The following is a 57,141-nucleotide window of genomic DNA, read 5'->3' as shown; positions in this document are numbered from 1 at the left end:
GATGGAACAACGAAGACGTTGTCCCACCCTTCCCCGGCCGGGACGATCGCGCCAGCCGCCGCGCCCTCGTCCTCGGGGGCGTTTACCTGGTACAGCACGTCGTTGAGCGTCACCTCCGGCTCGGTGACGTCGAGTCGCGTCGAGGCGTTGGCCTGCGGGTCCGCGTCGACGACCAACACGGTCTTGCCGCGGTTGCGCAGAGCGTCGGTCAGCCCGGTCACCAGGGCGGTCTTGCCGACTCCGCCCTTCTGGTTTCCGATCGCCAAGGTCAGTGCCATACGGGTGTCGTCCTCGTCGTGCTGGGGGTGCGTGGGAGCTTGCGCTCCGACATTAGGACGGATCCCCTCACCCACCTCGGACCTGCTGCGGAGTGTCGCTGGGCTTGCCTGCAACCCCGGTTGGGCAAGCCACGCCGGCAACCCCAGGGTTACCAGCCCTTCGTAGGAACGCTGGTGTTGCAGGGCAAACCAGCGGACCCAGCAGCAACCAGCGTGGGAAGGGGTGCCGGGTGTTACCAAGGCAGACCGGGGTCTTACGCTCGGTAAGCCCGTCGTCCCCCAGGAGAGAACTGGCAAACCGCGCGGCAAGCACTGCAAGGCAGGAGTTGCTGGTAGAGCCGGTGTCACCAGGTACACCGGGGCGACCGGCAAGACCGGCAAGACCGGCAAGACCGGCAAGACCGGCAAGACCGGCAAGACAGGGAAGACCAGTGTTCCTGTTCGTCGACCGGGCGCGCGGGGCTCTGTCACCAGTTACACAGGTTCCACTGGGGGTTACCGGAAACACCAGGGTTACGGTTCGTCGAGGTTGGGGCGCGACGGGTATGGGCGCTGGCGCGGGCCGCTCGGGCGGGACTGCGGAACCCCCCGGCAGGATCCGCGCGAGCCTCGACGTCGCCGGGGGGGATACCGGCCTGAACATTGGGCGGCCGCGCGGGACTGACGATCTCGCAGCAGGCACAGCCTCCGCGGCCGGCGAAGGCCGGCGGCAAGACCGATGAGCTCGAGCGAGCACCTACACGACAAAACCCCCTCTGGCCCCCGCGGGGAAGAACTGCCTCCGGCGGATGGATGGCGGGTGACCACCTCTCGGTGCGGGGCTTCTGTCTTTCGTTATGTATTTCGTATTCCGTTACGTTACGTTACCTGATAGAGTTATGTCATGAGCGACGTCCAGACGGAACAGCGAACCTGCCGGTTCCCCGGCTGCCACCGGCCCGCCGCCCCGGCGGACGCCAGCACGGGCCGCCCGCCCGAGTACTGCGACGACCCCGGGCACAACCGAGCCGCCGCCTGGCGTGCACGCCGGCGGCTCGCCGGCGGCGCGGACACTGTCGAGGTCGACGAGGCCCGCCCGGTCGACGCGGCCCGTCAGCGGGCCAGCGAGATCACCGGACAGGTCACCGGCATGGTCGAGCACCTCACCCAGCAGCTCGCCATCCTTGTCGAGCAGTTGCGCACGGCGGGGGACCCCGAGGCCGTCGAGGCCCAGATCGAGGCGGTCAACAGCGAGGCCGCCGAGCAGGTCGCGGCCGCCAACGCCCGCGCGACCCGGGCCGAGCAGGCGCAGCGGCGCGCCGAGGCCGAGCGCGAGGAGGCCGATGCGGCGGCCGCCGAGGCGAGCGACCAGGTCGAGGAACTGACCCAGGAGCTGGCCGGCGCTCGCGCCGCGTTCAGCGAGGCTGTGGAAGCGGGGGAGCGGGCAGCCGAGGAACTCGCCCAGGTCCGCGCCGATGCCCAGGAGGCTCAGCGCGCGGCGGCGGCGGAGGTCGAGCTGCTGAATGCCCGTCTCGCCGAGGCGAACGAGCGGCTCGCGCGCACCGAGGCGCAGAGGGACGAGGCGATTGCCCGCGCCGAGGCCGCGGAGGTCAACCAGGCCACCGCGGAGGAGCGTGCCCGCGCCGCCGAACGCCGGGCCGACAGCGAGGCCGAGCGTGCCACGCGCGCGGAGGCCGCCACCGCCGAGGTGCGCGGCCAGCTCGACACCGCCCGCGCCGACCTCGAGCGGGCCCGGGAGAAGATCACCGATCTGCGCGGGACCGTCGCCGGCGTCACCGCAGAGCGGGACGCCGCCCGCAGCGACGTCGAGCGCGAACGCGCGCACGGCGAGCAGCGGGTCACCGACCTGCGCGAGACGTACGAGCGTCAGGTCGACCAGCTGCGGGCCGAACTCACCCAGGTCCGCGCAGACCTGACAGCCACCCAGGCCCGCAGGAGCGGCAAGCAGCGCACCGGGGGAGAGGGCGAGTCCGCTTAGACGGGACGCCAAATCTACGGCGCCATTCCCCGACAGAAGCCCGACAGGGAGGCAGTGAAGCAATGGCCGTCTACATCGACACCGAAGACCCGACCAGCTCGCCGGCGCTGGAGTGCGAGAGCGTGCGGGCGGAGCGCTGGAACGGATTCGTCGTCCCGGTCACCACGGCTCGCGCTTTTCGGGAGTTCATCGCCGCGTGGCAAGCGATGGACCCCAACGGCACGTGGAGCCCCACCGGCGTCACGGTCGAGCCGAACACCGAGCGTCTGGTCTATCGCGACGGCGACGACAACGAGGACCGGTGGGGGTTGTACGGCGTCACAGAGACCGGTGACGGGCTGTACGCCCTCGACGGATGGACCTGGATCGAGGAGTAGGCGAGGGGTCACCCCTTGCGGGAAATGCTTCGGCTCCTGACCGTCCTCTCGATCACCACCGCCGCCTGCTGCGGATCGTCGTGCTCCCAGAAGCGGAGCGACACCCATCCCGCAGCCTCCAGCAGATGGTTGGCTCGCTCGTCCCGGACCTGGTTGCTCGAGATCTTGCGTTGCCAGAACTCGCTGTTGGCGGTGGCCGGCCGGTAGTGCTCAGGGCATCCGTGCCAGAAGCAGCCGTCAACGAAAACAGCCACACGTGCCCTGGTGAAGACGAGGTCCGCCGTCAGTCTCTGCTGCGGAAGTGGACGGGCGGCGACGCGATAACGCAGCCCGAGGGCGTGCGCCGCGCGACGGACACGAAGTTCCGGCCGTGTATCGCGGCTCCGATTCGCTCGCATGACGGCGCGCACGGCAGGAGTCGACGCCCAGCTCTCACCGACCACCGGCCCAGTGTCTCGCGGGCCATGTCGGTCAGTTAGATGTGGGTGGGGTCCTTATACCATCGCGGTCATGCGAAGCGTGGAGTTGTTTGCTGGGGGTGGTGGCCTCGCTCTCGGCACCCACCTCGCCGGGTTCACCACCGAGATTGTCGCCGAGTGGGATCGCTGGGCCTGCGACACCCTTCGCGAGAACCAAGAGGCCGGCCACCCCCTGGTCCAGGGCCTGGACGTACGTGAGGGTGACGTCCGCGAGGTTGACTGGTCGGCCGTTCCAGAGGGCGTGGCGCTTGTCAGTGGAGGGCCGCCCTGCCAGCCGTTCAGTGGTGGCGGCAAGGGGCGTGCGGCAGACGACCCCCGCGACATGTTTCCCGCGACCGCCGAGGTCATCCGGACGCTGAGGCCCCGGGCGTTCATCGTCGAGAACGTCCGCGGACTGACCCGCTCCGCCTTCTCGGACTACTACACCTACATTCAGCTGCGTCTGGCTCACCCCGAACTCGTCAGCCGCGAGGGCGAGACCTGGGCTGAGCACCTGGCGCGGCTCCAGGCCGAGCACACCTCCGTCCGGTCGGACCTGCAGTACAACGTCATCCCGACCCTCGTCAACGCCGCCAACTACGGCGTGCCCCAGCAGCGCTGGCGCGTCTTCCTCGTCGGCTTCCGGTCGGACGTGGACGCGGAGTGGTCCTTCCCCGAACCCACCCACTCCGCGCACGCACTCCGCCGCGTCCAGGCCTCCGGCGAGTACTGGGAACGGCACAAGGTCCGCGTGAAGGATCGGCTCCATGTCGAACCGCTGAGCAAGCGTCTCGCGGAGCAGCCCGACGCCGAGCTACGTCCGTGGCGGACCGTCCGCGACGCCATCTCGGACCTCCCGGAACCGACCGTCAACGGCTCCCGCCGGTTCCTCAACCACGTCCTGCAGCCCGGCGCGCGCTCGTACCCCGGCCACACCGGCTCCTACATCGACGCCCCCGCCAAAGCGCTCAAGGCCGGAGTTCACGGAGTGCCCGGTGGCGAGAACATGCTCCGCAACCCCGACGGCTCGGTGCGCTACTTCACCGTTCGCGAGGCCGCCCGTCTGCAGACCTTCCCCGACCGGTACAGGCTCCACGGACCCTGGGGAGAGGCGATGCGACAGCTGGGCAACGCTGTTCCCGTCATGCTCGCCCAAATCGTTGCCTCGTCCGTGCACGAGCATCTCGCCCTGGCCGATCTGCGGGCGAACGCCGCTGCGCGGCGGACGCTCGAGGCGGCGGCGGCGGCGGACGAGCAGGCGAGCGCATGAGCGGGGCTGGACCGTTCAATCCCCTCGACATGACGAACCTCGCGCACAGCATCGTCACCCGGATGATCGAGTCGACCCCCACGCCTCTCGACTCGGTGCCCGTCTTCACGGGCGCCGGCCTCTACGCGATCTACTACACGGGGCCCTTCCCCGCCTACGAGCTGCTTGCGGAGAAGAACCGGGACGGGGCGTTCGAGGAGCCGATCTACGTCGGCAAGGCGGTCCCAGCCGGTGGTCGCAGGGGTCTGGACGTGGCGACGCATTCCAACACGCGTGCGCTCTCGAGCAGGATCCGCCAGCACGCCGGCAGCGTTCGAGCGGCCACGAACCTCGACATCGCCGACTTCGCCGCCCGCTGGCTAGTCGTCGAGGACATCTGGATCGCCCTGGGCGAGTCCGCGCTGCTGCGCCGGCACCGACCGGTCTGGAACGCCGTCGTCGACGGCTTCGGCAACCACGATCCCGGCGCCGGCCGGAGGAACGGCGTGCGTTCACGCTGGGACACCCTCCACCCAGGCAGGCCATGGGCCGAGAACTTCCCGCAACGTCCCGAATCCCAGGCCGATATCGAGCAGGACGTCGTCGAGTACCTCCGCTCGAGGCTCTGACAAGTGTCCGCGCGCGGGGGCGTCAAGGTCTGTGTCGGTGGTGGGTGGCAACCTGACTCCTCGGGCGGCGGGTCAGCCGCTTGGCACGACACCATCACTTCAGAGACCCGGAGAGAAGATGAGCCAGAACAGCGGTAGTGATCGCTGGACGACGAGCGGAAAGCAGCTGGAGGAGAAGAGCCTGCTTGGCTCTTCGTACTCCTACCAGTACGGGGAGAAGCAGGGGAAGGAAGTCGACCCCTCTGAGGACGATTGATCCCGAGCAGCGTCGCCGCAGTCGTTTCGTTTCTGCTACTGCTGGCTCCCGGGATCGTGTGGGAACTCCAGCGAGCCCGGTATGTGCCTGCGGTCAAGGAATCCGCGCTCATCGAGGTCTCACGGGTCATTCTCGCGTCACTTCTAGCGACGGGGGTATCCGCCGGGCTCTTGCTCGCCTTCGTGTGGCTCCCGCTCTACCGCGCAGCTCGGGCCAGTTCGAGTGATCCGCTCACCTCACCGGTATCAGCCGTGCCGTACGTGGGTGCGGTGCTCGCGACGTCGCTCCTGGCTTGCGGTCTCACCTGGATCGTGGCCGCCTGCAAGTGGCCGGGGAAGGCCCCTATCCGAGGGGTGCGAGTTTGGCACCGCGCATTTGTCGAATGGAAGCCCTCCGATGGCCCCCCGCCCAAGCTTGCCGTTGAGCTCCTTGACGGCACGGTGTGGCATGGGACTTTGCAGGCGTTTGACTCCGACCCGGAGGACGATCAGCGAGGGATCGCACTTGGTTCGCCGCTTCTCCGTAAACGACCCAACGGGCCGCTGCAAGAGCGGCCAGAGGGCTGGCAAGTAGTCGTCCTCCCAGAGAGCCAGATCAAGTCGATCCAGGTTGGGTACCTTCCGGCGCAGTGACCTTTGCCTGTGCGGCCCGTCTTGGCAGATGCTCGACGAGCCTTGACGCCAACACGTCGAACGAGGCGCACCCGGAACGTGGCCCCAAACGTCGCCACCTGCTCGGGGTGTGTCAGTGGTTGCCCATACGCTCAAATCGAAGAGCCGAGCGGCGCTATCCGAGAAGAGGAAAGACTGACGTGGCGATTAAGACGGTGTTCTACTCCTTCCATTACGAGCGGGACGTGAACCGGGTCCAACTCGTGCGCCACATCCGGGCACTGCAGGGCCAGCCGATGCTTAAGTCCCAGCAGTGGGAGGAAGTGAAGCGCCGCGGTCAGCGGGCCATCGTCAACTGGATCGATAAGGAGATGCGCTACAAGCGCGCCGTCGTGGTTCTCATCGGCCAGGAGACGGCCGGGCGTGAGTGGGTGATCTACGAAATCGAGAAGGCGTGGCAGGAGAAGAAGCCGCTGGTGGGGGTCCGCATCCACGGCCTGTCGTCTTTCGGTAGCGCCGACCGTGCCGGTGCTAACCCGTTCGACAAGGCGTCGGGGGTCAGCGGCATCCCGGTGTTCGACCCGACGCGCACGGATTGGTGGGGCAACATCGACACCAAGGCGACCTACGCGAACCTCGTCAATAACTTGGAGGGCTGGGTCGCCCAGGCGAAGGTCCGTCGGTGAGCACATCCTGCGGGTTCTGCGGCATCGTCGATCGTGACGATTCCGACGTCCTTGAGGTGTACCGCGACGAGAACGTCGTCGCTTTCTTCCCGACGGAGCCGGCGGTGCTCGGGCACGTGCTCGTGGTGCCGCGGCGGCACGTGCCGGACATCTGGGGCCTAGAGCTCGACGAGGCATCCCATCTCTCCCGTGCGGCACTGCTCCTGGCCGAGGCGATCCGTGAGGCGATGAGGCCAGAAGGGCTGAACGTCATCCAGTCCAACGGCGAGGCCGCGACACAGACGGTCCAACACCTCCACGTACACCTCGTGCCGCGGTGGACAGACGACGCTATGGGGCCGATCTGGCCGGCGCAGACGGATTACTCGGAGGCGTCGAAAGAACGCGCGATGCGCGACGTCCGTGGCGCGGTGCAACAGCTCGCCGCCTCGGTCGAACCGCCGCTCGCGCCGGAGGACAGACGCAAGCACCTCGACTACATCCAGGCCGTGATCACGAGGCAGTCGGCAGCCTCCTCCTCGGCAAAGGGCTGGCTGCTCCCGATCGTCACCGCCACCTTTGGCTTCGCCCTCACCCAGGACTCCTGGCCACTCGCGGCCCTCGGAATGGTGTCGGTGGTGCTGTTCGCGTACCTCGATGCGAACTACCTCCGCAGCGAGAAGCAGTACCGTAGGCTGTACGACACCGTCGCACGCTCCAGCCGCCGGGTCCCGCTGTTCACCCTCAACCCGGTGGACGCCGACGAACCCCTTCCCGAGAACGCGCCGACGGCCACCAAGTGGAAGGCCGCTGTCCACAGGTACGTTCCTGAGCGGTCGATTTGGGTGTCGTGGTCAATCGCTCCGTTCTACATCGCCCTACTCCTCCTGGGAGCAGGGGTACTGGCCGTGTCAGCGCTCTGAAGATCAGGGGCTACTGTTCCTTCGACTCCCCGCGCGGCTTGAGTCCGCACGCCCGGGCGATGCCTACAAAGGTTCGGTTATGAGACGGACGCGAACCGTAACCGAAAGGTCCGCTGCATGGCGTCCAAAACACGTCTCAATAGTAGTTGTGTCGCGGCGGGTTCCGAGACATGTTTCTGAGACGCTTGGGCGGTGACGCAGAATCTAATCGGCCTTGCACGGGTGTCCACCAACGCCCAGGACGTCCAGTTGCAGCGCGACGCCCTCCAGGCCGCCGGTTGCATTCGGATCTTCGAGGAGAAGATCAGTAGCCGCTCGAGCAAGCGCCCCGGGCTGGAGCAGGCGCTGGACTACCTGCGCGACGGCACGGACACCCTCGTGGTGTGGAAGCTGGACCGGCTGGGCCGGTCGACCAGGGAGATCCTCACGGTGGCCGACAACCTCAGCGACCGCGGGATCGGTCTGCGGGTCCTCACGGGCACGCTTGCCGGCACCTACACGCCGCGGGGGGAGGGGAAGTTTTTCTTCACCATCATGGCCGCCTTCGCTGAGCTTGAGCGCGACCTCAATCACAAACGGACGATGGCCGGCCTCGCGGCTGCGCGCGAGCAGGGGCGGATCGGCGGCCGCCCGACGGTGATGGACGGCGACAAACTCGCCGCCGCCAGGGCCCGGCGTGCGAGAGGGGAGACGCCGACCCAGATCGCCAAAGCGCTCGGCGTCTCTCGAGCGACGGTCTACCGTCACCTCGCGGAACAGGCCTGGTAATGGCGACGCAGCCGACGGAGACCGGCACCGATCGACCGGCAGGACGAGCGCCGGGCCGCCCAACGGCAAGCCGACGTCGAGCCTCGCAGTTATGAGGCGGTGCTCGCCGTTTTCGGCCAGCATGGCTGGGCCGGCCTGAGCATCGACGCGGTCGCCACCCACGCCGGGATCGGGAAGTCCACGATCTACCTGCGCTGGAAGACCAAGCGCGCACTGCTCCTCGAGGCGGTTCGCTACTTCGAGACCCGGCGCGAGAACCCCGTCGACGACGGCCGGCCGCTGCGCGAGTACCTCATCGAGTACTGCCTCGCCCGGGGGCGCCTGCTGCTGGGCCCGCACGCGCCAACGATGCTCCACATCGCAGCCGGCGCGATCACCCACCCGGAGGACTTCCAGGAGATCCGGCGAGAGTCGATCACGCGCGGCACGCTCCCGATCGTGGCTCGCATCCTGCGGGCCGTCATCGACGGCGAGCTGCCGGAGGACACGGACAGCGGGCAGCTGCTCGACATGAGTGAGGGTGCGCTGGTTTTCCACCTGGTGATCGCGCCGCTCGGGGCGACCCGCGAGGAGCTCGAGGACGACCTGGAGCGCTACGTCAGGACACTGGTCGACAAGGCGCTACGCACCGTTGATGCAGCCGGAGCGCGTGAGGCATCGTCGTGGCAGCTTTAGCAGGGAACTGCACGGATCAGCGGGACATCACCGTGCTCGTACCCCGGCGTACGACGCTGCAGTCAGGACGGTCTGCGTCATGTTCCGCGCGTCTGCTATGCCCTTGCCTGCGATGTCGAACGCGGTGCCGTGATCGACCGAGAACCGAAGGAACGGCAGCCCGAGGGTGGTGCTGACCGTGCCGTGGAAGTCGATGCTCTTGCAAACTCCCGCAGCGATGTCGTGGTACAGCGAGAGCACGACGTCGTAGCGCCCCTGGGCGGCCAACGCGAAGACCGAGTCGGCGGGGACCGGTCCATGGACGTCGTAGCCGCGGCGCTGCGCCTCAGCGACCGCGGGCGTGAGAATTTCGATCTCTTCGGTGCCGAACAGACCGCCCTCGCCGCCGTGCGGGTTCATCGCTTGGAGTGCGATGGAGGGCGAGGGCAGTCCCACCATGTCAGAGACGCTCACAAAGCGTTCCACCGTGCGGATGATGAGGTCTTGATCGATGGAGTCGATCGCGTCACGCAGTGACAGGTGACGGGTGAGGAAAAGCACCCGCAGGTCCCGCACGGTGAAGTACGTGAGTGACCACGGTGAGTCGGTGAGCTCCGCAAGCAGTTCTGTATGGCCGAGGTGCCCCTTGTCGGCGAGGCGTAGCGCGGACTTGCTGATCGGTGCTGTCACAAGATTCTCGATGGCGCCGGAGAGAGCGAGTTCCACGCCCGAGGCGATGTAGTCGTACGAGGCCTGGCCCGTAACTGCTGACTCGACGCCGAGTGGAACGGCTCCGACGGATCCGACCTGTTTGACGGCGATTGCACCGTCCGTGAAACCGTGCTCGTCGACGTCGACGAGTGTGACGTCGAGTCCGACGGTCGACGCGGTCGCGCGCAGGTTCTCGATGTCACCGATTAGTAAAGGCCTGCAGGACTCGACGACCTCTTGATCGGCCGCGGCGGCGAGCACAATTTCCGGGCCGATGCTTGCCGGGTCTCCGACGGTGATGCCGATGATGGGCTTGTCGTTCATGGACGTCCTCCTGTGAGCGTGCTGATCGGTGGGGTCATGCGTCCGGCGGCGATGGCCGAGAGCATCTCGACGGCGTGGATGGTGCGGGTGTGCTCGCCCTGGGACCCGGACTGGATCACCGCGAGCAGGCCGTCGTTGCTGCCGCCGACCACACGCATAACGGGCGTGGCCGGCCAGGGCTCGCTGAGGACCTCGAGATGGTCAGGGCGAAGCATGCCGACGAGCGCGGACGAGACCTCCCCACCGAGAAGGACGAGTCCCGAGGGTGTGCGCTGCATGAGCACGCGCGCCACGATCTGCGCAGCGTGGATCGCCACGTCGGGGCGCGGCTCGAAGGCAACATCCCTACCTACGGTGGTGATCGCGACGTGCTTCCCCCGACCCAAGGCGTTCACCGCCTCGTCGACCGCATCGGCGACGGCTGCCGTGCCGTCGACGACGGCCACGTTCGACCCCTGACCGAAGGCTTCTATTTGTTGCCTGGTGGCGGCGCGATAACTGGTCGCGACAACGAGCGCCGGGGGGTGGTCCACGACCATGCGATCCGCCGCACGCAGCGCTTCCACCCACGCGCCGAGCAATCCGTACGAGCCGACGAGACCCACAGGCTGCGACATCGAGACGACGGCTTTGGAGAGATGCTGCAGGTCGGAGACCTCCGCGGTGTCCACGACGGCGTGCCTGCCGGAAGCCGTGATGTGCTCGAGCTGTCGGACCAGGTCGGGTGCGCGGAGGCGTTCGATGTCGATGTGCTCCGCAGCCAGGAGTGCGATCGGGTGCCGGCGGGTGCCGTCAAGGTTGCCGTCGTCGACATCGATGGCCACGCCGTTCTTGTGCTGGATGCCGCGCAGTGTCGTGATCGCGTAGGCCGGTGCGCCGACGGCCACGATCGCGGGGCGCTGCACTGCTGCTGCCCAAGTTTCCACCTCTACGGCGGTGTTGCCGCGCAGCAGGCTGTCGACGCGCTTGTAGGGCAGCGCTTGGGGGAACCGCGCGGCGAGGTTGCAGGCGAGGTCCGCGACGCGTGCAGCGGCCACCGGTTCGGGGGTAAGCCGGCTGTGGGTATCGATCACGAGCGCGTCGGCCTCGACCGGCGTCGCCGAGACCGCCGACCAAGCGCGCACGTCGGTGGTAGCACCGCCGCGCGCCGCCTCTGCGGCGGCGGCGACGGCGCCCGTGAGGTCATCGCTGACCACCACGATCGACGGGCTGGAAACGTTGCTCACTCGTGCTCCGTGTGCCGCTCTGTCGCCTCGCGGTACGCCAGCAGCGACACGAACGAGATGACGCACATGAGGATCGCGTAGATCGCGATGGGCCAGTAAGCGTTGCCCGACGCCGCGAGCAGCGCAGTTGCGACGAACGGTGCAATTCCACCGGCGACCACTGCGGAAGTCTCGCGTGCCAGCGCGATACCGGTGAAGCGGTACTTCGCAGGGAACAGGTCGGAAAGCAGCGACCCCTGGGTGGCGAACATAGCCTGGTAGAGCACCGCGAGCAGGAACGCCAGGGCGAGGACAATCAGCACTGGATCGCCCGTGTCCACGAGCCCGAAGAAGGGGAACGTGAAAGCAGCCATTCCGCCCGCCCCCGCCATGTAGATCACCTTGCGCCCGACCCGGTCCGAGAGCCACCCCCAGAACGGGATCGTCACCAGCCCGGCGGCCGTCGCGATGACCACGGCCTGCAGACCGATGCCACGATCCATGCCGACCGTGACGATGTAGGTCAGGATCCACGTCTGGAAGATGTACGCCGTCGAGTTCTCTCCCATCCGAGCGCCGAAGGCGATGAAGAAAGGCTTCCGCGCGTACTTGAACACGTCGCGGATAGGCGAGCGAGATGTCTCACCGGCCTCTTCGAGCTCCTTAAAAACGGGGCTCTCCTGCACGCGCAGGCGGATAAAGAGCGCGACACCGATGATGACGATGCTGAGGAGGAACGGAATCCGCCAACCCCACGAGAGGAACTGCTCCTCGGGGAGTGAGGAGAAGATTGCGAAGACGCCGGATGCGAGCAGGATGCCGAGCGACACGCCGATGGCCGGTGCTGCGGCGTAGATGCCGCGACGACCCTTTGGTGCGAACTCGGCCGAGAGGACCACAGCCCCGCCGAACTCTGCGCCGGCGGCCAGCCCCTGGCCGATCCGGCACAGCGTGAGCAGCACAGGGGCGAGTGCGCCGGCCAGTGCGTAGGTGGGGAGCAGCCCGATCAGGGCCGTGCTGATGCCCATCATGACCAATGTGATTACCAGGACCTGCTTGCGGCCGAGCCGATCGCCGAGGCGACCGAACACGATGCCACCGACCGGACGGACGATGAAGCCGATCGCGTAGGAGCCGAACGCGGCGAGTGTGCCCGTGAGTGGGTCGAGCGCGGTGAAGAACAGCACGTTGAACACCAGCGCAGCAGCCTGTGCGTAGAGGTAGTAGTCGTACCACTCGAGCGCCGATCCGATGATCGACGAGGCGATAACGCGTCGTCGGGAGGCGGCATCGGGAAGGGGTGCACTCCTTGCAACCGTGGTGTCCTGCTGTGCCATAGCAATGAGCTCCTTCGCTCGGCGATTGGGGCGGTATGACTTTCTAGCCATCTAGCCATCTCTGAAAACAGAGAACTGAAAAAACCGATGTGTGATGAGTGGGTCGACATCGCGGGCGGTGAGGTTAGACCGTCCAGAAGAGGTCAAGCAGTTCAGGGCTGTCGTCGGGCAAGGACGTTAGTTCAGAGACCCGGCGGGCGAAGTCCCTGTTGTGAAGGGAGCCGAGTACCGACTGCAATTCTGGTCGCGCCTTCGACACGAGCATGACTGCAGCTGAGGACTGCTCAAGCATCGTGTGGGTGGCGGCCCGGCGCGGTTGACGCACGTGCAGGCCAGCCAGTGTCGGCGAAATCAGCGTCTGCATCTCGTGCCAGATGCCTACGTCGACGTTGCCGCGCAGGATTTCGACGGGCACCCTGGGGAAATCGACCTCGACGTACTCGAAGCCCTCCTCCTCGGGGAATTCCAGTTCGGTTAAACGACGCTGGTCCCACGAGTTCGAGTCGATCGCGACGCGACGTCCCTCACCGCCTAGCACGAGTAGCCGGTTCGGCGCGTAGAAGGTGCCCTCTGCGTGTACCAATTGTTCGAGGTCGGGATCGTTGGCGCCGACGAGCTGCGCTGCGACCCCGGAAGAGACGATCGCGACGTCGGCGTCCCCTGCACGCACTGCGTCGATGCGTTCGGAGGCGCCGCGGCGATGTGCAATCGCATATGGGATGTCGAGCCGGCGGAAGGAGGTTGCCGAGAACTCTGCCATTGCTCGAACCTCAAGCGGACCGCGTGGCGGCAACACCAACCGTACGGGATCGAGTTCCGCGATCTGCCAGAGTCGATCGATGCGGCTTTCCACGATCTGGCGCCCGAGGTGTCCACGCGACTGTGTTGTTAGCGCCTCCGCCGTCGCCAGGATCTGGAAGGCCTGTTGCACTGTGCCCGCGCCTACGCCAAGTCGCTCGCGGTACGAATCACCTTTTGGCAGGGTCATGCCAGCGCCGAGAGCGAGCGCGTCGATGGCGATGCTGCGCAGGACCGTTTCGGTGGCGCGCTGCAGTTTGGCGGATGCGATGGCAACCGGCGACGAGCTATTTGTTGCCACCATGGCGGTCATAGTACCGAGGCCCGTTCGCGCAGCATGACGCCGCTCCGCGCCTCAAGCGTCTCAACGATTAGCGGGTCGTCGCCCCGGCCTGCGTGCCGTTCGTATGCCTCGCGCACCACCGTCGCCGCAGCCCGAGTCGACACTGCGTCGACGCCGGCCTCGTCGGCGAGGTCGATTCCGCTGGCGAGGTCCTTCAGCATTAGGCCTAGGGCTCCGCCGCTTACATAATTGGTGCGCCATGCCAAGGGCAGTCGATTGCGGAGCGCCCAGCTGTCCCCACTGCTGCGGCTGACGACCTCAATGACCTGGTCGGGGTCGAGTCCGGCCTTCACGCCTGCGATCAGCATCTCGGCCGATGACACAAGGCTGGCCAGGAACATCGACTGGTTGATGGACTTCATGACGGCACCGAGCCCAGGACGTTCACCCAGCCGGTAGATCGCGCTGCTCATGTGCTTCAGCACCGGCGCGACGGCGTCGAGCGCCTCTGGATCGCCAGACGCCATCACCGTGAGCGAACCTGCCTTGGCGCCCTCCACGCCACCGCTTACCGGGGCGTCGAGAACGATAAAGCGCCCGTCCGCACGCTCGTCCAGCGCCCGCACATCGGACGGGCGCAGGCTTGCCATACAGAGAAGGATCGAATCCGAGTGCGCCCCGTCTGCGAAGCCGTCGGTACCGAATGTCGCGTCCAGCGCCTGCTGACCGTCAAGCACCATGAGAATGGTGACGTCACTCGCCTCGGCGACGGCCCGCGAGCTCGCCGCAGGCTTGAGCCCAATTGAGCCGATCTCTTGCATCACCTCAGGGCGCGGGTCGAACGCGGTCACGTGGAACCCCGCAGCGGCGATGCGGGCTGCGATGTGCCAACCCATCCGACCGACCCCGACGATGCCGACCCTTGGTGCAGTAGTCACGTACCGTCCCTCCGTCATTGCGCGGTCCATTCGCCTTCGTCATGCAACCGCAGACAGCGGCACTTTACCATAATCAGAGTACTGAGAGAACAGGCGCTGCTAACTGGGGCCCGCCTCCATGCAGTCGTCCTCTAGCTGCCGATGTCGATCCACTCTCAGGCGCGAACTCTTCACGCCTTCGTGCCCGTACTCTGAGCGGTTCAGAGAGCGCCACCGGGCGGTACAACGTCGCCGGGACGAAGTTCGGAGCGAACGCGTACAAACCGCAACGGGTGGCGGTAGGAGCTGCCGGACCAGGCGACGTCGGCAGTGACCTCGACGACGAACAGTTCGACGAGAGTGACGTCGATGGGGTCCTTGTCTCGGGCAAAGCGGTCGACCGCGCCGCGCGGGATGCGGGCGGGCCATGGGTGATCGCCGGCGGGCGGGCGCAGGAGTCGGCCGAGCGCGCGGGCGGGGCTGGCGTGCAGGGGGGTGGTGCGTCCGACGATGCGAAGCTCACCGTCGACGGGCAGGCCGGCAATGAGCGCTTCAGGCCGCTCTAGGGTGCCGATGACAGCACCGCAAATTACTTCGACGGTGTCTCGGTGCTTCACCTTCAACCAGACTCTCGATGCCCGGTAGGGCTGGTCGGGACCCTTGAGGACCAGTCCCTCGACGCCGGTGACGGGTAGCTCGTCGAGCCACCGGCGGGCCTCGTCGACGTCGGTGGTGGTCGGGGAGATCTGCATGGGTGGTTCCCAGTCGCGGGCGAGCTCCTCGAGCAGAGTGCGGCGTTCGCGCAGCGGCAGGTGGCGCACGTCCTGATACGCGACGGCGAGGATGTCGAAGGCGACGTAGGAGGCAGGTTCGCGGCGGATGAGGTCGGCCAGGGCGCGCCTGGAGCTGGTCATGCGGTGCTGCAACGAGGAGAAGTTGAGCCTGCCCTCGGTAAAAACGACGATCTCGCCGTCGAGGACGAACCCGGGTGGCACGGACGTGGCGGCCGCGGCGTAGAGGTCGGGGAAGTATCGGATGAGGTTCTTGCGCTGTCGGCTCCACAGTGAGGTGGTGTCGTTGTCGCGAACCAGTGCGCTGCGGTAGCCATCCCACTTGGGCTCGGCGATGAGACCGCCGGGTAGCGCGCTGGGTGACGGCAGTTTCTCGACAGCTCTGGCCAGGGCGAGGTCGACGGGGCCGCGGAGTCCCTCGGGCAGTGTGCTCATCCCACCCTCGCTTCGTCATCGCTGCGCTCTTGCCGCGCCAGGAGAGCACCCGGCCAAGGGGTGGGGGTGCCGCTGTTTCTTCGGCCCCGGGCAGAGTTGTTCACACCGTTCGGTGGGTGTTGTCAGGGGTGCGGCTCACCGCATCGCGAAGCGACGCTGTGCGCCCTTGACGGCGCCCACCGAACCGTGATCATCGAACACTCCGGGGGAAGGGGTCGTCAGTTCAGCGACGGCTCCGGCGTCAGGGTTGGAGTCGGAACCTGATGGTCGACGCCGGAGGGGTCGGCAGCGGGCTTCTTGGCTGCCGCTCGGCGGCGGGTTCTCGCCTTCTTCTCCGGCTCGGACAGGCCGAGCTTGCGGAGCTCGTCGGGCGACCAGCCGTCGCTCAGTGCGGCGTTGTAGAGGCGCACGTCCTCGCGCTCGGCTTCGGCGACCTGCTCGCGCAGCTCGACCAGTCTCTGCCGCGCGGTCACGAGCGTGCGGACCGACGCGATGCGTCGGTCGAGCAGCTCACGGGCCTTCTTCTCGGCGTCCTCGACGCTCAGTTCTTTCGCCATGCCGTCATGCTAGGGCGACGGACTGAAGGCGGCCGATACCCCGCCTTCCTAAGCCCTTCGGCGCTAAAGCCCCAATCCCGCTGCGCACGAGCCCAACAACCTGCCCGAGACCGAGCAAGTTATACAGTTACGTGCCGTAACTGGCCGCTATTGCTGGACGGCCGACGGCCGTTACTGGCACGCTGGTCGCGTGCATCCCCGCACGGAGCGGGGTCGCTGCGCTGGGCATGAGGGGCGGTGGTCGCGGTGGCGGAGGAGCCTTCGAAGGCGCGCCGTGTGGTCCGGCGCCGGCGGGCGAACGTGGCTGGTGGTCGCCAGCACAGCCACCGCGTGATGGTCACGCCCGAGGAGGAGGCGCTGCTGCTGCAGCGCGCCGAGGAGCACCGGGTCACGGTGCCCCGGCTGCTGATCGAGTCGGCGCTGGCGCCGACGGGGGAGACGCCGACGGAGCGACGCAACGCGGTCGTCGAGCTGTTCGCCGTGCACCGGCTGCTCGCGGGCATCGCGAACAACGTCAACCAGATGGCGCGGGCGACGAACGCGACGGGCGAGGTGCAGGCCGAGATGGTCGCCACGCTGCGCGCGGTCCGCCGAGTTGCGGAGCGCATCGACACAGCGGTCGACGTGCTGGGGCAGTCGTGATCCCGCACATCGTCCGGGGCGATCGGATGGCCGGCCTGATGGTCTACCTGGCCGGGCCGGGACGGCGGAACGAGCACACCGAGCCGCACCTGGTCGCCGGGGACGCGGCGCTGCTCGCGTGGCACGACGACAACGAGCTCGACCGCGACTCGGCCCTGGCGATCGCGAAGCACCTCGACCGCCCGCGCGAGGCGCTCGGGGTCGACGTGACGGTGGGCGTCTACGAGCGCCGGGTCGTTGGCCGCGACGACGCCGGCAAGCGGGTATTCAGGAACGTCAAGGTCGGCGAGAAGCGGGCCCATGTGTGGCACTGCTCGCTGTCACTACGCCCCGAGGAGGGCCGGCTCACCGACGAGCAGTGGGCGGCTATCGCTACGGAGTTCATCAGGCGCATGGGCTTCGACGACCACGAGGGCACGAAGGCCCCGTGCCGGTGGGTCGCGGTGCACCACGGCCTGTCGTCGAAGGGCAACGACCACATCCACCTGGCGGTCAACCTGGTGCGTGAGGACGGCACCAAGGCGTCCACCCACAACGACTACAACCGTGTCCAGCAGGTCGCCCGCGACCTCGAGCGCGAGTTCGACCTGCTGCCCCTGTCACCGAACGAGTACGAGACCGCCCGCGCGCACACCCGCGCCGAGTGGGAACGCGCTCGGCGGACGGACGGGCGGGTGCCGTGGGACGAGCTGACCAGCGAGCTGCAGGACGCCGAGGTGCGCACGCAGTTCGCCAGCGAGCAGGCCTGGCAGCGTGCCGTGGCGGACCGGGACCGGCACGGCCCGGCGGACACCGCCGAGCGTGCCTACGACCCCGCCGAGCGCGAAGCCCAGGCGCGAGGCCGCGCCCGCGCGAAGCACGAACGCAACCGCCGAAACGGCGGGGGAGTGGTGCCGTGGGACAAGTTGCCCGCGGCCGAGAAGCAGGCCCGCATCAGCGCCGAGCTGCGTGCGGACGAGCCGCGCCACGCGCTCGCCCGGATCGTGCGCGGTTGCTCGACAGCGGCCGCCGACGAGGCCGAGTTCGTGCGCCGGATGCGCAGGGCCGGTCTGCTCGTGCGGCCACGTTTCGCGGACGGGCGCACGGACATCGTCACCGGCTACTCCGTCGCCGCCAGGCCGCAGGCCGGGGAGCGGCCTGTCTGGTACGGCGGTGGGCACCTGGCCCGCGACCTGACCCTGCCCAGGCTGCGCCAGACATGGCCCGACGCCCCCGAAGCTGCGGCCGCCGCGGCGGCGGAGTGGACCGCTGCGAAGCGCAACCGCCGCCCGGTCATGCCCGGCCGGGAGACGGCCGAGGTCGACCCTCGACTGTGGGAGCAGTACGCGACCGAGGTCACCGCGCTGTGCGAGCAGCTGCGCGCCGTGCCGATCCACGACCGCGACACCTGGGCCCAGGTCGCCCGCGACACCGCCGGGGCGTTCGCCGCCTGGTCGCAGCGCGTTGAGGAGTCGCCGGGGCCGCTGGCTGCGACGGCCGACGCGCTGGCGAAGTCAGCGCAGCTGCGCCGCCAGAGCGTGCACCCCAAGACAGCCGGGAAGGCGTCGGTCGGGGGAGCGGCGATGCTGCTGGCGTCGGCCACCATGGCCGGCCAGGGCGCCATCGCCCAGGCCGCGATGCTGCGCCAGCTGGTGATGCTCGCCCAGGCCGTCTACGCCATGCACCGCGCCTCCGCGGAGCACCATCGGGCGGCCCAGATCCGGCAGGTCGCCGAGCGACGCCTGCGCGAGGTCGCCGACCGCCTGCCGCCTGTGCCCGAGCCCGTACCGGCCGGCCCTGCACCCGACGCCCGGGCGGCCGAGGCCGCCCGCATCGCGGCAACCGGCAAGGTTCCGGCCCGGCAGACCGGTTCCCCGGTCCCGAACTGGATCGAGCCAGCCCGCCGGCACCAACTCACAGGGCACGACAAGGACCGAGGACCGGAGCGGTAACGAACACAGATGGGGAAGACGTCATGGCTGAGGAATCCGACGGCATCGAGGAAGCCCTGACCGGATCGGTGCGCGTCGCCGTCACCATCGGGGCGCGCGTGGGCGAGATGCTCGCCCGAGCCCGCGAGGAACGCCTTCGCCGCGCCGAAGCCGCCGAGGAACAGCACGCCCGCGAGTTCACCGCCCGCCTGCAGGCTGAGCAGTCAGCCGCTCGGGCCGACCTCGCGCCCATCTTCCGGATCGAGTGGTGGGACCAGGCCGGGCCCGTCGACATTCAGCACGCCTGGACCACGGCCCGCGCCTGGACGGGCCAGGAACCCGATGCGGACCGTGCCGCCGACCGCATCCGCGATGAGGTCCGGCGCCGTTACGGCGTCGACGTCGACCGTGCCGCCGCCGACCCCGAGCTCGTGCGTGTCGCCCTCGAACGCGCCGAAGCGCGCCGCGCCGAACTCGAACGCGAACGCGGCCGCGCCGCCGAGGAACAGTTCCAGGCCCACTTGCTCGCCGCCGAGGCTGATCTCGCCGACCAGGCCGCAGAGGCCGCCCGCGAAGCCGCTCAGCACGAACCCGACCCCGCTGTGCGCGAGGGCGCCGCCGTCAAGGCGGAACGTGAACGGACCCGCGCCACCGCCGCCCGCGAGGCCGGCAAGGAAAACTACGACAGCGCTGAACGCCGTCAGGCATCCGCCGCCAACCTCGAGCGACGCGGCATCGACCAAGAAGTTGTCGCTGCCCGAATGACCGCCGACGTCAGTCAGGGCACTCACCCCTCCGAGGCCGTAAGAAACGCCAGTAAGAACCCACCCAGGGGACGGAAGAGCCGCAACCCCAGCGAGCGCCAGCTTGGGCGCAGCCGGTAGGTTCTAGCACCGCAGAGCGCCCCCGGGGATTGCCCCTTGGGGCGCTCTTTTCGTGCCTGTCGCGGTGCTATCACCCAGTTCGCGGGACTAAAGGTGACGTGTCCGATGTTGCTGCGCGGCATGGACAGGATCACTGTGAGCCCCGAGCGCCAATATGGCGGGCACCGGCGTAGAGCACACCGTTGATCGAGCCGGTGGCGCCCGTGACCGAGCCCCGCGGCGTAAGCCGCGAAGAACCCGGACGTCGTGCCGATTCAGTTGATCAAGGCGATCGCACCGGCGGTGGCCAGGCGTCGCGGCCACCACCGTAGCGATGGTTGCTTTGCTCGCGACGACCTGGGTAGCCAACGTCGTACTCAGTGTCGTCCTGCTGATCATCGCGGCGACCGGGCTCTTCGGATCGCTACCTAGTTGTAGGCGATCGCCAGCATTCCGACGACGGCTCCCCCGAACGGAAGCATCGTGATCATCCCGATGGTCGATGCTTCGTAGTTCGCCGAGGTCAGCCACGATTGTCGGCAGCCAGAATGAGATCCAGGTAGACGCTGAACTGACTGCACGGCGAGGTAGACGAAGCCGAGTAGATAGACGTACGGCCGCTTAAGTGCCGCGCCGAGTGAGTGCTGCTTGCGGCCTGTGGTTTCTTCACCTGCCGCGTACTTCCCGTTCGCGGTTGGTGAGCCATGCTGTCGTCGTCGTCGTCGTCGTCGTCGTCGTCGTCGTCGTCGTCGTCGGCGTTTGCGCCGGGTGTGTCGCGGAGCGGCATCGGTGCAAGGTGGCCGCAGGTTCCTGCATTACGAGCATGATTCCGCGATGAAGTCGAGTACGCGCGGACGAGCGCGTTCGAGGCATGCTCGACGGCTCACGCACCCAGATGGCGTGACCTGGAGAATTTCGAGACACACCCGTCGGCTGTTGGTAGCGTGACTATTTGATCACTACATCTGGTATGTCGCATACCAAAGGTGATCGCGGCGGAGCTGCAAGTCGCTGAGCTCGTTGAGCTGCAGGACAGGCTCCTTGCCCATGTTCGGCCTTGCCGCTCCGCACAAAGTGGACTGTTGACACCGCTCTCCGTGAGGTGCAAGATCCCGTATATGGGATCGCAGATGTCCTAGGAAGTCTAAGGGCGACCCCTCCCGTCTGCGCCATCTCTGGCCGTCGATGACGACCGCCACGTCTAATCACCCCAACGGAGATCCGGATGAACGTTCAGAACCGCAAGGCAGGCTTCAGCCGCCGGGGCTTTCTCCAGGCCGGAGGACTCCTGGGCGGAGCATTTCTACTTGGTACCACCGTCGCGTGCTCCTCAGATCCCTCTTCCACGTCGCCGGGAGCCACGGATCCGAACAGTTCGGACTCGCAGCAACTCAAGGCGATTGACCTACAGCTCTCTTGGCTCGGTAACGCTCAGGTCCTTGGTGACGCAGTCGCACTAAAGAAAGGCTTCTACGCCGAGAACGGACTTAAGGTCACGATGAAGGAGGGTGGGCCCAACGCCGACCCGCCCGGCCTCATCGCCTCCGGCAGCTCCCCAGCCGGATACGTCTCCTCCAGCCCGTTGCACATGACCGCGGTGAGCGCGGGAGTTTCGGTCAAGGCATACGGTGTGAACCTGCAGCAGCACCCGTGGGCCTTCATCTCCATGAAGGACAATCCGATCCGCACTCCCGAGGACCTCATCGGAAAGCGGATCGGCACCCAGCCCACCGGTGGCGTGCTCGTCGACGCGGTGCTCGCAAAGCACGGCATCAGCCGCGATCAAATCGAGATTGTTGGCGTAGGGAGTGACACCGCCCCGCTCGCGTCCGGTCAGGTCGACGCCTGGACCGGATGGACCGTGAACTACGGCCAGCTGCAGCCCCTGGGAAACAACTACGAGACCATGCGGATCTGGGACATCGGAATCCAACTTTACGCCGGCGTCCTCCTTGCCAACGCCTCGGTTGTTGAAGAGGATCCAGAGATGCTCGCGGGAATTCTTTCCGCGACAGCCAAGGGCTGGCGCTACGCCCGCGATAACCACGACGAGGCAATTGAGATCCTCAAGGAAACGTTCCCGAACATCGACCCAAAGATCGAGTCGGAGTCCGCCAAACTCGTTATGGATATTGTCTTCACCGACGAGACCGAAGAAAACGGCTGGGGCCAGATGGCACGCGACAACTGGGAGAACCAGATACGCATCTATGACGAGCTTGGTCAGTTTGAGAAGGGCGCCCCTAATGTCGACGACGTCATGACGCTCGAGATCCTCGAGCGGACGGTCGAGGAGCGCAGCACGTCCGCATGATCGCCATGACCTCGACGAAAGCATCAGACATCGACATGAGTATCGCACCGTTGAATGCCGTGGAATTGGATGGGGTCTCGGTCACCTTCAGCACCGACCGCGGTGAAGTGAATGCGCTCGCTGGCATCACTCACAACCTGACGGCCGGTGGGTTCACTTCCTTGATCGGCCCGTCAGGGTGTGGCAAGTCGACTCTCCTCCGAGTCGTAGCCGACCTAATCGCACCGACGGCCGGTAGGGCCACTGTTCTCGATGACACTCCGCACAACGCCCGTGAGCATCGAAAGATCGGGTTCGTCTTTCAGGACTCGACACTGTTGCCCTGGCGCACCGCCCTGCAGAACGTCTCTTTACCACTCGAAGTGGGCCCCAAGAATCAAGTCACTCCAACGAGGTCCCCAAAGGAACTCCTTGAACTTGTGGGGCTCGGCGGCCGCGAGAACGCTTACCCCCATGAACTGTCCGGCGGCATGCGGCAGCGAGTCGCAATTGCCCGCGCCCTAGTCACCGACCCGGCCATCCTGCTCATGGATGAACCTTTTGGCGCCCTCGATGAGATCACGCGGGACCGCCTCAATGAGGAACTCTTGCGAATCTGGGAAAGCACTGGCACCACGGTCGTCTTCGTCACGCACAGCATCGCGGAAGCGGTATTCCTCTCCGAGGAGGTTGTAGTCCTAAAGGCCCACCCGGGTCGCTTGCATGAGGTTGTCGATATCGATCTTGGCTATCCCCGCGGACCGCATACCCGCGTCGAGCCAAACTTCAGCGAGCTCTGCAGCCAACTTCGCATGCTATTGGAGAGCGCGTGATGACGACCATCACTCACAAACACCGTACGGAAACTCTGGAATCGCAGGCGAAGCGAAAGCCGGTCAACAAGGCTACGCCGTACCTCGTGGGCATCGGTATCATCATCCTCTGGCAGCTCACCGTCGTCATTTTGAGAGTTCCCGAGTATGTCGTGCCGACGCCGACTCGCGTGGCCGCGGCGTTCGTTGAGAACGCCGATATCCTGTGGCGGAACCTGCAACCCACGGTCATTGAATCGCTTGCCGGATTCGTAATCGGTAACGTCGTCGCATTCGTGTTTGCGGTGATCTTCGTGCATTCGAAAACAATAAACGGTGCGCTCATGCCGATCGCCGTGTTCGTCCAGACGATCCCGATCATCGCGATCGCGCCGATTCTTGTGATCCTGCTCGGCACGGGCTACTCCTCGAAGATTGTCATCGCGGCGCTGATCTCGTTCTTCCCGACCTTGGTGAACTCGGTTCGTGGCTTGAACGCGGTCAATGATCGCGAGCTGGAGCTCATGCGCATCCTTTCGGCGACTCGCTGGGAGATCTTCACCCGAGTCCGTCTGTACGCGTGCGTGCCCTATCTCTTCTCGGCGCTTCGAATCACGGCAACATCCGCTGTGATCGGCGCGATCGTCGCAGAGTGGGTGGGCTCTCAGGCAGGGCTCGGATACCTCATCATCCAAACCACCTTCAATTATCAGGTGCCGCTCCTCTACGCAACAATGATTCTCAGTTCGTTATACGCCCTGCTCCTTTTCGGGCTCGTGGGCTTGGTCGAAAAGAGAGTCGTGTATTGGAAGGCGACACAATGAGTCCTGACCGCTTGCCTCCAGGGTGCGCAAGTTGTCGATGATGCTAGGCCCGCCGCGCGGATTAAGGATAGGAGATTGAGTGACTCTGACGCCAGAGGACATCATTGCCGCAGAAGGATACACGCTCACCCGGACGGTCAGTGAATCGGATATCTATCAGTTTGCCGGAATCACAGGTGACCTATCTCGATATCACACCGATGAGGAGTTTATGAAGCGGTCACCCTACGGTGGCCGCGTCGCGCACGGCGTCCTCATCCTCGGCCTCGTCTCTACCGCGTCAACCCGTTTCTGGGAGAAGCTCGACTTCGCCGGCATGGGCATCTCGCTCGGCTACGACAGGGTCCGATTCGTCAACGGCGTGCTTATCGGAGACACGCTGACCGCCCACTACAAGGTCACTCAATGGCTACCGGAACGGTCTCGCTTCCATGCCCAAGCCGTTGTAACGAATCAAAATGGCGGCGTGTGTCTCTCAGCCACGCATGTAACTAAGGCATTCAACCAAACAATCGATGCCGCAGAGAACGGGCAGAGGTCATAATGAATGACTCTAGTATGCACATGCTTCCGTTAAGTGGAATCCGCGTTCTCGATTTCAGCCAAGCACTGGCGGGCCCGGTTGCCACTCAAGTGCTGGCCGACTTTGGGGCCGATGTCATCAAGGTCGAGCGACCCGGGTCCGGTGATTTGTCGCGGTTCTCCACGATGGACGTCAACGACCTCAACAATCCGGTGTTTGCGAGCATGAACCGCAATAAGCGCAGCATTGCCATTGATCTGCGGTCCGAACCCGGTAAGGCTCTTGTGCGCCGACTCGTATCGGAGGTCGACGTAGTAGTGAACAATTTCCGACCTGGCGTCATGGAACGCTTGGGATTTTCCTACGAGGAACTCAGGAACATTAACCCGCGCCTTATCTATGGCGCGACAACGGGCTTCGGCAGCAGCGGGCCATACCAGCACAAGGGTGGCCAGGAGGTCCTTGCTCAAGGATTTACGGGCGTCATGGCCCGGCGTCCGGACGAGTCAGTGCCCTACGCCGTGTACTCCACGTGTTACGCGGACTTCATGACGGCAATGATTTTCGCCCAAGGCATCTTGTTGGCGCTGCTAGCCCGCGATCGAAACGGCGTTGGTCAGGAGGTTCACACGAGCCTTTACGAGACATTGCTCGGCTTGCAGTTGCAGGAAGCCGCGATGCTTATGACACGCAACGAGGAACTCAATTGGGGCGCGATGCCGCATACCATCGTTGCGCCCACCACGGACGGTGCCGTCGTCTTCACCGGGGCCTTCAAGCGGAACCCGCTACAGGAAATCTGCGCGGCGATCGGTATGCGTGACCTCACCGAAGAGCCACGGTTCGAAGACGTCGAGAACCAAACGAAGAATCGTGTGGAGCTGCAAAGCCTCATCAAGGACCACATGCGGGGCGAAAGCACCGCGACCTGGATCGAACGACTCGAGGCGCACGACATCCTGTGTGCACCGGTGCGTGAACTCAGCGAGGCCCTCGAAGATCCACAGACGCAGCACAACGAAACGGTCATCACCTACCACGATGATCAAGGCACAGAGGTCCGCTCCGTTGCACACCCTCTGCACTTGCGGGCGACGCCCGCCCAGATGCGATACCCCGTGCCTTCGCTCGGCGCCAACGGCGCAGAAATCCTTGCCGAGTTTGGTCTCTCCGAACTTGAAATCGCGAGCCTATATAGGGACGGAGTAGTGGTATGACAACTCACGAGGAGAGCGGCGTCCGCGTCGAGATTTTTGATCGCGTCGCAACCGTTACGATCGATCGACCTCACGTGCTGAACGCCGTCGACGACGCTGCGCAGACACGATTGTCCGAGGTGTGGGGAGAGCTCCAGGAAAACGACGACGTCTGGGTTGTGGTCCTCACCGGTGCCGGAGAGCGTTCGTTCTGCTCTGGGTCGGACATGTCAGCGGGCGCACAAGCGAGGTCGAACCTCGAATTCTGGGCTGGCGCGAACCCCGACGGCTACTGCGGCCTCACACTCCGTGATTCGTTCACGAAGCCCGTCATTGCTCGTGTCAATGGATACGCGCTCGGCGGTGGTATGGAGCTCGTGAACGGCTGTGACATCGTCATTGCGGCCGATTCCGCGGTGTTCGGCCTCGTTGAACCCCGAGTCGGCCGACTGGCGTTCGACGGCACTATCCTCATGACCCGTCGGATGCCCTACACAACTGCGATGGGCATGCTGCTTACCGGCCGGAAGGCGAGCGCCGAAGAGATGCGTGCCGCTGGCCTCGTTAACGAAGTTGTGCCGCTCGCAGAACTCGATGACGCCGTGGACCGCTGGGTGCAGCAGATCCTTGGATGCGCTCCCACCTCCGTGCGCGCCATCAAGGAGATCGCGCGGCTCACATCACACATGCCTCCCCGCCAAGCTGCACGGCAGTATCTGCCGTCGTTCGACGCCCTGTTCAGTTCGGGAAATGCCGACGAGGGCGTACAGGCGTTTCGTGAGAAGCGCAGCCCTAGCTGGTCCTATTCGTAACCCATTCGAAAAAGTCTGAGGTGTCACAACGTCGTGAGTACGTCAATTGATAAACTGACCGTCACCGTGGGTGCGCGTGAGGTGCCCGTCGTTGCCGAATGCGACGTGGTCGTCGTGGGGGGGGGACCGGCAGGTGTGAGCGCGGCCGTTGCCGCCGCGCGCCAGGGCGCCTCTGTCACCCTCCTCGAGCGCTATGCGGCGCTCGGCGGCCTCGCCGCCGGCGGAATGGTGCTCGTGCTCGACGACATGGTGAACGGGTCCGAAATCACTGTTACCGGCATCGTCTCCGAGTACGTGGAGAGGCTCGAGAAGATGGGATTAGCGGTGTACCCGCCCGAGGAAGATCGCTACGCCTCGGAGGAGATGTGGAACAAATGGGCACGCTACGGCGCTTTTGACTTCCACTCGCATAACAAGCCGAAGCCGATCTGTTACGCCGTCGCCTTTGACCCCGATGGGTGGAAGCGCGTCTCGAACGACCTTGTTCAGGAGGCAGGCGTTGACCTGCGTTTGCACAGCTGGTTCTCCGAACCGATCGTGGAAGACGGCGTCATGAAGGGCGTCATCTGCGAGACGAAGGCAGGCCCCCAGGCAACTCTCGCCAAGGTGGTCATCGACGCGACCGGTGACCTCGACGTCGCATCTCGCACCGGCGCGAGCTTCGTCCACGATAGTTACATCGTTACGCTCGTGTTCCGCCTCGGCGGCGTTGACACCGACAAGGCCGAGGCGTTTGAACAGGCCAATCCACGGGAGACTCGCGCGCTCAACCGCACGACGAAGCGCATCCTCGGCGGCGCGTGGGAGATGTGGTGGCTCAAGACCCCGCTCCCGGGGATCGTCTGGTGCAACACCCCCCACATGACCGGCTTCGACGGAGCTGACCCCGCCTCACTGACGGCCGCTGAGTTTGAGGCGCGACCACGCATCAACGAGGCGGTGGAGTACGTCAAGGCGAACTATCCCGGCTTCGAGAATGCGTATCTGCTCGGCGTCGCGGAGCAGATCGGTGTCCGGCAAACTCGACTGCTCCAAGGCGAGTACATCGTGACGAAGGATGACGTGGGGCAGCGCCGCTACTTCGACGACACAGTCGCCCGTGGCAGGGACTACTACTACCCGTACAGCTCTCTCGTGGCCAAGGAGATCGACCAGTTGCTCGCTCCCGGCCGCCACTACTCGGCCACACCTGACGCGCAGCGTATGTCACGCGAGATCCCGCCGTGCATGGCCATGGGTCAGGCCGCCGGTATCGCGGCTGCCCTCGCAGCTGAAGCCGGCGTCATGGTGCGCGACGTCGACGTTCAAGCGATCCGGACCGCAATGCGGGCCCAGGGTGCCGACCCGGGCGACGTCCCCTCACCAAACGCAACATTTCCTGAGAAGCAAGGAGCCCTGAGATGACGACGCTGCCGCTCACCGGTATCACGGTCGTCGATTTCACCGAGGTGTATCTCGGCCCCTCCTGCACCCAGCTACTTGGCGACTTCGGCGCCGACGTCATCAAGATTGAACGGATCACCGGTGGTGATCGCACCCGCGACTCTCTGCCCGACCCAGACGGCCTCGACAACCCGATCTTCCTCAGCGTCAATCGGAGCAAGCGGAGTCTGTGCATCGACATCAGGTCCGACGACGGCCGCGCTGCCGTTCACGAGATCATCAAGAACGCCGACGTGGTGGTGAGCAATTTCCGCGCTGGCGTCATGGAGAGGCTCGGCTTCGCCTACGAAGCCCTTCGTCAGCTCAACCCGGGGATCATCTGGGCAAGCGCCACTGGCTTCGGCACAGAAGGGCCCCATAAGCACAAGGGAGGCCAGGACGTTATCGCGCAGGCCTACAGCGGCCTCATGGCGCGCAAACCCTCGGCTGACATTCCCACCCACGTCAACCCGACCGGCCTGTGCGACTACATGTCAGGAATGCACATGGTCCAGGGAATCCTGCTCGCCCTACTGCACAAGGAGCGTACTGGCGAGGGGCAGCGGGTCGAAATCCGCATGTATGACTCCGCGCTGCACCCGCAGATGCAAGAAGCTGCGATGCTCAAGGCGCGGGGGAGGGAAGTCAACTGGGGCACCATGCCACTGACCGGAGTGTTCGCAACGACCGACGGTGAACTTTGCCTCGTTGGCGGGTTCCATCGCGATCCCTTGCCGGCGCTCGCGCGCGTCTTGGGCCTGCCCGAGGATGCCCTCGTGCGCCCGGAGTTCGCCGATTACGACGCCATGATGGCGAACCGTTCTCAACTGCAGGGAATTCTTGCGGACGGATTCAAGGCGCACAACACCGAGCACTGGCTAGCGCGACTGGAGGATGAGGACCTCCTGTGCGCCCCGGTCAATACGCTTGCCACCACGCTCGAAGACGAGCAGACCGCGGTCAACAAGATGGTGGTCTCCGCGGAGCACACCAAACTCGGCGAGGTGAAACTTCTGGCCGCGCCGATTCATCTCTCTACAACGCCCGCCACGTACGAGCAGGCACCGCCCATGCTCGGCGAGCACACCGACACAATCCTCGAGGAGGCGGGCTTGTCTGCCGACAGGATCGCCGAACTGCGCGGCGCCGGCATCATCCGTTAACCGCCGGCGGCGCCAAATCGCAAACTGGTTTACTGAAGGAGTATTTGTGAGTGTCAAGGTTCTCGATCCAGGGGTCTGGGCAGTTTCGCCCACGCCGTTCAGCGGCAACTCGTTGAGTATTGACGAGAGCAGCCTCGACCGCATTTCGGCCCATTACGAGGCCATCGGTGCGACCGGCATCACCGTCCTCGGCGTTCTGGGTGAAGCCGCCAGCCTCGATAGCGAAGAAAAGCGAGTCGTGCTGGAAACTGTGATGGATGCGTGTGATCTGCCGATCGTCGCGGGTATGGTCTCGCGGGCCACGGCACCAGTGATCGAGGAAGCGCGACTCGCGGCCGACGTGCTCGGCGACAGACTCGCCGGCGTCATGGTCCAGGTGAACTCTGCCAATGTCGTGGCTGCGGCTGATCACCTCAATATGATTCACGACGCAACCGGCCTCGGGATCGTGGTCCAGGATTACCCGCTCGTTTCGGGTGTCCACATCTCGGCACCGGCTCTCGTTCAGGTGGTTAAGGCTGCTCAAGGCGTCGTGGCGGTCAAGGCCGAATCCGCACCGAGTCCCGGTGTTGTTGGTGAACTCGCGGCGAACCTTGATGTGCCGGTGTTTGGCGGTTTGGGCGGGGTCAACCTCATCGACGAACTCGCGTTCGGCGCGGCCGGGGCCATGACTGGCTTCTCGTTCACCGAGGGGCTCTTGGAATGCGTGCGGGGATGGAATGAGGGCGGCTTCGAGGCGGCGCGCGCCGCGTATTCGCCTTACCTTCCCCTGATCAACTTCGAGGCCCAGCGAGGCATCAACGTAGGCATCCGCAAGGAGGCAATCCGGCGCCTCGGGCACTTTACCGATTCTTCGGTTCGGCCCCCGGTCCAGGGCCTGCCCGACGGCCTTTCTCCCGTCCTCGCTCAGCATCTCGCCGCGCTCGGGGCACGGTAGTTCGTAGGCCGTCCGACGAGTCATCAGAAAAGGACATCATGACCACTCGTATCTTCAACAGCATTGACGTCGATCAGTCGGGAAACCCGACCGTGGAACGGCGGAACCCCGCCGACAGCTCCGACCTCGTCAGCGTCACCGTCTCCTCGACTGCGGAGGAGACTCGCGACGCCATCGGAAAGGCTGCCGAAGCACAGGTTGCCTGGGCGGCCACCGAACCGGTCGTGCGCGGCCGTATCCTCATGGACGCGGCCGAGCTTTTGAGGCAGCGACAGGCTGCCTACGCCCGCGACCTCACCCGTGAGGAGGGAAAGACCTTGCCCGAGGCGATGGGCGAGGTGCAGCGAGCGATCGACGTGCTTCGGTACTACGGAAGCGAGGCATGGCGCCTTGGCGGCACGGTGTTCACGAGCGGATTCGCGAATACTCTTCCCTATACCAAGCGGGAGCCGCTCGGCGTTGTCGGGGTCATCACCCCGTGGAACTTCCCAATTGCAATTCCGTCGTGGAAGATCGCGCCCGCGCTCGTGACTGGGAACGCCGTAGTCGCCAAGCCGGCTGAACTGACGCCGCTCTCGATGAAAAATCTCGCGGACGCCCTCGCCGAAGCTGGCCTTCCCGAAGGTGTGCTCAACGTTGTCTACGGCGGCGGTCGTACGGTCGGCTCCGCCATCGTCAGCGATGAGCGTGTCCGAGCGGTCTCGTTCACCGGGTCAACCGCTGTAGGCCAGCAGATCAAGCGTGAGCTCGATGCACGTGGAGCCAGAGTGCAACTGGAGCTTGGCGGAAAGAACGCGCTTGTCGTGCTCGATGATGCCAACGTGGAACAGGCTGCGGCGATAGCGGCCGCCGGTGGCCTGGGACTGACCGGCCAGGCCTGCACGGCCTCCTCGCGCGTTATCTGCACACCTGGGATCTACGAGGAGTTCGTAGCGGCCCTTGTCCGCAAGACCAATGAGTTTGTGCCGGGCAACGGCCTGGACGCTGGTGTGCGAATGGGTCCGGTGGTGAGTGAGACGCAGCTCGCTACAGACCTCAAGGCTCTGCAAAGCGTGCGTGACGCCGGCGGTGAGTTCGCTGCCGGTGGCAACGAAGCCGATGGACTGTTCCTTGCCCCCAGTGTGGTGACAGGGCTGCCCGACGATCACGAAGTCAACGTTGAGGAGGTCTTTGGCCCGCTCGTGAGCGTCCTCATGGCGAAGGATCTCGACGAGGCGATCGAGAAGGCGAACTCCACGAAGTACGGGCTCGCCGCCTCGATATGCACGACAAGCATAAGTAACGCCCAGCAGTTCATCGACAAAATCCAGGCCGGTGTCATCAAGGTCAACCGAGCGACAACCGGACTCGACCTCAACGTGCCGTTCGGCGGTGTAAAGGAGTCCTCAACGAACACGTTCCGCGAGCAGGGGCCTGTGGCGATCGACTTCTACACGTGGTCGAAGTCCGTGTATCTCGGCTGGGACTGATGGGAAATGCCGTACACAATCGCCGAGCCATGCATCGACATCAAAGACCGTGCGTGCATTGACGTGTGCCCGGTTGACTGCATCTACGAAGGCGGCCGTTCGCTGTACATCCACCCCGATGAATGCGTCGATTGCGGCGCGTGCGAGCCGGTCTGCCCGGTCGAGGCGATCTACTTCGACGCCGATCTGCCCGACGAGTACGAAAAGTACGGAGCGGACAATCGCGAGTTCTTCACCGGGGTGCTGCCCGGCCGCGACGAACCACTCGGTTCGCCCGGCGGGGCAGCGGAGCTCGGGCCACTCGAGGTGGACACCCTGCTCGTCCAGAATCTGCCCGAAGGTATCAATGCCGGTCTGTTGGACGACCAACGCGGCAGTACCGGTGCACAAAACAAGGGGCTCTAGTTAACTGATGCTCAGCGACATAAGAGTTCTAGACTTCACGCACGTCTTCATGGGACCGAGCTGCACCCAATTACTCGGGGACTTCGGAGCCGACGTCATCAAGGTAGAAAGTCCACGCGGAGACATCTCCCGTTCGGTCATCGTAGACGAGGACGGCCTAGACAATCCGATTTTTCAAAGTGTCAACCGCAACAAACGTAGCGTTGTGCTCGATCTCAAGCGGGAAGGGGGGCGTAAGGCGCTCCTCAGTCTGGCCGCCACCGCGGATGTGGTGGTAAGTAACTTCCGGCCCGGAGCCCTCGACCGATTGGGCGTGGGTGAATCGGCGATACGAGAGGTTCGGCCGGACATCATCTGGGCCACCGGAACGGGCTACGGCCACGCCGGACCGTACTGCGAAAAGGGCGGCCAGGATGCCCTGGCTCAGGCCTATAGCGGTGTGATGTACCGCGCGGCGGAGTTCGGACATCCGCCAGCTGTCTACCCAACCGCGATATGCGACTACATCACCGGAATGCACCTTTTCCAAGGGATACTTCTGGCCCTCAAGCATCGTGAACGAACGGGCGAAGGGCAACGGATCGACGTGTCGCTCTACGACTCGATGCTCCACCTGCAGATGCAGGAGGCGGCGATGAGGCTCAACCGCGAACAAGAGATCAACTGGGGCGGCATGCCGCTGACGGGTGTGTTTCCGACCCGCGACAGCGCGATCTGCGTTGTCGGGGGTTTCCACCCGCATCGACTCAAAGCTCTCGCGACCGCCCTAGATGCTGAGGAGATACTCGACAACCCGCTCTTCGCAACGCTTGAGTCGCGATTTCGAAACCGACCCGCACTCCAGGAAATTCTCCGAACAAAGTTGCTCGAGAACACGACCGCGCACTGGATCAGCAAGCTCGAAGAACAGGACATACTCTGCGCGCCCGTACGAAACCTGTCCGAGGCGCTCGAGGATCCACAGACGGTTCTCAACGACATGCTCATAGAGATGGACCATCCAGTCTCGGGGACAGTGCGAATGGTGGGTAACCCGATTCACATGTCGACTCCGAGCTGGAAGGTCACCAGGCCAGCGCCAACCCTCGGCCAGCACACCGAGGACGTCCTACGTAGCATCGGCTACTCAGATGTTGATCTCGATCAGCTTCGCAACACCGGAGCCATTAGCCAATGCACAGGCCGCGAGGTCGCGAGGTCGCAATAGGGAGAGTCATCCCGCGGCGGCAATCCCCGTCGGATAAGACGCGAGCACGGTCTCCTTGATCTTGGCGACATGGGCCAGCATGCGCTCGGCCGCAAGTGACTCATCCCGAGCGTCGACGGCCTCAAGGACCCCCATGTGGTCCTGCGCGCACTCAATGTTGAAGCCGACAACGGGCGTGTCCCGCATCCGCAGTGACAACGCAAGATCGTAGGCATTCGCAACGGCTTCGGCCAGATACGGGTTTCCGGTGGCACGAGAGAGCGACATATGGAAGCGCCGGTCTCCGAGACGGAATCCCTGACTGTCACCATTCTCAGCCGCATGCAGGCATTCCGCTGCAGCCTTGAAGGCTGGCTGTACCGCCTCAGCCGAGACGCTCCGGGCCGCGAGACGCCCCGACTGGGCCTCAAGGCCTTCTCGCAACTCGTAGGCGTTGCGAATCGCCTCTACGGAAGGCTCCGGCACCCGCAAGCCAGAGCGACCGTCATGCTCAATGAGGCCGATCCCGGCAAGGCGTACGAGAGCTTCACGGACCGGCGTCTTGCTCACCTGGAGCATCGCCGCGAGCTTCGCTTCAGAAAGCCGAGCTCCGGGCGGAATCTCCTTGGAGACGATCGCGGTCCGAATCGCTTCGTAGGCACGATCACGCAGGTTCACGTGCTGCATGGCGAGCGGCTGGAGTGCCGTCCCCGTCGGTGAGTCAGATGAAGTTAACTCCATGGAGTCAAACGTTAGCAGTATATGTAATACTTGGCGAGAGATACGCCATCTCAGATCTGACATACGAATGGACGGTGTGTCGTGACCACTAGTCGCGTGGCAGTTGTTTTCGCTGCAAGTTCCGGGCTGGGACGGGCATGCGCACGTGCGCTCGCCCGCGACGGTCACAGAGTTGTGATGTGCGCGCGGGATGAAGCGCGGCTAAGAGACGCAGTTGACGAAGTGCGCGGTGAGGGGGCCTCAACGGTTGGCGTCAATGCCGACGTCTCGAATCCCGACGATGTGATCCGAGTGCTCGAGACCGCGCGCGGAGAGTTCGGGGCCGTCGACATCTTGGTCGCGAACGCTGGTGGGCCGCCTCCGGGCGACTTTCGCTCAATCGGTCCAGCTGAGTGGGAAATAGCGCATCGCCTCACGCTGATGAGCGTGGTCAACGGCATCTACGCCGCCCTGCCCGATCTTGAGAAGAGCTCGGCCGGACGGATCATCGTACTTGGCTCCTCCAGTGTGCGCCGTCCCCTCGACGGCCTGGTCCTCTCGAACGTCTATCGGCCCGGCATCTCCGGACTGGTCGCATCCCTGGCCGTCGAGTTCGGCCCGTTCGGTATCACGGTGAACATGGTTTCCCCCGGAAAGATCGAGACCGACCGGATTCGAACGCTAGACGCGCTACGCGCCGAGCGGGCCGGCGTAGAGGTCGAAAAGGTCAGGGCGAGCACCGCACAACAGATTCCCATGGGACGTTACGGCCAGCCTGACGAACTGGGCGCCGCCGTCGCGTTTCTTGCCTCGGATGAGGCGGGATACATCACTGGGCAAAGCATCATGGTTGACGGCGGCCTCGTCGCCTCACCGCACTGACTCCGAGCGCGGCCGGCGGCACTTTGGGGGGGATCGACTAGAGGTGGGGGCGCTTCGACACCCTTGGCGGTCGAGGAGGAGTAGCGCCGCAGCGGGCACATGCCGCCCGGGCAGCTGGCCCGCGGCTGGCGCGTCACCCGCCGCATGCACACCCTGACCATGCCCTCAGGCGGGCAGTGGATCCTCCTGGACCACCTGGCCGCCCTCGGGGCGATCGAGCGGGCGCTGCCGGAGCTGCTGACGAGCCACGGCATCGGCGGGCTGACCCTGAGCGAGCTGACCGCCGACCGGCGCGAGCTCACCGTGCCGATCGCCACCTGGGCCCGGGACCTCGTCATGGACGACGGCCGGCCCCGCCCACGGCGTCGTCTTTCCCTCCGAGCACGGCGGGGCCCGCGGCTACGCCTACTGGCTGCGCCGGGTCGACGACGGCGAACCGCTAACCACGGAGCCGCTGCGCGCCGACGAGGGCACCGAGATCGACGAGCGCGACCCCCGGCCTCGTCGCCGTCGCCACGCGCTTCGGCATCCGCGTCCACTGACCAACTGTGTCACCGCGAGGGGGAGTGGCAGAAATCGTGCAACCGCACGGAAAGTGACATAAGGTCCATTATCGGATCATAAGGAGGACGAGTTCAAACAGATGCGAGAACTCGTCCCAACCTGCCTGGGGCGGTGTCGCCGCAGGTCAGGCGGGCGGCCGGTAGTCATGCGCGGGTGCTTGGCGGGGCTGGCTCGCGGAGTTTCGTCGCAGGTCAGCGTACCAATCTCTCGTTTAATGAGAGATTCTCGCGTACGGTTCGGCGCATGGAGCTGGTTCCGGGGCGGGTTCCCGACTTTCTGGCGGACAACGGTGTCGGCCTGCTGCGTGCCGAGGACCGGGTGTTCGAGGCGATGGTCGACGGCTGGCGCGCGCAGCTGCTGGCCCGCGGGCTGACGACGGCGTTTATCCAGTCCTCGTGCCGGCTGGTCGAGCGGTTCCAGGAGCATTCCAACGAGTACCCGTGGACGTGGTCGGCGCATCATGTCGATGAGTTCTTCGCGGATCGCCGCAGCGGCGAACGGCCGTTGGCGCTGTCGACCCTGCGGGCCCACTCCGGCGCGATCCGGGCGTTCTGCGCCTACCTCACCGACTCGCGGTACGGATGGGCGCGCCTGTGCGAACGGGTGTTCGGTGACGTGCCCTCGCAGGTGGTGTTCGAGTGGAACACCCCGCGTCACACGACCGACGACGCGGTCCCGCCGCGGCGGCGCAGCTTCGCCCGGGGCGAGCTGCAGACCTTCTTCGACACCGCCGACGACCTGGTCGACGCCGAGTTCGCCAAGGGCTCCAAGCGCTGGTTGCCGGCGCTGCGGGACTCGATCGCGTTCAAGGTGGCCTACGCCTACGGGCTGCGCCGGCGCGAGCTCGCGTTGCTCGAGTCTGTCGACTTCGGCCCCAACCCGCACGTGCCCGACTTCGGGCGGTTCGGCTCGGTCCAGGTCCGGTGGGCTAAGGGCACCAAGGGCTCCGGACCACGGCGGCGCACCGTGCTCACCGTGCCGGAGTTCGACTGGGTCGTCGCCCTGCTGGAGTTCTGGCTCTCCCCCGACGGTCGGGCACGCTTTGCGACCGCGGACCGCTCCACGCTCATGTGGCCCTCCGAACGCGCGGGTGGCGCCGCGCTGCGCAACTTCGACCGCTCCTTCCAACGGCTCCGGGAGCTCGCGGGCCTGCCGGCCGAGCTGTCGCTACACGCCCTGCGCCACTCCTACGTCACCCACCTGATCGAGGCCGGCTACGACCCGCTCTTCGTCCAGCAGCAGGTCGGCCACAGCTACTCCTCCACCACCGCGCTCTACACCTCGGTCTCGGCCGACTTCAAGCACAAGACCATCCAGCGCATGATCGCCCGCCGCATCGGCGCGGACGACGGCACAGACGGGAGCAGCCATGAGTGAGCAGCGACGCATCGGCTACCGCTGGAACCTGCGGCAGCTGATGGCCCAACGGAACCTGTGGAAGACCACCGAGCTCATCCCCCTGCTCAAGGCACGCGGGATCAACCTGTCCAACGCCCAGGTCCACCGCCTGGTCACCGTGACGCCCGAGCGCATCCCGGCCCGCACCTTCGCCGCCCTGTGCGACATCCTCGAGTGCACCCCCAGCGACCTGTTCGAGCCCTACGTCGAGATGCGGGCCGCCGCGACCGCCAACGCGCCGCGCCGGCCCGAGGACATCGGCGTCAAACCCGGGCAGCCCATCGCCCGCCGGATCCGGGTCCTACCGGCCGACCACGATGGCTAGACCCCGCAAGGCCAGCGACCCGGCCAGCTTCCCCGAGGCCTGCGGCCGCTGCGGCCAGCACTACCAGGTCGCCGCCCGCTGGCCCGACGGTCCCGTCTGCGGCTACTGCTACCAACGCGCCAAACGCACCCGCGGCACCTGCGCCTGCGGCCACACCGGCGTCCTGCCCGGCATCGCCGACGGACAACCAGCCTGCCGGCAGTGCTCGGGCGTCAAGCTCAACGTCGACTGCCGCACCTGCGGCGCGGAGGATGAGGTCTACGACGGCGGCCGCTGCTGGACCTGCGTGCTCGCGGCGACGGTCGACCGGTTGCTGACCAACCCCGCCACCGGGACCGTCTCTCCCGAGCTCGTGCCGATGGTGACGGCCCTGAAGTCGATGGAACGCGCCAACAGCGGCCTGACCTGGATCCGGCAACCGCACGTCACCGCGTTCCTCCAGCACCTCGCCGTCGCCCCCGCCATCACCCACGAGGCGCTCGACGAGCTCCCGGCCTCGCGCACCCGGGACTACGTCCGTGGCCTCCTCGTCGAGCACGGCGCACTACCCCGCCGCGACGAGCTCCTGGTCCGGTTCACTGCCTGGAGCCGCCAGGCGCTCGACCGGCTACCTGCTGGCGAGCACCGCGACATCGCCGACCGGTTCGTCCGCTGGCACCTCATCCGCCGCATGAACGCCGCGCCGGGCGCGGTCACCCAGGGCACCTTCCTGCGCTCGAAGCAGACCACGACCGTGACCATCGACTTCCTGACCTGGCTCACCGCCCGCGGCACCCCCCTGGACCGGCTCACCCAGGCCGACCTCGACGCCTGGCAGGCCGGCGGACCCACCACACGCGAGCTCGCCAGCCGCTTCCTCGCCTGGGCCATCAAGGCCCACCTCGTCGATCCGGACCTGCGCATGCAGCCCCACCGCCGCGGCACCGCCGACAAGCTGCCCTCCGTCGAGCAGACCGCGGCCGTTCAGGCCGTCGTCCACCACGACGACCTCACCGCCAGGGACCGCCTCGCCGGCATCCTCGTCCTGGTCCTGGGCCAGCAGGTCGAGGACGTCGTCCGCCTCACCTGGAACGACGCCACCGTCACCGACGACCTGGCCACGATCACTCTCGGCAAAGCGCCGATCACTCTCCCGCCGCCGCTCGACGAGCCGCTGCGCCAGCTCCTCGAAGAACCTGGGCACGGCCGCACGGCCGCGCACCCCCACAGCCCGTGGATCTTCAGAGGCCGCTCCCCCGGCCACCACCTCGGCGCAGCCCACCTGCGCCAACGACTCAAGACCGTCTGCTCCACCAGAGCCGCCCGCCTCGGCACCCTCGCCGAGCTCGCCAGGACAAGCCCGATCCCGGTCCTCGCCGAGATCCTCGGCTATCACCAGACCACCCTCGAACGCCACGCCGTCGCATCCGCAAACGCCCACAGCCGCTACATCGCGGCGCGCCGCTGACACTCACCAACTGATCGGGCGGGAAACAGTCATGAACAGAATACGTTTCACTTTCACAATGGACGACATCGAGATTCTCGTCCTTGAACGCGAGGCTGAGCCCGGAGTCTTCGACGTTGGATTCTCGCCAGAACCCACTACAGGCCCCTCTGGCTTCACGCTCGCCTTCCTGGGCTCACCCCCAGTGACGGTCACCCGGGAGTTTCTCGAGCAGGAGGTGCGGAAGACCATCGCGGGCTACGGCCCTGATGAACTCAGCTGGACCGTGTGAGTACGCGGGCCGTCGGCCCGTTCGACGCCGTCGAGGTCTCTTAGGAGTTCCGCTTGCCACAGCGCACGATTACTCAAGATCGGCTACCTTGTAAGAGTTGAGGCTTGAACACGCGGGATTTCATCTCGAGTCAGGCGCCAGGCGGGAGGCCCCAATGAGTTTCATCGGCAACCCCGGGCCACTGCCTGGCCCAGAAGTGCTAAAGCTCTACCAGCAGCCCGAAACCAACATCCGCGGTAGCGGTAGCCGCACTGTCGCCTTCTTCGCCTCGGTGGTCGCATGCGGAATGTCTCTCATCGCGTGGTTCAGCGATCCCGACACATTTCACATCTTCGCGATCGGCGGTAGCGCCCTGGCCACGTTCGCGGGTCTTGTAGCCATTGTCCGCTCACCGCAAGGCTTCCGCTGGCCAGCGTATATCTGGACTGCTCTCGGTCTCGCGCCAGCAGTTTTCTTCTTGGCGATGCACTTCTGACGGACGAAGAGCCGCTGAACTACCGCGTAGTCAGACAGGGACCATGGTGCCTCTGATAGCCGAACGCGTCTCGGGGGCACAAAGACGAGCCAATTGCGCGACACGCCCTAGTGCGCCCCCATCAAGTCCCACGCAAGGGCGCGCGCCATAAGGAGCCGTTCCTCCGGCGTGCTGGCGGTCATGGGCCCCGGGTCGGGACGGACTTCTCTACTCGTCCTACCGCAACACGTCTCCCTGCCAGTTCATGTAAGATGGCTGATCTCATAAGTAGGACAACCTCGGGTGGCTGTGTGTGTGCTCGTGCCCGACAGGCGCTGCTCACTCCACGGCGCAACCGCCAATTGCTCCGCTCCGTACGGCCGGCTCGACCGCGCCAGCGCTCGACCTGCTGCCGTCGGCGACGACCACCAACGGGTGCTCACCGTGCTGGCGTGGCACTGGGACAGCCGGCGCCCGACGCCGTTAAGCGCGGTAAAACCATGCGCGTCCGCGCGAGTGTTGACTGACGGGTCACAGGGCATTCACCGGGGTGTTTCCGGGCGTCCCTAGCGTCACGAGGGTTCCCACCTCCCCAGCAGAAGGAATGCCTCGACATGACGCTGTCCACACGAAGGATCGCGCTCGCCTGCGGCGGCGCTGTGCTCGCCGGCCTCGTCGTTCCCGGAGCGGCTGCGTCGGCCACCCCGACGGAGCAGACGGCCGACGGGGTCGTCTACGACGACCAGAACCAGAACGGCCGGCGTGACGCAGGAGAGCCCGGCGTCGCCGGCGTAGCCGTCTCGAACGGACTCGACGTCGTCACCACCGATGCCGACGGAGCCTACGAGCTGCCCGTCGACGACGAGACGATCATCTTCGTCACCAAGCCGCGCGGCTACATGGTCCCTGTCAACGACGTCCAGCTCCCGCAGTTCTACTACCTGCACTACCCCAACGGGACACCGCACGACCTGCGCTACGGAGGCATCGAGCCGACTGGGCCGCTGCCTGAGTCCGTCGACTTCCCGCTCGTCAGGCAGGAGGACAACGAGAAGTTCGACGCCCTCGTGCTCGCGGACCCGCAGACCTACACCTCGGGGGAGATCGAGGAGCTGCGCCAGGACATTGTGGCGGAGCTCGCCGGGACCGACGCCGCCTTCGGCCTCACGGTCGGCGACGTCGTGAACGACCCGCTGCACCTCTTCCCCGAGCACAACGCAGCCGTCGCCGAGATCGGGATCCCCTGGTGGAACCTGCCCGGCAACCACGACATGGACTACGACGCACCCAGCGACGAGCACGCGACCGACACCTACAAGTCCGTCTTCGGGCCCACGAACTACTCGTTCGACTACGGCAAGGTCCACTTCGTCGCGATGGACAACATCGAGAAGGTGGGTGCGGGGAAGGCCTACCGCGCACACCTGAACGAGGAACAGCTCGCCTGGCTCGCGAACGACCTCGCGAACGTGCCCGAGGACAGACTGGTGGTGCTCGCCACCCACAGCCCGCTCCGCACCGACGCGACGCCGTCCACCGGGCTCAACCTCAACGACGAGAGCCTCCAGGGGCTCTTCGACGTGCTCGGGGACCGGAGGCACGTCTACAGCTTCGCCGGGCACGACACCTCGAACAGCTGGCAGATGTACCTCGGCGAGGACGAGGGCTGGACGGGCGCCGAGCCGTTCCATCACCAGGTGCTCGCCGAGGCGCGGGGTGGTGGATGGGGTTCCGGGCCGGTCGACGAGCGCGGCGTCTCCGCCGCCGACATGGCAGACGGAAACCCCAACGGCTACTACACGATGAGCTTCGACGGCGTCGAGTACACCCCGCGCTACAAGGCGGCGAGCCTGCCGGCAGACTTCCAGATGCGCCTGTCGTTCTCCGGAGGCGCCGCCGGCAGAACCCATGTTCCGTCGGGGCCGAGCGGTTCCGGTGACTTCGCGGAGCCGGTCGTCTACCACCCGCGCGACTGGGACGAGGAGCGCTGGACCGTGCCGACCCTGACCGCGAACGTCTTCGATGGCGGTGAGCGACACACGGTAGAGGTGTCGGTCGACGGGCGGCCCTTCACGGCGATGACTCAGTCCGAGCCGGCGAACGACCCGTACATCACCGAGCTGTTCGCACGGTACGACGGCACACCTGAGCGCCCGGCCAGACCGGAACCCTCCTCCCACCTGTGGACCGTTCCACTGCCCCACAACATCGCTCCCGGCGCCCACACCGTCACCGTGCGCAGCACCGACCCCTACGGCCAGGTGTCGACCTCGACCGCGCAGTTCAATGTCGTGGCAGGCAAACCCAACGTCGGCTGACTTCCTGGCAGGACAGGCAGGACCGCAACGGCGGGCGGTGGGATCTTCCTACCACCCGCCGTTTGTCGTCCCAAGGTCGTTGAGAGCCGTCCAGACCCGGACCCCGAAGAGAGCGCTGCTCGCACGACTGAGCGGGAATCCGTGTCGCTGACCCGGGCGGATCTACCAAGACGGCAGGATGGCGTACGTGCCACGCCAGGACCTCGACGCCGCTGATCCTGAGGGCTACGGCGAGCTGCTCGAGGAGCTCAAGCAGCGGGTGCGCACCTCGCGGGTGCGGGCCGCACGGGCGGCGAACACCGAACTGCTGGCGCTGTACTGGTCGATCGGCAGGGACATCCTGCAGCGGCAGGAACAGGCTGGCTGGGGCGCGAAGATCGTCGACCGTCTGGCGCGCGACCTCCGCGAGGCCTTCCCCGACCAGCGAGGATGGTCACGGCGCAACCTGCAGTACATGCGCGCGTTCGCCGCGGCGTGGCCGGACCCGGCATTTGTGCACCAGCTTGGTGCACAACTCCCCTGGCGCCACGTCACCGTGCTGCTCGACCGGCTCGACGAGCCGGCACTGCGGGAATGGTACGCCGCCCAGGCCGTCGAGCACGGCTGGTCCCGCAACGTTCTCGAGCACCAGATCATGAACCGCCTCCACTCGCGCGTCGGCGCGGCGCCCTCGAACTTCGACAGCCACCTGCCTGCACCCGACTCCGAACTCGCCCAGCAGCTGACCCGCGACCCCTACATCTTCGACCACCTCGACCTGACCGACCGCGCGAGCGAGCGCGCCCTCGAACAGGCCCTGATGGACCGGCTGCAGGGCACCCTCACCGCCTTCGGGCACGGGATGGCGTTCGTCGGCCGGCAGGTCCGTCTCGACGTCGGTGACGACGTGCTCGTCGTCGACCTGCTCCTCTTCCACGTCACCCAGCTGCGCTACGTCGTCGTCGAGCTCAAGATCGGCCGCTTCTCCCCCGCCTACGTCGGACAGCTCGGCACCTACGTCGCCGTCGTCGACGACCGGCTCCGCGACCATGCCATCCACGCGCCCACCGTCGGGCTCCTGCTGTGCACCAGCCGCGACGAACAGGTCGTCCGCTACGCCCTCGCCAGCGCCAGCGCTCCCCTCGCAGTCGCCACCTACGACACCCTCACCCCCGAGCAACGCCAGGATCTCCCCGATCTCGAGGGACTGACAGCGACCCTCACAGACGTCCTCGCCGACACGTCACGCGAACTTGCGAGTGAAGAGCCCACCGACAACTGACAGAGAGCGATCTGCTGGACCGACGTATCGACTATTATCGGATGGCGATACTGTTCGTCTCACATATTGGTTCACTCAAGCGCGGGTCCAGTGTGGCCGTGATCGCCCGGCCTTTCAGTGATGCGAAGACTTGAGTTCTTAGTGCCGCTAGCGTCACCGCCGAGGCGGAGCGTGCGGCGGTGGGGCGATACGACCTTGTCCATGGCATGAGCATTCTCAAGGAAGGCGCACGCAGAGAGGCCCGTGTAGCTCGCGGTGGCGTGACGTGTGTAGTGCCTCGACATGGGAAGAGTCCGACTCGGTGCATCTCCGGCCGGCCACCTCTATGACTCCGACTCGCTCGAGGATTGGCGCTCGGGGCACTATCGGCGTGGGTCGCCACCCGCTCTCGTTTGTTGCTTCAGTCGATCCGCCGCGCCACCGCTTGAACGTCTGAGGACTCGCAGTGACGCCGCTGGGGTTACGTGTCACCGAACTCCGTCAACCTGGTCCTCAGGTCCTTACCGCCTCCTGCATATCTGGTGCTCACTCGTGGCGACGGGAGGTCGCCCCGACGCCTCGAGCGGACTTGGGGCGACACCCCGCGTGATCGATGTCTTGCCAATAAATGATCAGACGTAGGCCTACCGGCAAGCTCACCCCATCAGCAGCGGCAGATAGGTAACGCCGGCGAGGAAGACAAGGCACGTGATGAACCAGGGAACCATCGCAGGGATCGCCTGAGACAAAGTGATATTGCCAATTTTACAGGAGATCTGCAAGCACATTCCCACGGGGGGCGTGAGAAGGCCAAGTCCAAGGTTGACCACAAAGACAAGCCCGAAATGCACGGGATCGATCCCTATCGCGGTCGTGATGGGAAGCAGGATCGGCACGAAGACGATGAGCGCCGAGTTTGCCTCCATGACTGTGCCAATGAGGAGCAGCAACAAGTTGATGAGGAGGAGGATGAGGAACGGATTCTCTGTGAGCCCCTGGATCCAGAATGTCAGCGTTTGTGGAATCTGGCCCATCACGAGAGCCCAGGAGTACATTTGAGCGGCGGCGATCACCAGCATGATGACGCCGACCAGGACGCCTGACTCGACGAGGGAGTGGACCATCTTCTTAAGCGTGAGTTCCTTGTGAATGAAGAATCCGATCACAATGGCTACGGCGACTGCGACAGCACCCCCCTCCGTAGCCGTGAAGATTCCCAGCCGGATCCCTCCTAGGATTACGACTGGAATCATTAGCGACCAGATTGCCTGACGGGACGCGACGAGTAGTTGACGGAACGGCATCCGCCGACCCTTGGGTTGATCGGTGATGAACGCGATGGCGTATGCCATGACGAGCATTAGCACGACGAAAGCGATGCCGACCAGAAGGCCCCAGAAGAACAGATCTGAGATCGAAGTCTCGGCAAGCACACCGAAAACGATGAGGCTGATGCTCGGCGGAATTGTCACGAACATTGACCCGGCGGTCGCCATGACGGCGACCGCGTGGGCGGGCTTGTAGCCTCGCGCAACCATCTGCGGGATCATGAGGCGACCCACGCTCGACGTATCAGCGATCTGGGATCCTGAGATCCCCCCGAAGATGGCCGTCGTCACGATAGTGACGAGCGAGAGCCCGCCGCGCATGTGCCCGACGAGAGCGTAGGCGAAGTCGACGAGCCGCTGCGTTATGCCGCTCGAGTTCATGAGCGCGCCTGCGACGATGTAAAGCGGGATGGCGAGGAGAGGGAAATTTCTCAGGCCCGAAGCAAGTCGCTGTGCGGCGATGTCCAGCGGGATCTCGCTGAAGAACTGCAGACCAAAGATCGAGCCGAGCCCGAGTGCGATGCCAATCGGCACCGCAACGAGGACGAGGGCGCCGAAAGCGAGACCGAGTGCGTAGCCCATCAGGAAGCCCTTCCTTCGAGTTCGGTGTCGAAGTTCTCGACGAACATGCGATCGGCGTCCTCGTTGAGCACGGTCACTCGTCCGCGCAGGAGCCAGGCAAGGCGTTCGAGCACGAAGGCAATCGCCAGGGCGCAACCCAGAGGGATCGCTGCGTATACCCATGAGACTTTGGCGGGGATCCCGAGGCCGCGGGCAATGCCTGTGAGAAGTTGGCGGTCGGCTGCCGGCAAGATCCCTACAGCGAGCCAGCCGATGAGGCCGAGCGTCAGTACACACAATGCGGCGATCACGATCGCGGAGACCTTGCTCGCCGGAGGCTTGAGCCGACGCACGAGGAAGTCGATCGTCAGATGCTCCCCGCGACGGAAGCCGAGCGGGATCGCGAGCATCGAGATCCAGACGAACAGGCTTACCGCTAGCTCTTCAGACCACACAGTGGGCGAATGAGCGACGTAGCGCGCGATCACCTGCGTTATGAGGATGCCCGTGAGCAGGATCAGGCCCAGCACGACGAGCCAGCAGATCATGCGGTCGAGCACCGCGAAGAAGCCGCGCCCGTTCCCCCCATCGAGGGACGGTATCCACGTCTCAGTCACAACGAGCCCCTTCGGTCGTATTGCAGTTCGGCTGCCACCAGCCGTAGCATCATGACGCGGTTTACAGTATTTTGTAAAGTGACCGATCCAGACCCCCCTCAAGATCGGGGAGTCGCTCTCTCTCGCTGAGCGGTGGCGGCGACGAAGTCGCCACCGATGAAGGGAAGCCATATGTCAACACATCGAACGACGCGCCGAGCCGGCGCTCTCATCGCGGCGACTACCGCGGCAGCCTTGCTCGTTGGTTGCGCTGCTGCGGCCGACGGCGACAAGGACGCGAACGCGTCTGCTGAGAGCACGACCCTGAGTCTTGGCCATGCCTACTCGCCAGAAAGCCTGGAGCACCGCGGTGCTGTTGCCTTCGCCGAGCGGGTCGCCGAACTTACCGACGATGCCGTGACCATCCAGGTATACCCGTCAGCCCAACTCGGATCCTGGGAAGAGATGCAGGAGGGACTCGAGCTCGGAAGCGTCGACATTGTGTTCGAGAGCCTCGGATCGCTCGAGCGGTACACGTCTCTCGCTTCTATCGAAGGCCTGCCGTTTCTCTACAACGATTTCGACCACTTCGTTGCCGTTTGGGAGAGCGACCTCAAGGAAGAGATCTTCGAAGAGGTCAGGGCGGACTCGGGGTTCCAGCTCCTCGGCGCGTTCCCGCGCGGCGGCGGACGCCAGTTAGCCAGCATCCGCCCCGTCGAGAGCCTCAGCGACCTCGAGGGGCTAAAGATCCGCGTGCCTGGCCAGGACGCATACATCGAGACGTGGCAGGCGCTCGGGGCCTCACCCACGCCGCTCGCGCTGAATGAAGTCTTCAGCGCTCTCGAGCAGGGCGCCATCGAGGCGACCGAGGCGCCGGTGAGTGTGCTCCGCTCGTCGAGCTTCTATGAGGTGGCTCAGCACATCACCGTGACTAACCACCTCTTCGGCAACCAGCACTTCCAGTTCTGGGGAGACTCCTACGACGCCTTGCCTGATGACACCCGGGCGGCACTAGTGCAGGCGGCCGACGATGTCTCACTCGAGTTCCGCACTGTCGGGCTCGAAGAGGACGAAGACAACCGAACCTTCCTAGAAGAATCCGGCGTGACGTTCTACGAGATTGATGTTGATGAGTGGCGCGCCAGGGTTGAACACCTGACCGAGCAGGCCGATCCCTCCGTGCAAGGATGGGTTGAGCAGATCAGCGGGATGGCCTCGGAGTAGCCCTGATTTCTGGTGCTACTACAGGCCCGACTGGCTATCGGGAGCGCACGCCACGGTGACCGGAGTCGATTCCTGAGACGCTCACCGAGCTGGAGCGGGCGGCGAGGTCGGGGCAGAGGTTGCGGTGATCGTCAACAGACGTGCCTGACCTCTCCCCGACCTCTCTTGCGATAGCCGCTTCGACAACTGCGGAAGCGGCAGCGCGCTCGAACTGACGGGTGCGAGCGTTACGGTTTTGGGTCGTGCGAGTGCCTTAATCCGCGCGGGTCCGGAATCGGCCGGCGTGACAAGGTGATGATCTCCGAGCGCCCCGCCGAGGTCTAAGATCCGGCCGTGTCCGGCGACTGCTAGGGCGACCTGCACACCGGCACCGCAAAACACCTCCGCGGTCGACCTCTCGTCGTAAACATCCCAGCGCACATCTGCTCCAACGTCGCGACGGGCACGGCGCTCCAGCACGTACGTGATGCGCCCCGGCAGCGCGCTCCGAAACCTGCCGGCCAGTCGCGCCCTTTCGCATGCCGCTGGATCAGCGGCTAGGCATCATCACCGTGGCCGCCGACCTACCGGGTCTACTGCTGCACCCCCAGCCCCACACGGTGCAAACAACTCGAGTGAGAGCACTAACCTTGCTCCCCAACGGTGCAGACACCTGTCCGTCCACAGCGCAAGGTTCCTCGTCGCAGTCACCAGGTCAACGGCTACCCCCAGCTACGCCAGCTACGCCCAGCATGACTCTGACTCGACGCATCCACCGTCGGTACTCACCGGGATGACAACTCAATCTGCGCTTCAACGCTCGAATTTACACATACGAGTCCCGTCGTCGAGAGTGAAGCGTGTGCGTCTCGCCTGTCGGCTCACGCTCAACGAGGCCTGCGACCGGCGGCATGGAAGCTAGACCGTTACGGGAGTCAGGGCCTGCACGATCTTCTCGACTTGGTCCTTCGCGTCGCCGAACAGCATCGCGGTGTTCTCGCGGAAGAACAGCGGATTCTGCACGCCGGCGTACCCGGTGGCCATGGAGCGCTTGAACACGATGACCTGCCGAGAATCCCAGACATTGAGCACCGGCATGCCGGCGATGGGGCTGTTCGGATCCTCGAACGCGGCCGGATTGACGGTGTCGTTGGCACCGATGACGAGGACGACGTCGGTCTCCTCGAAGTCGTCGTTGATCTCGTCCATCTCGAGCACGATGTCGTAGGGCACCTTGGCTTCGGCCAGCAGCACGTTCATATGCCCGGGCAGGCGGCCGGCCACGGGATGCACGCCGAACCGCACCTTCACGCCCTGCACCCGAAGCCGGGAGACCAGTTCGGCCACCGGGTACTGCGCCTTGGCGACGGCCATGCCGTAGCCGGGCGTGATGATCACCGACCGGGCCGCCTTGAGGATTTCGGCCGCCTGGTCGGCATCGATCTCGCGGTGCTCGCCATCCGCGCCGGACGACGCCGTAACCGAGCCGCCGTCGGCCCCAAACCCACCAAGGATGACGGAGACGAACGACCGGTTCATGGCCTGACACATGATGTAGCTGAGGATCGCACCCGAGGCACCGACGAGGGCGCCGGTGACCAGGAGCAAAGTGTTGCCGAGCATGAACCCGGCGGCCGCGGCGGCCCACCCCGAGTAGGAGTTGAGCATCGAGACGATGACGGGCATGTCGCCGCCACCGATCGCGGCCACGAGATGAAAGCCGAGCCCCAATGCGATCACGGTCATGACCGCCAGCGGCAGCAGCGACCCGCTCCCCAGGTACCAAACCAGCAGGACGGCACACACGGCCAGGGCGGTGAGGTTGAGCCAGTTACGTCCGGGCAGCATGCTCGGCGCCGCCTTCATCCGCGCGCTCAACTTGAGGTAGGCCACGATCGAGCCGGTGAAGGTGACGGCGCCGATGAGCACACCGATGAACACCTCGGTGCCATGCACGCCGTCGAGGTGGCCCTCGGCCTGGGCGGTGAGGTGGGAGTTGAAGCCGACGGCGACCGCTGCGAGGCCGACGAAAGAGTGCAGGATCGCGATGAGCTCGGGCATCTGGGTCATCTCGACCGTGCGGGCGCGCCAGGTGCCGACTGCCGCGCCGATGGCGAAGACGGCGACGATCAAGCCGAGCGTGACGCCGACGGGGCGCTGGGACTGGTCGAGCGCGAGGACAACGGTTGCGACGAGGGCGAGCGCCATCCCAGTCATGCCGAGCGTGACACCCCGCTTGGCGGTGGCCTGTTTGGACAGGCCGCCGAGGGACAGGATGAACAGGAGGGCCGCGACGACGTAGACAGCCTGGGCGAGGTGGGTCAGCACGTCACGCGTCCTTCCGGAACATGTTGATCATGCGGCGGGAGACGAGGAAGCCACCGAAGATGTTGATGCTCGCCACGGCGGCGGCGACGAAGGCCAACACGGTCACGACGGGGTTAGAGTTGCCGAGCTGCAGAAGAGCGCCGACGAGGATGATGCCGGAGACGGCGTTGGTCTGGGCCATCAGCGGGGTGTGCAGCGAGTGGCTCACGTTCGAGATCACGTAGAAGCCGATGACGACCGCAAGCGCGAACACCGTGAAGGGCACGAGGAACTCCTCGGCACCGATCGTCATCGCCAACGTCGCGAGCAAGAAGCCCAGACCGGCTAGGACCGTGTTGCGGATGCCCCGGGTGCGGGCCTTCGCGACGGTGGCTGCCGCCGCCTCGGCGGCGAGCTCCTCACCGCTCTTCGTGGGCGCCACATCGGCGGCGGGCGCCGCCGATACCTGCACGGGTGGCGGCGGCCAGAGCACCGCGCCGTCGTGCGCGATGGTCATGCCGCGCTGCACCGGGTCCTCGAGATCGAGCATGACCTGCCCGTCCTTGCCGGGGGTGAGCAGGCCCATGAGGTGCACGATGTTAGTGCCGTACAGCTGCGAGGTTTGGGCCGGCATTCGGCTGGGCAAGTCGGTGTAGCCGAGGATGACGACGTCGTTGTCCGTGACGATGCGCTGGCCCGGCACGGTGCCCTCAGCGTTGCCGCCGCCGGAGGCGGCGAGGTCGACGATGACGGAGCCCGGCTTCATCTGCGCGATCATCTCGGATGTGATCGTCCGCGGCGCCTTACCGCGCACCAATGCGGTGGTGATGACGATGTCGGCCCGCGCTGTCTCTTCCGCGTACAGGCGCAGGGTCGCTGCCTCCTGGCCGGCGCCGAGCTCGCGGGCGTACCCGTCGCCGCTGACCTCCTGCTGGCCGGCGGCAAAGTGGGCGAACGTGGCGCCCATGGACTCGATCTGCTCACCGGCCTCAGGGCGCACGTCGAACGCGCGCACGGACGCGCCCAGCGACGAAGCCGTGCCGATCGCCGCGAGCCCGGCAACGCCACCGCCGATGACGAACACGTTCGCGGGCGGGATCTTTCCGGCAGCGGTGACCTGGCCTGTGAACATGCCCGGGTACTCTGCGGCGGCCTCGATGACCGCGCGGTAGCCGGCGACGTTGGACATGGTTGACAGCGTGTCGAGCGCCTGGGCGCGCGAGATACGTGGCACGGCATCGAGTGCGAGGGCGGTGACGCCACGCTCGGCGAGCGTTGTCACGAGGTCCGGGTGAGCGCCTGGCCATAGTTGTGCGACAAGGACCGCACCTTCGCGTAGAAGCCCGAGCCGCCGGTCGTCGGGCGCATGGACTGCGACCACGACGTCGCTTCCCCAAACCTCGTCTAGGGGGACGACCCGGGCGCCGGCCTCGACGTAGTCATCGTCGGCGAAGGTCGCCGCCGTTCCGGCGCCGTGCTCGACAACGACGTCGTAGCCGAGTTTGAGGATTTTCTGCACGGTGGCGGGCGTGGCGGCGACGAGCCGCTCACCATCCCGACCTTCTCGCGGGACGCCGATCCGTTTCGCCATCTCCAGGGCCGGCGTGTCAAAGTTGCCGACACCGGCCGGCTCCTCACCGTTGCGGATCTCAAGTTCGCTGGGACGGACGGTGACGGCGGATTCCATGAAGTCGGCTCCTGGAAGGGGTAGCGATAGAACTTCGGTATTGAGTTTGAATCAGCGTCCAGCCGACGAGTGCGCAGCCCTCGGAGAGGACGCACTAGCGAGCATGCGCTGGATAGCGACGACTAATGCATCGGGGTCACCGAACGCTCCCGGCTTCGTGAGGATGAAAGGGTTGGGTGCACCTTGAGCGATGGCTAGTGGCACACCCGGGGTCACTTCATCGACGACTGCGAACGTGGACCATCCGAGCAGTTCGGCTACCGCGCCCGTTGTCTCTCCGCCGACGAAGTACACCCCAGCAGATGACATTGCCCGTATTGCGTCGACGAGCGGCGGCGCGATGACGTTGGCAAGATCACGTTCGCTCCAGCCCGCAGCGTCTCGTAGTGTGCGCACCGCTCGTTCTGAATCTCGAGCCCCAGTGTGGACAATGACCACGGACGCGCTTGACGCGCGGACCTCATCAAGCAACCTCCCGTGTTCGGTGGCGGCGTCCCGCAATAGGGCCGGCACGTCTAGGAGTAACTCCTTCGCGCCGAAGGCCTTGAGCACCTTGCGCTGGGTGTCGGTCACCGGGTTGGCGGAGCCGATGACGACGAGGATGCGGTCGGCCTTAAGCTCCGAGGCATTCCGTACGGGCAGGAGGTTTGGTCCGGTGGCGTCAGCGAGGGCAGCCCCCAGCCCGTAAGTACCGGCGAAGAAGCGAACGCCGGCCGCGATGGCGCCATGGACGACGGAACGGAGGTCCTCATCGCTCGTCGCATCCGACAGAATGACGCGACTTGATGCCTTTGCGATCACATCAGCGATTCGTGTACTTCCGGCCCGAACATCGTCGAGTCGCAGCAGGTCAACAGTCTCGCGTACAGCGGACTCAAGTGTCGCAAGGACGTCTGTGCCGGCGCCCATGGGGCGTTGTTGCATGCCGTCGACAATGCGGAGGCCGACGGCCGGACATGCCGGCGCCACGACGACCGGGCCAGGGACGGAAGCTACGAATGCGGCAAGTTCGACAGCAACGTTCCCTTTGAGCGTGCTGTCGACCTTCTTCATGAGGATGTCGGCGCCGCGAGAGTGCAGGCTGGCAACTTCGTGCTGCACCCGGGCGCGGGCAGCCTCGGGTGGAAGATACCGGCTCCCGGTCTCGACGACGACGAGCCCCGATGGGTCCTCGGGTGGTGCCCCGCTGTGGACCTCAACGATCCGCTCGAGGTCGCGGGCGATCTCACCCGCAATGGCGGCGCCGCCGGTTAAGTCGTCCGCGAGGACGGCGACTCGCGCAAGCTTCATGCACGCTCCGTGGCGAGGCGTCGGGTTCCCAGGTCGACGGCGATCTTTGTCGCTCGCGAGAGGAGTTCGGGGTTTGCGATGCCCTTCCATGCGATGTCAAAGGCGGTGCCGTGGCCTGCGGTCGTACGCGTGATGGGAAGGCCAGCCGAGTAGGACACGTAGCCGAAGCGCTTGAGCGGGATGGTGCCCTGGTCGTGGTACATAGCGAGGACCGCGTCGTACCGGCCAGCCTCGTGCGCTGCGAAGAGGCTGTCAGACGCGAGAGGATCGCTCACATCGATTCCCCTATTGCGCAGCCGGGCGATCGCCGGAGCGAGTTCGTCGATCTCCTCCCGCCCGAACACGCCATTTTCGCCGGCGTGCGGGTTGAGACCCGCCACACCGATGCGCGGGGTCGCGATCCCGAACCCGTTGCGGAGGGCCTCGTGCATCTCGCCGACGATGCGCTCGACGCGATCGGCACGGACGCGCCGGATGGCTTCTAGCATCGAGCAGTGGGCGCTGACGAGGCTGACTCGCAGCGGACCACCGATGAGAAGCGTGTGAAAGGCGGTCGTATTCGTCAGTGCCGCGTAGATCTCGGTCTGGCCCTCGTAGTGGTGCCCGGCGGCGTTAAACGCTTCCTTGTTGGCCGGTGCCGACACTGTGCCGAGGATCTGGCTAGCGAGAGCCAGTTCCGCACTTCGCTCGATGGCCGCGACAGCGGCAGCTCCGTTTGCGGCCGTGACCTGGCCCGGGGTGATGGTGCTTACACCGTCCATTGGCACGTCGAGAACGTACGCGACCCCGGGCTTCCGAGCGGCCTCGGAAGGGTCTGCGACGACGCAGACGGAAACGTTTAGGCCGACGGCGCCCGCCACGCGCTGCAGGACCTCGGCGGACCCGATCAGGAGGACCGGGACGTCAGGTTGGAAATCTGCATCCGCAGCGACGCGGAGGCTGAGTTCCGGCCCGATGCCTGCAGGGTCGCCGATGGTGATTGCAATAGGGAGGGTCATCGGCTGCCCCTCCCTTGCGTCGCGCGCATTGCAGCGCCTACATCGACGGTGGCCTGACTGGCTTTGCGGTTCATCAGTCTCCCCAAGGTCGTCTCTGGTAGTGAGTGCCGCCACCAACCGTAGCGGTTTATACAGACTACTGTAAATTGCTGATTCGAGAGTGGGTGACCTAGGCGAAGAGGTGACTTGAGGGCGCCGCATGATGCGCGAGCCCTTGCCGGCGCGCTTGACAGCGCCGCCCGCACACAGCAATATTCAGTTATCTGTAAACCGACGTTAGGCTTTCAATGTCGAACTCTCCTCTCGCAACTACTGACGCCCTCGCGCAGCTCAGCAGCGATCTGCAGGACGTCGTTTCCGCCGATCAGTTGATCACAGCGACCGTCGAGCTCGAGCCCTACAGCCACGACTGGTGGCCGCTTGCGGCTAAGAAGGCGCAGCTCGACGAGCACGATCACATGCCGGACATCGCGGTCAAGGTCAAGGCCGTCGACGATGTGGCTGCAGTGCTTCGCTACGCCTCGAAGCGAGGAGTGCCGGTCACGACTCGAGCTCTCGGGTCTTCTGTCACCGGACAGCCGCTGCCGTCGCGCGGTGGCATCCTTCTCGATGTCACCGGCCTGACCGGAACGCCCGTCATCGACGCGATCAACCATACGGTTACCGTGCCCGCCGCGGTCCGGGGCGACGACCTCGAGGCGTATGTGCGCGAGCAGGGTTTCACTCTCGGCCATTCCCCGCAGTCGCTGAACCGCTCGTCAGCCGGCGGTTGGGTCGCCACCTTCGCAACTGGTCAGCTGTCGTCGCGCTACGGCGGCATCGAGGACCTCGTCGTCGGCTACACCGTCGTCCTCGCCGACGGTCGGACCGTCAAGCTCGAGGCGCGCCCGCGCGCAGCTGTAGGTACCGATCTTCGTCAGATCTTCATCGGCTCGGAGGGAACGCTGGGCGTCATCACCGAGGTCGTCCTCAAGATCTTCCCGGTCCCGGAAACCTCCATCGTCGAGGCCTTCACACTGCCGTCGGTGCGGGCCGGCATCGACGCGATCCGCACGCTTGCACAGTCGGGCCTGCGACCGTCTCTCGTCCGCCTCTACGACGAGACCGAGGCGCGTCACGCTACGGGTCGCGACGACCTGGGCCTACCTGTCCTGTTTCTCGGCAACGAAGGAATCGACTCCGTGGCCCGGGCGGAGCACGCCGCAGCCATCGAACTCATCGGAGACCTCGGCGCCAAATCATTGGGTGCGGAGCCCGTCGAAGGCTGGCTGGGTCGCCGCTATGACTTCTCTACGGTTGAGTCTTACCTCAACGCCTCGGGCGGCTATGCCGAGACGATCGAGATCGCGGGCCGTTGGAGCGAGATTGCTGCCATTTATGACGCCCTTACCGGCGCGCTCGCTCCGCTCGCCGACGAGGTCCTCGGCCACTTCTCCCACATCTACAACCAAGGCACGTCCCTGTACGTGATCCTCCTCGGGCACACAACCGACAATCGGACCGCCGCGGAACGCATCGAGGAGATCTGGAAGGTCGCGATGACGACCACTCTCGCCAATGGTGGAGAACTCTCCCACCACCACGGCTCCGGACTCGCTCGCAAGCCCTACATCGGCTTGCTCGACGAGGGCGCAGCTTCGGTCGCGCGGGACCTTAAGCGTGCGTTCGACCCCGCCGGCGTACTCAACCCGGGGAAGTTGTTCGACTGAGCAGCATCCGGACCAGAGCGGACCGAAGACGATCTGACCCAGGAGCAGTCCAATGACCTATCTACCGTCGTTCCGGATCGACGGTCGCGTGGCGATCGTCACGGGCGCCAGCCGAGGGCTCGGTGAGCACATTGCACTCGCGCTCGCGGAGGCAGGTGCCCACGTCGCTGCCGTCGGTCGCGATGCGGACCGTTTGCAGGCCGTTGCCGAGGCCTCGAGCCCGCTCGATGGCTCGGTGACGCCGTTCGCCGCCGACGTATTGCAAACCAGCGCATTATCTGACCTTGTCAGCGAGGTCGAGGTTGCGCTGGGGCCAGTCGAGATCCTCGTGAATAGCGCGGGCACGAACATCCAGCAGCCGGCGACCGACGTCACCGAGGCGTCCTGGGATGCCGTTCTCGACCTGAACCTCCGCTCGAGCTTCTTCATGGCGCAAGCCGCGGCTAGGCGGATGATCGAGCTCGGACGCCCTGGTCGGATCGTCAACCTTTCCTCGCAGATCGGTGAGGTCGGCTTCTACAAGCGTGCCGTGTACGCGGCGAGCAAGGGCGGCCTCGTGGCCATGACCCGCGTCCTTGCGCTCGAATGGGCACCTCACTCGATCAGGGTTAACTCCGTGGGCCCGACCTTCATCGACAGCCCTCTTGCGCGTGAGATGTTCCAGGATCCGCAGATCGCCGACGAGGTGATGCGACGCATCCCGATCGGACGTCTCGGACGCACCGAGGAGGTGGCGGCTGCGGTCCTCTACTTGGTGTCCGACGGTGCCGATCTAGTCACCGGCCACCATCTGCTCGTCGACGGCGGATGGACCGCGCAGTAGCGCCAGGTTTAGGAAGAGGAGAGCGCCGTGGACATCGGAGTCATCGGTATGGGCAACATGGGTCAGCACATGGCCCGTCGACTAGTGGAGGCTGGGCACCGTGTGCTCGGCTTCGATCCACGACCCGACATTCGGGACCGCCTTCGGGAGATTGGGGCGGCACCTGCGGAGTCTGCCGCAGATCTGACTACACGATCCCAGATCGTCATCGTCATGGTTGTCAACGATGCGCAGGCGGAACGTGCCATCTGGGGCCCAGAAGGCGTCGCCGAGGGGGCACATCGGGATCTCGTGCTCGTGAGCATGAGCAGTCTCTCGCCCTCGTTCGTCCGTGAGGTCGCCGAAAGAGCCTCCGGCGAGTTTCATGTGGTCGACGCACCCGTCAGCGGCGGCGTCGAGGGCGCAGCCAACGGCACCCTCACGATCATGGTCGCTGGTTCCGATGAGGCGGTTGCTGTCGTGATGCCAGCGTTTGAAGCCATGGGATCCCCGGTCGTTGTTGGAGGCACCGCTGGCCTCGGGGCAACGATGAAAGTGATCAATCAAGCGATGTACTTCACCGCTCTTGCCTCGGCTGCGGAGATGGTCGTAGCTGGCGCCAAGGCAGGGCTCGATCCCGACACCATCGTCAACGTAGTCTCTACTTCGAGCGGGGCATCCTGGGCTCTTCAGCATCGGGTCCCTCTCGCATGGCGGGCGAACTACGTAAGCGGCGGATCACTCGCTATTGCCCATAAAGACCTTGGAGCCGCGGTCAAGCTCGCGGACGAACTCGGCATCGCAGCCCGAGTATCTACGGCTGCGGCATCCTTGGTGGCGGATGCCATGGACGTGCACGAAGGTGCCGGGGACGATCCCCTGATCGTCGAGATGGTCGAGCGTCTCAGCGCAGCTCCAATCAACGCTGAGCGTCAACCGCGTTAGCGACAGCATCATGCAGCTTGAACGAGCAGGATGTGCCCCCTCGCTGCCAAGTTCCTCTAGAGGCAGCTTGGCACACACTCGGATCGTTTCTCCTACCGAGTGGTCTACCGGTCAGAACTGACAATGTCAGTGATCACGAGAAGTACGCACTCACTGCGCTGACTCCGGACGTTCGTCCAGGAACAATCCGGCTGGCGGCGGGGTGTACGGCAATGGTTCGCCGTCACGGTTCTCGTCCTGGGACTTCTTGAAGGGACCCTCTGCGGAGAGCAGGACGCCCATGTGGTAGTCGGCGTGGTCTCGCAACCAGACGCTCATGCCGGTGGCGGGGTCGAGGCGGAGGTGTTCCCAGGCTCGCCAGAGGGCTTCGAGGCGGACGATGGCCTCGGGGTGGCGCCACCATTCCGAGGCCCATTTGGCGGAGGTGTTCGGGCCGACGCGGCGGCGGTAGAGGTGGCGGAGGTATTCGCGCACGAAGTCGTCGACGGAGCCGTAGTAGAGGGTGGGCTCCTCCGGCTTCGCTGCTTCGTCACCCGCGTGCTCGGTGCGGGCGTCGATGAGGTCTTCGGCCTCGTCCCAGCCGTTCAGCACGTCGGTCATCACGGTTCTCCCTATTACAGTGCCGGGACCGGGTTCGGGGTCTTGTCGACGACGGCGAGCTCGCGCTCGGCGTCGACGATGGTGCGGGCCGCCTGGGGGTCGTGGGCCTTGATGGAGGCGCGCACGGCCTCGGCGTGCGGGCCGGTCATCCAGGGCTGGGTGCGGATCAGCGTGGGGCGGGAGCCGGAGGCGAGGACGAGGGCGCGGCCCTTGGGCATCGCGGCGAGGTCGGCGACGTCGAGGATGCGTTCGCGGTGCAGCTGCTGGGAGACGGTGCGGTGCCCGCGCCCGTAGGACACGGAGGAGGCCTGGCGGTCGTAGTCGCCGGCGATGCGGGAGAGGTCTTCGAGGAAGGCAGCTTCGGAGACGCCGCCGCCGTAAACTTTCACGTTCGCGGCGGACCAGAGCTTCTTCATGCCCGACTCCCCCCAGACGTCGGTGCCCTGGGACCAGGACTGCAGGATCGTCATGATGACGATCCCGCGGGAGCCGTAGTGGCTGTAGAGGTTCGGCAGCTCTCGCCACCGGCACACGTTCGCGGCCTCGTCGAGCACGGCCAGCAGTGGCGTGGTCAGGCGCCCGCCGGGTGAGTGGACGGCGAGCTCCTCGGCGGCCTCGACGACGGCGACGGTCAGCGCGGTCACGAGTGGGCCGGCGGTGCCACGGCCCTCCTTGGACAGGCTGTACAGGGTGCCACCGTCGGCGACGAACGCCGCGGGATCGAAGTGCGGCCGGTGGTCGGCCGGCCCCTGGGGGGTGACCCAGGCGGCAACCTGCCGGTTGGTCAGGCAGGAGGCCATCTGCTGAGCGGTGCCGTAGACGCCGCCGCGCTGCT

General features: G+C 65.6%; 56 protein-coding genes (1 of these 56 only partly in view). 37 read left to right on the top strand and 19 right to left on the bottom strand.

Features of this window, described 5'->3' with window-relative positions:
• On the bottom strand, positions 1 to 278 hold the start of the coding sequence (locus ATJ97_RS00275; RefSeq protein WP_098482014.1) for a ParA family protein. Its footprint begins 547 nt before the window's first position; the window shows 278 of its 825 coding nt (coding positions 1-278); it begins with the start codon at positions 276 to 278; its stop codon lies beyond the left edge, outside the window.
• 883 nt (positions 279 to 1,161) lie between these two features.
• On the opposite strand from ATJ97_RS00275, the gene ATJ97_RS00270 reads away from it, so the two are divergent.
• Positions 1,162 to 2,256, top strand: a complete 1,095-nt coding sequence (locus tag ATJ97_RS00270; protein ID WP_098482013.1) for a coiled-coil domain-containing protein — start codon at positions 1,162 to 1,164, stop codon at positions 2,254 to 2,256.
• Positions 2,257 to 2,318: 62 nt separating this feature from the next.
• Positions 2,319 to 2,633 carry a hypothetical protein gene (locus tag ATJ97_RS00265; RefSeq protein WP_098482012.1) on the top strand — a complete coding sequence of 105 codons (315 nt, stop codon included), beginning with the start codon at positions 2,319 to 2,321 and terminating at the stop codon, positions 2,631 to 2,633.
• Between the two features lie 8 nt (positions 2,634 to 2,641).
• On the opposite strand, the gene ATJ97_RS00260 is transcribed toward ATJ97_RS00265, so the two are convergent.
• The gene (locus tag ATJ97_RS00260; RefSeq protein ID WP_245861884.1) at positions 2,642 to 3,043 is read right to left on the bottom strand and encodes a very short patch repair endonuclease; all 402 of its coding nucleotides are present in this window, start codon (positions 3,041 to 3,043) and stop codon (positions 2,642 to 2,644) included.
• A gap of 100 nt (positions 3,044 to 3,143) precedes the next feature.
• On the opposite strand from ATJ97_RS00260, the gene ATJ97_RS00255 reads away from it, so the two are divergent.
• From ATJ97_RS00255 to ATJ97_RS00230, 8 genes are all read left to right on the top strand, one after another.
• Positions 3,144 to 4,361, top strand: coding sequence for a DNA cytosine methyltransferase (locus ATJ97_RS00255; RefSeq protein ID WP_098482011.1), 1,218 nt, complete (start codon positions 3,144 to 3,146; stop codon positions 4,359 to 4,361).
• Entirely contained in the window at positions 4,358 to 4,969 is a 612-nt protein-coding gene (locus ATJ97_RS00250; protein ID WP_098482010.1) for an Eco29kI family restriction endonuclease, read from the top strand. The genes ATJ97_RS00255 and ATJ97_RS00250 overlap by 4 nt, the downstream gene beginning before the upstream one ends.
• Positions 4,970 to 5,087: 118 nt before the next feature.
• Positions 5,088 to 5,225 (top strand): hypothetical protein, encoded by a 138-nt coding sequence (locus ATJ97_RS19585; protein WP_170036978.1) that lies wholly within the window; start codon positions 5,088 to 5,090, stop codon positions 5,223 to 5,225.
• Complete coding sequence (locus ATJ97_RS20715) at positions 5,222 to 5,857, top strand: DUF6338 family protein (RefSeq protein ID WP_425432708.1); 636 nt, start codon at positions 5,222 to 5,224, stop codon at positions 5,855 to 5,857. Before ATJ97_RS19585 ends, ATJ97_RS20715 begins: the two co-directional genes overlap by 4 nt.
• 179 nt (positions 5,858 to 6,036) lie before the next feature.
• On the top strand, positions 6,037 to 6,522 hold the full coding sequence (locus ATJ97_RS00245) for a TIR domain-containing protein (RefSeq protein WP_098482009.1): 486 nt from the start codon (positions 6,037 to 6,039) through the stop codon (positions 6,520 to 6,522).
• The gene (locus tag ATJ97_RS00240) at positions 6,519 to 7,424 is read left to right on the top strand and encodes an HIT family protein (protein ID WP_098482008.1); all 906 of its coding nucleotides are present in this window, start codon (positions 6,519 to 6,521) and stop codon (positions 7,422 to 7,424) included. The genes ATJ97_RS00245 and ATJ97_RS00240 overlap by 4 nt, the downstream gene beginning before the upstream one ends.
• Before the next feature lie 192 nt (positions 7,425 to 7,616).
• Positions 7,617 to 8,192, top strand: a complete 576-nt coding sequence (locus tag ATJ97_RS00235) for a recombinase family protein (RefSeq protein WP_098482007.1) — start codon at positions 7,617 to 7,619, stop codon at positions 8,190 to 8,192.
• 99 nt (positions 8,193 to 8,291) lie between these two features.
• Entirely contained in the window at positions 8,292 to 8,867 is a 576-nt protein-coding gene (locus tag ATJ97_RS00230; RefSeq protein WP_170036975.1) for a TetR/AcrR family transcriptional regulator, read from the top strand.
• Between the two features lie 27 nt (positions 8,868 to 8,894).
• Here ATJ97_RS00230 and pdxA (ATJ97_RS00225) read toward each other — a convergent pair whose 3' ends face one another.
• From pdxA (ATJ97_RS00225) to ATJ97_RS00190, 7 genes are all read right to left on the bottom strand, one after another.
• Positions 8,895 to 9,881, bottom strand: coding sequence for a 4-hydroxythreonine-4-phosphate dehydrogenase PdxA (pdxA, locus tag ATJ97_RS00225; RefSeq protein WP_098482005.1), 987 nt, complete (start codon positions 9,879 to 9,881; stop codon positions 8,895 to 8,897).
• The gene (locus tag ATJ97_RS19310; protein ID WP_170036972.1) at positions 9,878 to 11,107 is read right to left on the bottom strand and encodes a four-carbon acid sugar kinase family protein; all 1,230 of its coding nucleotides are present in this window, start codon (positions 11,105 to 11,107) and stop codon (positions 9,878 to 9,880) included. Before ATJ97_RS19310 ends, pdxA (ATJ97_RS00225) begins: the two co-directional genes overlap by 4 nt.
• Positions 11,104 to 12,423, bottom strand: a complete 1,320-nt coding sequence (locus tag ATJ97_RS00210; protein WP_170036969.1) for an MFS transporter — start codon at positions 12,421 to 12,423, stop codon at positions 11,104 to 11,106. The genes ATJ97_RS19310 and ATJ97_RS00210 overlap by 4 nt, the downstream gene beginning before the upstream one ends.
• A 124-nt stretch (positions 12,424 to 12,547) precedes the next feature.
• Positions 12,548 to 13,525, bottom strand: coding sequence for a YhfZ family protein (locus ATJ97_RS00205; protein WP_170036966.1), 978 nt, complete (start codon positions 13,523 to 13,525; stop codon positions 12,548 to 12,550).
• A 5-nt stretch (positions 13,526 to 13,530) separates the two neighbouring features.
• On the bottom strand, positions 13,531 to 14,460 hold the full coding sequence (locus ATJ97_RS00200) for an NAD(P)-dependent oxidoreductase (protein ID WP_281254897.1): 930 nt from the start codon (positions 14,458 to 14,460) through the stop codon (positions 13,531 to 13,533).
• A gap of 182 nt (positions 14,461 to 14,642) precedes the next feature.
• Positions 14,643 to 15,647, bottom strand: a complete 1,005-nt coding sequence (locus ATJ97_RS00195; protein ID WP_098482000.1) for an ATP-dependent DNA ligase — start codon at positions 15,645 to 15,647, stop codon at positions 14,643 to 14,645.
• 218 nt (positions 15,648 to 15,865) lie between these two features.
• Positions 15,866 to 16,204: a hypothetical protein gene (locus tag ATJ97_RS00190; protein ID WP_098481999.1), complete on the bottom strand. Its 339-nt coding sequence runs from the start codon at positions 16,202 to 16,204 to the stop codon at positions 15,866 to 15,868.
• Between the two features lie 246 nt (positions 16,205 to 16,450).
• Between ATJ97_RS00190 and ATJ97_RS00185 the strand changes: the two genes are divergently transcribed.
• From ATJ97_RS00185 to ATJ97_RS00175, 3 genes are read left to right on the top strand one after another with little or no spacing between them, the layout of a single operon-like run.
• The gene (locus ATJ97_RS00185) at positions 16,451 to 16,846 is read left to right on the top strand and encodes a MobC family plasmid mobilization relaxosome protein (RefSeq protein ID WP_245861880.1); all 396 of its coding nucleotides are present in this window, start codon (positions 16,451 to 16,453) and stop codon (positions 16,844 to 16,846) included.
• Positions 16,843 to 18,777: a relaxase/mobilization nuclease domain-containing protein gene (locus ATJ97_RS19305; RefSeq protein ID WP_143426812.1), complete on the top strand. Its 1,935-nt coding sequence runs from the start codon at positions 16,843 to 16,845 to the stop codon at positions 18,775 to 18,777. Before ATJ97_RS00185 ends, ATJ97_RS19305 begins: the two co-directional genes overlap by 4 nt.
• A 23-nt stretch (positions 18,778 to 18,800) precedes the next feature.
• Entirely contained in the window at positions 18,801 to 19,640 is an 840-nt protein-coding gene (locus ATJ97_RS00175) for a hypothetical protein (protein WP_098481998.1), read from the top strand.
• A 502-nt stretch (positions 19,641 to 20,142) separates the two neighbouring features.
• Here ATJ97_RS00175 and ATJ97_RS00170 read toward each other — a convergent pair.
• The gene (locus tag ATJ97_RS00170; RefSeq protein ID WP_098481997.1) at positions 20,143 to 20,406 is read right to left on the bottom strand and encodes a hypothetical protein; all 264 of its coding nucleotides are present in this window, start codon (positions 20,404 to 20,406) and stop codon (positions 20,143 to 20,145) included.
• A 438-nt stretch (positions 20,407 to 20,844) separates the two neighbouring features.
• Between ATJ97_RS00170 and ATJ97_RS00165 the strand changes: the two genes are divergently transcribed.
• The 12 genes from ATJ97_RS00165 to ATJ97_RS00110 all read left to right on the top strand — a co-directional run bounded on the left by ATJ97_RS00165 (position 20,845) and on the right by ATJ97_RS00110 (position 32,682).
• Positions 20,845 to 21,933: an ABC transporter substrate-binding protein gene (locus tag ATJ97_RS00165; RefSeq protein ID WP_098481996.1), complete on the top strand. Its 1,089-nt coding sequence runs from the start codon at positions 20,845 to 20,847 to the stop codon at positions 21,931 to 21,933.
• Positions 21,930 to 22,745 carry an ABC transporter ATP-binding protein gene (locus ATJ97_RS00160; RefSeq protein WP_211286993.1) on the top strand — a complete coding sequence of 272 codons (816 nt, stop codon included), beginning with the start codon at positions 21,930 to 21,932 and terminating at the stop codon, positions 22,743 to 22,745. Before ATJ97_RS00165 ends, ATJ97_RS00160 begins: the two co-directional genes overlap by 4 nt.
• On the top strand, positions 22,745 to 23,548 hold the full coding sequence (locus ATJ97_RS00155) for an ABC transporter permease (protein ID WP_245861887.1): 804 nt from the start codon (positions 22,745 to 22,747) through the stop codon (positions 23,546 to 23,548). The genes ATJ97_RS00160 and ATJ97_RS00155 overlap by 1 nt, the downstream gene beginning before the upstream one ends.
• Positions 23,549 to 23,627: 79 nt before the next feature.
• On the top strand, positions 23,628 to 24,092 hold the full coding sequence (locus ATJ97_RS00150; RefSeq protein ID WP_211286992.1) for a MaoC family dehydratase: 465 nt from the start codon (positions 23,628 to 23,630) through the stop codon (positions 24,090 to 24,092).
• 14 nt (positions 24,093 to 24,106) lie between these two features.
• Positions 24,107 to 25,288 (top strand): CaiB/BaiF CoA transferase family protein, encoded by a 1,182-nt coding sequence (locus tag ATJ97_RS00145; RefSeq protein ID WP_098481994.1) that lies wholly within the window; start codon positions 24,107 to 24,109, stop codon positions 25,286 to 25,288.
• Positions 25,285 to 26,079, top strand: coding sequence for an enoyl-CoA hydratase-related protein (locus tag ATJ97_RS00140; RefSeq protein WP_098481993.1), 795 nt, complete (start codon positions 25,285 to 25,287; stop codon positions 26,077 to 26,079). Before ATJ97_RS00145 ends, ATJ97_RS00140 begins: the two co-directional genes overlap by 4 nt.
• Before the next feature lie 45 nt (positions 26,080 to 26,124).
• Complete coding sequence (locus tag ATJ97_RS00135; protein WP_425432709.1) at positions 26,125 to 27,483, top strand: FAD-dependent oxidoreductase; 1,359 nt, start codon at positions 26,125 to 26,127, stop codon at positions 27,481 to 27,483.
• Positions 27,480 to 28,664 (top strand): CaiB/BaiF CoA transferase family protein, encoded by a 1,185-nt coding sequence (locus ATJ97_RS00130; RefSeq protein ID WP_098481991.1) that lies wholly within the window; start codon positions 27,480 to 27,482, stop codon positions 28,662 to 28,664. The genes ATJ97_RS00135 and ATJ97_RS00130 overlap by 4 nt, the downstream gene beginning before the upstream one ends.
• Positions 28,665 to 28,710: 46 nt before the next feature.
• Complete coding sequence (locus tag ATJ97_RS00125; protein WP_098481990.1) at positions 28,711 to 29,601, top strand: dihydrodipicolinate synthase family protein; 891 nt, start codon at positions 28,711 to 28,713, stop codon at positions 29,599 to 29,601.
• Positions 29,602 to 29,639: 38 nt separating this feature from the next.
• Positions 29,640 to 31,070, top strand: a complete 1,431-nt coding sequence (locus ATJ97_RS00120; RefSeq protein ID WP_098481989.1) for an aldehyde dehydrogenase family protein — start codon at positions 29,640 to 29,642, stop codon at positions 31,068 to 31,070.
• A 6-nt stretch (positions 31,071 to 31,076) separates the two neighbouring features.
• Positions 31,077 to 31,475 (top strand): ferredoxin, encoded by a 399-nt coding sequence (gene fdxA, locus ATJ97_RS00115; RefSeq protein WP_098481988.1) that lies wholly within the window; start codon positions 31,077 to 31,079, stop codon positions 31,473 to 31,475.
• 7 nt (positions 31,476 to 31,482) lie between these two features.
• Positions 31,483 to 32,682, top strand: coding sequence for a CaiB/BaiF CoA transferase family protein (locus ATJ97_RS00110; protein ID WP_098481987.1), 1,200 nt, complete (start codon positions 31,483 to 31,485; stop codon positions 32,680 to 32,682).
• Positions 32,683 to 32,688: 6 nt separating this feature from the next.
• Here ATJ97_RS00110 and ATJ97_RS00105 read toward each other — a convergent pair whose 3' ends face one another.
• On the bottom strand, positions 32,689 to 33,348 hold the full coding sequence (locus ATJ97_RS00105; RefSeq protein WP_170036960.1) for a GntR family transcriptional regulator: 660 nt from the start codon (positions 33,346 to 33,348) through the stop codon (positions 32,689 to 32,691).
• 135 nt (positions 33,349 to 33,483) lie between these two features.
• Here ATJ97_RS00105 and ATJ97_RS00100 point away from each other — a divergent pair, with 135 nt between their 5' ends.
• The 8 genes from ATJ97_RS00100 to ATJ97_RS00065 all read left to right on the top strand — a co-directional run bounded on the left by ATJ97_RS00100 (position 33,484) and on the right by ATJ97_RS00065 (position 42,301).
• Positions 33,484 to 34,263, top strand: a complete 780-nt coding sequence (locus ATJ97_RS00100; protein ID WP_098481985.1) for an SDR family oxidoreductase — start codon at positions 33,484 to 33,486, stop codon at positions 34,261 to 34,263.
• Positions 34,264 to 35,070: 807 nt separating this feature from the next.
• Positions 35,071 to 36,204, top strand: coding sequence for a tyrosine-type recombinase/integrase (locus ATJ97_RS00095; protein WP_098481984.1), 1,134 nt, complete (start codon positions 35,071 to 35,073; stop codon positions 36,202 to 36,204).
• A complete protein-coding gene (locus ATJ97_RS00090; protein WP_098481983.1) occupies positions 36,197 to 36,550 on the top strand; it encodes a helix-turn-helix domain-containing protein in 354 nt (117 codons plus the stop codon). The genes ATJ97_RS00095 and ATJ97_RS00090 overlap by 8 nt, the downstream gene beginning before the upstream one ends.
• Positions 36,543 to 37,997, top strand: coding sequence for a Fis family transcriptional regulator (locus ATJ97_RS00085; protein WP_098481982.1), 1,455 nt, complete (start codon positions 36,543 to 36,545; stop codon positions 37,995 to 37,997). Before ATJ97_RS00090 ends, ATJ97_RS00085 begins: the two co-directional genes overlap by 8 nt.
• A gap of 58 nt (positions 37,998 to 38,055) precedes the next feature.
• The gene (locus ATJ97_RS00080; protein ID WP_098481981.1) at positions 38,056 to 38,268 is read left to right on the top strand and encodes a hypothetical protein; all 213 of its coding nucleotides are present in this window, start codon (positions 38,056 to 38,058) and stop codon (positions 38,266 to 38,268) included.
• 154 nt (positions 38,269 to 38,422) lie between these two features.
• Entirely contained in the window at positions 38,423 to 38,743 is a 321-nt protein-coding gene (locus ATJ97_RS00075; RefSeq protein WP_098481980.1) for a hypothetical protein, read from the top strand.
• Positions 38,744 to 39,336: 593 nt separating this feature from the next.
• The gene (locus ATJ97_RS00070) at positions 39,337 to 41,040 is read left to right on the top strand and encodes a calcineurin-like phosphoesterase C-terminal domain-containing protein (RefSeq protein WP_098481979.1); all 1,704 of its coding nucleotides are present in this window, start codon (positions 39,337 to 39,339) and stop codon (positions 41,038 to 41,040) included.
• Between the two features lie 178 nt (positions 41,041 to 41,218).
• Positions 41,219 to 42,301, top strand: coding sequence for a PDDEXK nuclease domain-containing protein (locus tag ATJ97_RS00065; protein ID WP_098481978.1), 1,083 nt, complete (start codon positions 41,219 to 41,221; stop codon positions 42,299 to 42,301).
• 635 nt (positions 42,302 to 42,936) lie between these two features.
• Here ATJ97_RS00065 and ATJ97_RS00060 read toward each other — a convergent pair.
• Positions 42,937 to 44,190 carry a TRAP transporter large permease gene (locus ATJ97_RS00060; protein WP_170036954.1) on the bottom strand — a complete coding sequence of 418 codons (1,254 nt, stop codon included), beginning with the start codon at positions 44,188 to 44,190 and terminating at the stop codon, positions 42,937 to 42,939.
• A complete protein-coding gene (locus tag ATJ97_RS00055; protein WP_170036951.1) occupies positions 44,190 to 44,786 on the bottom strand; it encodes a TRAP transporter small permease in 597 nt (198 codons plus the stop codon). The genes ATJ97_RS00060 and ATJ97_RS00055 overlap by 1 nt, the downstream gene beginning before the upstream one ends.
• Positions 44,787 to 44,918: 132 nt before the next feature.
• Between ATJ97_RS00055 and ATJ97_RS00050 the strand changes: the two genes are divergently transcribed.
• Positions 44,919 to 45,989 (top strand): TRAP transporter substrate-binding protein, encoded by a 1,071-nt coding sequence (locus ATJ97_RS00050; RefSeq protein WP_170036948.1) that lies wholly within the window; start codon positions 44,919 to 44,921, stop codon positions 45,987 to 45,989.
• Between the two features lie 897 nt (positions 45,990 to 46,886).
• Here ATJ97_RS00050 and pntB read toward each other — a convergent pair.
• From pntB to pdxA (ATJ97_RS00030), 4 genes are all read right to left on the bottom strand, one after another.
• Positions 46,887 to 48,296, bottom strand: coding sequence for a Re/Si-specific NAD(P)(+) transhydrogenase subunit beta (gene pntB / locus ATJ97_RS00045; protein WP_098481975.1), 1,410 nt, complete (start codon positions 48,294 to 48,296; stop codon positions 46,887 to 46,889).
• A gap of 1 nt (position 48,297) precedes the next feature.
• Entirely contained in the window at positions 48,298 to 49,866 is a 1,569-nt protein-coding gene (locus ATJ97_RS00040) for a Re/Si-specific NAD(P)(+) transhydrogenase subunit alpha (RefSeq protein ID WP_098482030.1), read from the bottom strand.
• Positions 49,867 to 50,013: 147 nt separating this feature from the next.
• Positions 50,014 to 51,252 carry a four-carbon acid sugar kinase family protein gene (locus tag ATJ97_RS00035; RefSeq protein WP_170036945.1) on the bottom strand — a complete coding sequence of 413 codons (1,239 nt, stop codon included), beginning with the start codon at positions 51,250 to 51,252 and terminating at the stop codon, positions 50,014 to 50,016.
• Positions 51,249 to 52,250, bottom strand: a complete 1,002-nt coding sequence (gene pdxA, locus ATJ97_RS00030) for a 4-hydroxythreonine-4-phosphate dehydrogenase PdxA (RefSeq protein ID WP_170036942.1) — start codon at positions 52,248 to 52,250, stop codon at positions 51,249 to 51,251. The genes ATJ97_RS00035 and pdxA (ATJ97_RS00030) overlap by 4 nt, the downstream gene beginning before the upstream one ends.
• A gap of 287 nt (positions 52,251 to 52,537) precedes the next feature.
• Here pdxA (ATJ97_RS00030) and ATJ97_RS00025 point away from each other — a divergent pair, with 287 nt between their 5' ends.
• From ATJ97_RS00025 to ATJ97_RS00015, 3 genes are read left to right on the top strand one after another with little or no spacing between them, the layout of a single operon-like run.
• Positions 52,538 to 53,959 (top strand): FAD-binding oxidoreductase, encoded by a 1,422-nt coding sequence (locus ATJ97_RS00025; RefSeq protein ID WP_098481972.1) that lies wholly within the window; start codon positions 52,538 to 52,540, stop codon positions 53,957 to 53,959.
• Between the two features lie 52 nt (positions 53,960 to 54,011).
• Positions 54,012 to 54,782 (top strand): SDR family NAD(P)-dependent oxidoreductase, encoded by a 771-nt coding sequence (locus ATJ97_RS00020; protein WP_098481971.1) that lies wholly within the window; start codon positions 54,012 to 54,014, stop codon positions 54,780 to 54,782.
• Positions 54,783 to 54,809: 27 nt separating this feature from the next.
• Entirely contained in the window at positions 54,810 to 55,706 is an 897-nt protein-coding gene (locus tag ATJ97_RS00015) for an NAD(P)-dependent oxidoreductase (protein WP_098481970.1), read from the top strand.
• A gap of 150 nt (positions 55,707 to 55,856) precedes the next feature.
• On the opposite strand, the gene ATJ97_RS00010 is transcribed toward ATJ97_RS00015, so the two are convergent.
• A complete protein-coding gene (locus ATJ97_RS00010; RefSeq protein ID WP_098481969.1) occupies positions 55,857 to 56,306 on the bottom strand; it encodes a DUF4913 domain-containing protein in 450 nt (149 codons plus the stop codon).
• A gap of 14 nt (positions 56,307 to 56,320) precedes the next feature.
• The coding region (locus ATJ97_RS00005; RefSeq protein ID WP_170036939.1) for a type IV secretory system conjugative DNA transfer family protein at positions 56,321 to 57,141 on the bottom strand (821 nt) is incomplete at its 5' end.

The organism is Georgenia soli, from assembly GCF_002563695.1.
GTDB lineage: Bacteria > Actinomycetota > Actinomycetes > Actinomycetales > Actinomycetaceae > Georgenia > Georgenia soli.
This window is presented reverse-complemented; position numbering and strand designations above follow the sequence as displayed.

Coding starts and splice junctions, on each gene's coding strand:
- ATJ97_RS00075 (WP_098481980.1), top strand. CDS start 38,423: ATGAGTTTCATCGGCAACCCCGGGCCACTGCCTGGCCCAGAAGTGCTA.
- ATJ97_RS00270 (WP_098482013.1), top strand. CDS start 1,162: ATGAGCGACGTCCAGACGGAACAGCGAACCTGCCGGTTCCCCGGCTGC.
- ATJ97_RS00095 (WP_098481984.1), top strand. CDS start 35,071: ATGGAGCTGGTTCCGGGGCGGGTTCCCGACTTTCTGGCGGACAACGGT.
- ATJ97_RS00145 (WP_098481994.1), top strand. CDS start 24,107: ATGCACATGCTTCCGTTAAGTGGAATCCGCGTTCTCGATTTCAGCCAA.
- fdxA (WP_098481988.1), top strand. CDS start 31,077: ATGCCGTACACAATCGCCGAGCCATGCATCGACATCAAAGACCGTGCG.
- ATJ97_RS00120 (WP_098481989.1), top strand. CDS start 29,640: ATGACCACTCGTATCTTCAACAGCATTGACGTCGATCAGTCGGGAAAC.
- ATJ97_RS00175 (WP_098481998.1), top strand. CDS start 18,801: ATGGCTGAGGAATCCGACGGCATCGAGGAAGCCCTGACCGGATCGGTG.
- ATJ97_RS00020 (WP_098481971.1), top strand. CDS start 54,012: ATGACCTATCTACCGTCGTTCCGGATCGACGGTCGCGTGGCGATCGTC.
- ATJ97_RS00265 (WP_098482012.1), top strand. CDS start 2,319: ATGGCCGTCTACATCGACACCGAAGACCCGACCAGCTCGCCGGCGCTG.
- ATJ97_RS00035 (WP_170036945.1), bottom strand. CDS start 51,252: ATGAAGCTTGCGCGAGTCGCCGTCCTCGCGGACGACTTAACCGGCGGC.
- ATJ97_RS00080 (WP_098481981.1), top strand. CDS start 38,056: ATGGACGACATCGAGATTCTCGTCCTTGAACGCGAGGCTGAGCCCGGA.
- ATJ97_RS19585 (WP_170036978.1), top strand. CDS start 5,088: ATGAGCCAGAACAGCGGTAGTGATCGCTGGACGACGAGCGGAAAGCAG.
- ATJ97_RS00065 (WP_098481978.1), top strand. CDS start 41,219: ATGGCGTACGTGCCACGCCAGGACCTCGACGCCGCTGATCCTGAGGGC.
- ATJ97_RS00085 (WP_098481982.1), top strand. CDS start 36,543: ATGGCTAGACCCCGCAAGGCCAGCGACCCGGCCAGCTTCCCCGAGGCC.
- ATJ97_RS00090 (WP_098481983.1), top strand. CDS start 36,197: ATGAGTGAGCAGCGACGCATCGGCTACCGCTGGAACCTGCGGCAGCTG.
- ATJ97_RS00130 (WP_098481991.1), top strand. CDS start 27,480: ATGACGACGCTGCCGCTCACCGGTATCACGGTCGTCGATTTCACCGAG.
- ATJ97_RS00195 (WP_098482000.1), bottom strand. CDS start 15,647: ATGAGCACACTGCCCGAGGGACTCCGCGGCCCCGTCGACCTCGCCCTG.
- ATJ97_RS00105 (WP_170036960.1), bottom strand. CDS start 33,348: ATGCAGCACGTGAACCTGCGTGATCGTGCCTACGAAGCGATTCGGACC.
- ATJ97_RS00255 (WP_098482011.1), top strand. CDS start 3,144: ATGCGAAGCGTGGAGTTGTTTGCTGGGGGTGGTGGCCTCGCTCTCGGC.
- ATJ97_RS00140 (WP_098481993.1), top strand. CDS start 25,285: ATGACAACTCACGAGGAGAGCGGCGTCCGCGTCGAGATTTTTGATCGC.
- ATJ97_RS00070 (WP_098481979.1), top strand. CDS start 39,337: ATGACGCTGTCCACACGAAGGATCGCGCTCGCCTGCGGCGGCGCTGTG.
- ATJ97_RS00040 (WP_098482030.1), bottom strand. CDS start 49,866: ATGGCGAAACGGATCGGCGTCCCGCGAGAAGGTCGGGATGGTGAGCGG.
- ATJ97_RS00155 (WP_245861887.1), top strand. CDS start 22,745: ATGACGACCATCACTCACAAACACCGTACGGAAACTCTGGAATCGCAG.
- ATJ97_RS00250 (WP_098482010.1), top strand. CDS start 4,358: ATGAGCGGGGCTGGACCGTTCAATCCCCTCGACATGACGAACCTCGCG.
- ATJ97_RS00060 (WP_170036954.1), bottom strand. CDS start 44,190: ATGGGCTACGCACTCGGTCTCGCTTTCGGCGCCCTCGTCCTCGTTGCG.
- pdxA (WP_098482005.1), bottom strand. CDS start 9,881: ATGAACGACAAGCCCATCATCGGCATCACCGTCGGAGACCCGGCAAGC.
- ATJ97_RS00205 (WP_170036966.1), bottom strand. CDS start 13,525: ATGGTGGCAACAAATAGCTCGTCGCCGGTTGCCATCGCATCCGCCAAA.
- ATJ97_RS00210 (WP_170036969.1), bottom strand. CDS start 12,423: ATGGCACAGCAGGACACCACGGTTGCAAGGAGTGCACCCCTTCCCGAT.
- ATJ97_RS00010 (WP_098481969.1), bottom strand. CDS start 56,306: ATGACCGACGTGCTGAACGGCTGGGACGAGGCCGAAGACCTCATCGAC.
- pdxA (WP_170036942.1), bottom strand. CDS start 52,250: ATGACCCTCCCTATTGCAATCACCATCGGCGACCCTGCAGGCATCGGG.
- ATJ97_RS00025 (WP_098481972.1), top strand. CDS start 52,538: ATGTCGAACTCTCCTCTCGCAACTACTGACGCCCTCGCGCAGCTCAGC.
- ATJ97_RS00170 (WP_098481997.1), bottom strand. CDS start 20,406: ATGCCGCTCCGCGACACACCCGGCGCAAACGCCGACGACGACGACGAC.
- ATJ97_RS00160 (WP_211286993.1), top strand. CDS start 21,930: ATGATCGCCATGACCTCGACGAAAGCATCAGACATCGACATGAGTATC.
- ATJ97_RS00190 (WP_098481999.1), bottom strand. CDS start 16,204: ATGGCGAAAGAACTGAGCGTCGAGGACGCCGAGAAGAAGGCCCGTGAG.
- ATJ97_RS00200 (WP_281254897.1), bottom strand. CDS start 14,460: ATGACGGAGGGACGGTACGTGACTACTGCACCAAGGGTCGGCATCGTC.
- ATJ97_RS00110 (WP_098481987.1), top strand. CDS start 31,483: ATGCTCAGCGACATAAGAGTTCTAGACTTCACGCACGTCTTCATGGGA.
- ATJ97_RS00165 (WP_098481996.1), top strand. CDS start 20,845: ATGAACGTTCAGAACCGCAAGGCAGGCTTCAGCCGCCGGGGCTTTCTC.